The 57,671-nt window shown below is 64.4% G+C and carries 45 protein-coding genes (1 of these 45 running past the window's edge); 24 read left to right on the top strand and 21 right to left on the bottom strand.

Annotated elements, in window-relative coordinates:
* Together NCS03_RS14980 and NCS03_RS14975 are read right to left on the bottom strand one after the other, a co-directional pair.
* Positions 1 to 249: the 5' end (the start) of a glutathione S-transferase family protein gene (locus NCS03_RS14980; protein WP_175982501.1), read on the bottom strand. It extends 378 nt beyond the left edge of the window; 249 of the gene's 627 nt are visible here — the first part of the coding sequence; the start codon lies at positions 247 to 249; the stop codon falls past the left edge of the window.
* Positions 250 to 288: 39 nt separating this feature from the next.
* The gene (locus NCS03_RS14975; RefSeq protein ID WP_250529335.1) at positions 289 to 1,512 is read right to left on the bottom strand and encodes an MFS transporter; all 1,224 of its coding nucleotides are present in this window, start codon (positions 1,510 to 1,512) and stop codon (positions 289 to 291) included.
* A gap of 105 nt (positions 1,513 to 1,617) precedes the next feature.
* Between NCS03_RS14975 and NCS03_RS14970 the strand changes: the two genes are divergently transcribed.
* Positions 1,618 to 2,535 (top strand): LysR substrate-binding domain-containing protein, encoded by a 918-nt coding sequence (locus NCS03_RS14970; protein WP_175982503.1) that lies wholly within the window; start codon positions 1,618 to 1,620, stop codon positions 2,533 to 2,535.
* 4 nt (positions 2,536 to 2,539) lie between these two features.
* Here NCS03_RS14970 and folE2 read toward each other — a convergent pair whose 3' ends face one another.
* The 4 genes from folE2 to NCS03_RS14950 all read right to left on the bottom strand — a co-directional run bounded on the left by folE2 (position 2,540) and on the right by NCS03_RS14950 (position 6,717).
* Positions 2,540 to 3,346, bottom strand: coding sequence for a GTP cyclohydrolase FolE2 (folE2, locus tag NCS03_RS14965; protein ID WP_175982504.1), 807 nt, complete (start codon positions 3,344 to 3,346; stop codon positions 2,540 to 2,542).
* 146 nt (positions 3,347 to 3,492) lie between these two features.
* Positions 3,493 to 5,409, bottom strand: coding sequence for a 1-deoxy-D-xylulose-5-phosphate synthase (dxs, locus tag NCS03_RS14960; protein WP_008353967.1), 1,917 nt, complete (start codon positions 5,407 to 5,409; stop codon positions 3,493 to 3,495).
* An 88-nt stretch (positions 5,410 to 5,497) separates the two neighbouring features.
* Positions 5,498 to 6,385 carry a polyprenyl synthetase family protein gene (locus tag NCS03_RS14955; RefSeq protein ID WP_008353968.1) on the bottom strand — a complete coding sequence of 296 codons (888 nt, stop codon included), beginning with the start codon at positions 6,383 to 6,385 and terminating at the stop codon, positions 5,498 to 5,500.
* The gene (locus tag NCS03_RS14950; protein ID WP_008353969.1) at positions 6,382 to 6,717 is read right to left on the bottom strand and encodes an exodeoxyribonuclease VII small subunit; all 336 of its coding nucleotides are present in this window, start codon (positions 6,715 to 6,717) and stop codon (positions 6,382 to 6,384) included. Before NCS03_RS14950 ends, NCS03_RS14955 begins: the two co-directional genes overlap by 4 nt.
* Before the next feature lie 310 nt (positions 6,718 to 7,027).
* Here NCS03_RS14950 and NCS03_RS14945 point away from each other — a divergent pair, with 310 nt between their 5' ends.
* On the top strand, positions 7,028 to 8,134 hold the full coding sequence (locus NCS03_RS14945; protein WP_175982505.1) for an aromatic ring-hydroxylating oxygenase subunit alpha: 1,107 nt from the start codon (positions 7,028 to 7,030) through the stop codon (positions 8,132 to 8,134).
* Positions 8,135 to 8,239: 105 nt separating this feature from the next.
* The gene (locus NCS03_RS14940; protein ID WP_008353971.1) at positions 8,240 to 9,109 is read left to right on the top strand and encodes a sulfurtransferase; all 870 of its coding nucleotides are present in this window, start codon (positions 8,240 to 8,242) and stop codon (positions 9,107 to 9,109) included.
* Positions 9,110 to 9,115: 6 nt separating this feature from the next.
* On the opposite strand, the gene NCS03_RS14935 is transcribed toward NCS03_RS14940, so the two are convergent.
* From NCS03_RS14935 to polA, 3 genes are all read right to left on the bottom strand, one after another.
* Positions 9,116 to 9,991 carry a dienelactone hydrolase family protein gene (locus tag NCS03_RS14935; RefSeq protein ID WP_250440403.1) on the bottom strand — a complete coding sequence of 292 codons (876 nt, stop codon included), beginning with the start codon at positions 9,989 to 9,991 and terminating at the stop codon, positions 9,116 to 9,118.
* A gap of 189 nt (positions 9,992 to 10,180) precedes the next feature.
* Positions 10,181 to 11,545, bottom strand: a complete 1,365-nt coding sequence (locus NCS03_RS14930) for an NAD(P)/FAD-dependent oxidoreductase (protein ID WP_250459087.1) — start codon at positions 11,543 to 11,545, stop codon at positions 10,181 to 10,183.
* Positions 11,546 to 11,696: 151 nt separating this feature from the next.
* Positions 11,697 to 14,435: a DNA polymerase I gene (gene polA / locus NCS03_RS14925; protein WP_008353976.1), complete on the bottom strand. Its 2,739-nt coding sequence runs from the start codon at positions 14,433 to 14,435 to the stop codon at positions 11,697 to 11,699.
* 1 nt (position 14,436) lies between these two features.
* On the opposite strand from polA, the gene NCS03_RS14920 reads away from it, so the two are divergent.
* Positions 14,437 to 15,186: an LOG family protein gene (locus NCS03_RS14920; protein WP_250529334.1), complete on the top strand. Its 750-nt coding sequence runs from the start codon at positions 14,437 to 14,439 to the stop codon at positions 15,184 to 15,186.
* 57 nt (positions 15,187 to 15,243) lie between these two features.
* Here the strand turns inward: NCS03_RS14920 and NCS03_RS14915 are convergent, their stop codons facing one another.
* On the bottom strand, positions 15,244 to 16,770 hold the full coding sequence (locus tag NCS03_RS14915; protein ID WP_008353978.1) for an AMP nucleosidase: 1,527 nt from the start codon (positions 16,768 to 16,770) through the stop codon (positions 15,244 to 15,246).
* Between the two features lie 231 nt (positions 16,771 to 17,001).
* Between NCS03_RS14915 and NCS03_RS14910 the strand changes: the two genes are divergently transcribed.
* The 5 genes from NCS03_RS14910 (at position 17,002) to NCS03_RS14890 (ending at position 20,448) form a co-directional block, all read left to right on the top strand.
* On the top strand, positions 17,002 to 17,412 hold the full coding sequence (locus tag NCS03_RS14910; RefSeq protein WP_008353979.1) for a hypothetical protein: 411 nt from the start codon (positions 17,002 to 17,004) through the stop codon (positions 17,410 to 17,412).
* A 120-nt stretch (positions 17,413 to 17,532) separates the two neighbouring features.
* Positions 17,533 to 18,501, top strand: coding sequence for a homoserine kinase (locus NCS03_RS14905; protein ID WP_250435473.1), 969 nt, complete (start codon positions 17,533 to 17,535; stop codon positions 18,499 to 18,501).
* Between the two features lie 8 nt (positions 18,502 to 18,509).
* Entirely contained in the window at positions 18,510 to 19,331 is an 822-nt protein-coding gene (locus tag NCS03_RS14900) for a BPSS1780 family membrane protein (RefSeq protein ID WP_250459085.1), read from the top strand.
* Positions 19,332 to 19,435: 104 nt separating this feature from the next.
* Complete coding sequence (locus tag NCS03_RS14895; RefSeq protein WP_250529333.1) at positions 19,436 to 19,897, top strand: MarR family winged helix-turn-helix transcriptional regulator; 462 nt, start codon at positions 19,436 to 19,438, stop codon at positions 19,895 to 19,897.
* 131 nt (positions 19,898 to 20,028) lie between these two features.
* Positions 20,029 to 20,448: an organic hydroperoxide resistance protein gene (locus tag NCS03_RS14890; RefSeq protein WP_175982510.1), complete on the top strand. Its 420-nt coding sequence runs from the start codon at positions 20,029 to 20,031 to the stop codon at positions 20,446 to 20,448.
* Positions 20,449 to 20,518: 70 nt separating this feature from the next.
* On the opposite strand, the gene NCS03_RS14885 is transcribed toward NCS03_RS14890, so the two are convergent.
* Positions 20,519 to 20,692, bottom strand: a complete 174-nt coding sequence (locus tag NCS03_RS14885) for a DUF3563 family protein (protein WP_008353986.1) — start codon at positions 20,690 to 20,692, stop codon at positions 20,519 to 20,521.
* Positions 20,693 to 20,831: 139 nt separating this feature from the next.
* Positions 20,832 to 21,992 carry an extracellular catalytic domain type 1 short-chain-length polyhydroxyalkanoate depolymerase gene (locus tag NCS03_RS14880; protein WP_250529332.1) on the bottom strand — a complete coding sequence of 387 codons (1,161 nt, stop codon included), beginning with the start codon at positions 21,990 to 21,992 and terminating at the stop codon, positions 20,832 to 20,834.
* 332 nt (positions 21,993 to 22,324) lie between these two features.
* Here NCS03_RS14880 and NCS03_RS14875 point away from each other — a divergent pair, with 332 nt between their 5' ends.
* On the top strand, positions 22,325 to 23,011 hold the full coding sequence (locus tag NCS03_RS14875; RefSeq protein WP_175982511.1) for a phosphatase PAP2 family protein: 687 nt from the start codon (positions 22,325 to 22,327) through the stop codon (positions 23,009 to 23,011).
* Between the two features lie 29 nt (positions 23,012 to 23,040).
* Here NCS03_RS14875 and NCS03_RS14870 read toward each other — a convergent pair whose 3' ends face one another.
* Both NCS03_RS14870 and NCS03_RS14865 read right to left on the bottom strand, forming a co-directional pair.
* Complete coding sequence (locus NCS03_RS14870) at positions 23,041 to 23,865, bottom strand: TOBE domain-containing protein (RefSeq protein WP_250529331.1); 825 nt, start codon at positions 23,863 to 23,865, stop codon at positions 23,041 to 23,043.
* A 38-nt stretch (positions 23,866 to 23,903) separates the two neighbouring features.
* Positions 23,904 to 25,361 carry a CHAD domain-containing protein gene (locus NCS03_RS14865; protein ID WP_250529330.1) on the bottom strand — a complete coding sequence of 486 codons (1,458 nt, stop codon included), beginning with the start codon at positions 25,359 to 25,361 and terminating at the stop codon, positions 23,904 to 23,906.
* 182 nt (positions 25,362 to 25,543) lie between these two features.
* Here NCS03_RS14865 and NCS03_RS14860 point away from each other — a divergent pair, with 182 nt between their 5' ends.
* Both NCS03_RS14860 and NCS03_RS14855 read left to right on the top strand, forming a co-directional pair.
* Positions 25,544 to 27,130 carry an inorganic phosphate transporter gene (locus NCS03_RS14860; protein WP_250529329.1) on the top strand — a complete coding sequence of 529 codons (1,587 nt, stop codon included), beginning with the start codon at positions 25,544 to 25,546 and terminating at the stop codon, positions 27,128 to 27,130.
* Between the two features lie 318 nt (positions 27,131 to 27,448).
* On the top strand, positions 27,449 to 27,607 hold the full coding sequence (locus NCS03_RS14855) for a DUF3309 family protein (RefSeq protein ID WP_008353994.1): 159 nt from the start codon (positions 27,449 to 27,451) through the stop codon (positions 27,605 to 27,607).
* Positions 27,608 to 27,689: 82 nt separating this feature from the next.
* On the opposite strand, the gene NCS03_RS14850 is transcribed toward NCS03_RS14855, so the two are convergent.
* Positions 27,690 to 27,998: a hypothetical protein gene (locus NCS03_RS14850; RefSeq protein WP_250529328.1), complete on the bottom strand. Its 309-nt coding sequence runs from the start codon at positions 27,996 to 27,998 to the stop codon at positions 27,690 to 27,692.
* A 17-nt stretch (positions 27,999 to 28,015) separates the two neighbouring features.
* The gene (locus NCS03_RS14845) at positions 28,016 to 28,240 is read right to left on the bottom strand and encodes a hypothetical protein (protein WP_008353996.1); all 225 of its coding nucleotides are present in this window, start codon (positions 28,238 to 28,240) and stop codon (positions 28,016 to 28,018) included.
* 276 nt (positions 28,241 to 28,516) lie between these two features.
* Here NCS03_RS14845 and NCS03_RS14840 point away from each other — a divergent pair, with 276 nt between their 5' ends.
* The 3 genes from NCS03_RS14840 to NCS03_RS14830 all read left to right on the top strand — a co-directional run bounded on the left by NCS03_RS14840 (position 28,517) and on the right by NCS03_RS14830 (position 30,051).
* Positions 28,517 to 28,789, top strand: a complete 273-nt coding sequence (locus NCS03_RS14840; RefSeq protein ID WP_008353997.1) for a DUF2866 domain-containing protein — start codon at positions 28,517 to 28,519, stop codon at positions 28,787 to 28,789.
* 93 nt (positions 28,790 to 28,882) lie between these two features.
* A complete protein-coding gene (locus NCS03_RS14835; RefSeq protein WP_008353999.1) occupies positions 28,883 to 29,320 on the top strand; it encodes an MbcA/ParS/Xre antitoxin family protein in 438 nt (145 codons plus the stop codon).
* On the top strand, positions 29,320 to 30,051 hold the full coding sequence (locus NCS03_RS14830) for an RES family NAD+ phosphorylase (RefSeq protein WP_008354001.1): 732 nt from the start codon (positions 29,320 to 29,322) through the stop codon (positions 30,049 to 30,051). The genes NCS03_RS14835 and NCS03_RS14830 overlap by 1 nt, the downstream gene beginning before the upstream one ends.
* Before the next feature lie 13 nt (positions 30,052 to 30,064).
* Here the strand turns inward: NCS03_RS14830 and NCS03_RS14825 are convergent, their stop codons facing one another.
* The 5 genes from NCS03_RS14825 to NCS03_RS14805 form a co-directional block, all read right to left on the bottom strand.
* Entirely contained in the window at positions 30,065 to 31,393 is a 1,329-nt protein-coding gene (locus tag NCS03_RS14825; protein WP_008354002.1) for a DNA topoisomerase IB, read from the bottom strand.
* 73 nt (positions 31,394 to 31,466) lie between these two features.
* Positions 31,467 to 32,204, bottom strand: coding sequence for a metallophosphoesterase (locus NCS03_RS14820; RefSeq protein WP_081851854.1), 738 nt, complete (start codon positions 32,202 to 32,204; stop codon positions 31,467 to 31,469).
* 152 nt (positions 32,205 to 32,356) lie between these two features.
* Positions 32,357 to 33,565, bottom strand: a complete 1,209-nt coding sequence (locus NCS03_RS14815; protein WP_250529327.1) for a cytochrome c — start codon at positions 33,563 to 33,565, stop codon at positions 32,357 to 32,359.
* On the bottom strand, positions 33,562 to 35,157 hold the full coding sequence (locus NCS03_RS14810) for a GMC family oxidoreductase (RefSeq protein WP_250440388.1): 1,596 nt from the start codon (positions 35,155 to 35,157) through the stop codon (positions 33,562 to 33,564). The genes NCS03_RS14815 and NCS03_RS14810 overlap by 4 nt, the downstream gene beginning before the upstream one ends.
* A 36-nt stretch (positions 35,158 to 35,193) precedes the next feature.
* Positions 35,194 to 35,649, bottom strand: coding sequence for a sugar dehydrogenase complex small subunit (locus NCS03_RS14805; protein ID WP_235366202.1), 456 nt, complete (start codon positions 35,647 to 35,649; stop codon positions 35,194 to 35,196).
* Positions 35,650 to 35,747: 98 nt separating this feature from the next.
* Between NCS03_RS14805 and NCS03_RS14800 the strand changes: the two genes are divergently transcribed.
* The 9 genes from NCS03_RS14800 to treY all read left to right on the top strand — a co-directional run bounded on the left by NCS03_RS14800 (position 35,748) and on the right by treY (position 57,239).
* A complete protein-coding gene (locus NCS03_RS14800; protein ID WP_008354009.1) occupies positions 35,748 to 36,404 on the top strand; it encodes a DUF1345 domain-containing protein in 657 nt (218 codons plus the stop codon).
* A gap of 307 nt (positions 36,405 to 36,711) precedes the next feature.
* Positions 36,712 to 38,361 (top strand): glycogen synthase GlgA, encoded by a 1,650-nt coding sequence (gene glgA / locus NCS03_RS14795; RefSeq protein ID WP_250529326.1) that lies wholly within the window; start codon positions 36,712 to 36,714, stop codon positions 38,359 to 38,361.
* A 335-nt stretch (positions 38,362 to 38,696) separates the two neighbouring features.
* Positions 38,697 to 42,098, top strand: coding sequence for a maltotransferase domain-containing protein (locus tag NCS03_RS14790; protein ID WP_250440383.1), 3,402 nt, complete (start codon positions 38,697 to 38,699; stop codon positions 42,096 to 42,098).
* Between the two features lie 31 nt (positions 42,099 to 42,129).
* Positions 42,130 to 45,540, top strand: coding sequence for a maltose alpha-D-glucosyltransferase (gene treS, locus NCS03_RS14785; protein WP_051079077.1), 3,411 nt, complete (start codon positions 42,130 to 42,132; stop codon positions 45,538 to 45,540).
* Positions 45,527 to 47,752, top strand: a complete 2,226-nt coding sequence (gene glgB, locus NCS03_RS14780; RefSeq protein ID WP_250521500.1) for a 1,4-alpha-glucan branching protein GlgB — start codon at positions 45,527 to 45,529, stop codon at positions 47,750 to 47,752. The genes treS and glgB overlap by 14 nt, the downstream gene beginning before the upstream one ends.
* Before the next feature lie 170 nt (positions 47,753 to 47,922).
* Positions 47,923 to 50,148: a glycogen debranching protein GlgX gene (glgX, locus tag NCS03_RS14775; protein ID WP_250529325.1), complete on the top strand. Its 2,226-nt coding sequence runs from the start codon at positions 47,923 to 47,925 to the stop codon at positions 50,146 to 50,148.
* Positions 50,149 to 50,194: 46 nt separating this feature from the next.
* The gene (gene treZ, locus NCS03_RS14770) at positions 50,195 to 52,093 is read left to right on the top strand and encodes a malto-oligosyltrehalose trehalohydrolase (RefSeq protein ID WP_250521498.1); all 1,899 of its coding nucleotides are present in this window, start codon (positions 50,195 to 50,197) and stop codon (positions 52,091 to 52,093) included.
* Entirely contained in the window at positions 52,090 to 54,297 is a 2,208-nt protein-coding gene (gene malQ / locus NCS03_RS14765; RefSeq protein WP_250529324.1) for a 4-alpha-glucanotransferase, read from the top strand. The genes treZ and malQ overlap by 4 nt, the downstream gene beginning before the upstream one ends.
* The gene (gene treY, locus NCS03_RS14760; protein ID WP_250440377.1) at positions 54,294 to 57,239 is read left to right on the top strand and encodes a malto-oligosyltrehalose synthase; all 2,946 of its coding nucleotides are present in this window, start codon (positions 54,294 to 54,296) and stop codon (positions 57,237 to 57,239) included. Before malQ ends, treY begins: the two co-directional genes overlap by 4 nt.
* Positions 57,240 to 57,671 lie beyond the last annotated feature (432 nt).

Below are 57,671 nucleotides of genomic sequence, written 5' to 3'. Positions count from 1 at the left end.
CGATGGAATCAAAGCGCGCGCATCGCCCGCCTCTGCGTCGAGATAGTCGAGGATCATCGTGCTTTCGATGAGCGTATCGCCGGAATCGAGCACGAGCGTCGGCACGCGGCACAGCGGGTTGTACGGCGCGATCTTGTCGGCGTCGCCGAACACCGACCACGGGCGATGCTCGAACGCCATGTCGTAGAGCTTCAGCGCGATGCCGACGCGCCGCACGAACGGGGAATCGTATTGGCCGATGAGAATCAAGATGCGCTCCGCGTGGTGGTGATGACGTGGACGGCCAGTTTAAGCGCGCGCGGGCCTCGGAAACAACGGCCACGCGAGCGACGCGCACACGCCCGCCCCGAGCCAGACCATCGGCCAGGAACCGATCGCGAGCACGTGCGGAATGGCGAGCGGCGTCACGAAAAAGCCGACGAAGACCGCCGTGTTCGCCATGCCGAGCGCGGTGCCCGCGCGTTCGGTGCCCGCGAGCGTCGCCAGTTCCGTGTACGCGACGCCGTGCCATGCCGACACGCAGACGCCCGCGAGAATCAGCATCGCCGCGAGCAAAACGGGCCAATGGACCGCGCCGAGCGCCGTCGCGATACCGAGCACGACGAACGACGCGCACGCGACGATCGTCGATACGCGCAGGTACGTGCGGCGGTTGCGGTGCCGGTCGGTGTGGCGGCCGCTCCAGACGCGCATCGCGATCGCACCGATCTGGAGCGTGGCCATCGTCGCGCTGATCGCGGTCAGGCCGAAGTGCGCGGCGTCGTGCATGAAGATCGTCGCGAAACTCAGCACCGCGAACTGCGGCACGCACAAGATGCCGATGCCCAGCACGACGCGCCAGACCAGCGCGTTTTTCAGCGGCGCGGCGCCTGCGCTCCGAATCGCCCGATGAACTGCTTCAGCCGGCTCGTGAAGCCAGCGCCAGGCGAAAATGCCGGACAGCGCGCACATCGCGGCGAGCGCGCCGAATACCGCCCCGAAACCATGCGACGACGCGAGCCACGGCAGCAACGCCGCGCCGATGCCGCCGCCGAGCGGCACAGCCGTCTGGCGAATGCTCATCGCGAGGCCGCGCTCGCCTTCGCCGAACCACGCCATCACCGCGCGTCCGCTCGACCCATTGACGCTGCCGCCGAGCAGGCCCAGCGCGCACATCGCGACGACGAGCCAGCCGAAGCTCGCCGTCGCGGGCGTCGCGAACAAAGTCATCGCGACGAGCACCGCGGCCGTCGAAAAAAGACCGGTCAGCAGGACGGGACGGTCGCCCCACTTGTCGGTGAGAACGCCCCACGGCAATTCGGACAGCGCGACGCCCAAGCCTAGGGCGCCCAGCACGACGCCCAGTTGCCCGTTGCTCAGATGGTAGGCGCCGCGCACCCAGACGGCGGTCGTCGGAAAGCCCGTCGCCGCCGCCGACACGCTCGCGTTCGCCGCGACGCCCACGCCGAGCACTTTCCAGCGGTGTCCATCGCCGAGTGCGGTTTTGATGTTCAAAGCGAGAGAAATGGCCATGTCGCAGTCCATCGAAAAGTTGACTGGGGCCAGTTTGAACGCTTAACATCATCCTGAAAATCGCAAAGTTTGCGACGGACCGTTCATCAAATCGGGACTGTCATCATGAGCCAGACAACCTTCGACCTCGCGGTGTTGCGCAGCTTCGTCGCGGGCGTGGACCTCGGGAGTTTCGCGAAAGCAGCCGATCGCGTCGGGCGTTCGACGTCCGCCGTCAGCGCCCAGATTCACAAGCTGGAAGAACAGGCGGGCACACCGCTGTTTCGCAAATCGGGACGCGGGCTCGCACTCACCGATGCCGGCGAGGTCATGCTCAACTACGCGCGGCGGCTCGTCGAGCTGAACGACGAAGCCGCAGTCGCGGTTCGCGGCGTCGATCTGGAAGGCTGGATCCGGCTCGGTCTGCAGGAAGATTTCGGCGAAGTCGTGCTGCCCGATGTGCTCGGACGCTTCGCGCGAGCGCACCCGAAAGTGCGGATCGAAGCGCGCGTCGCGCGGAATACGGAACTGCTGGAGCGCATCGGCGGCGCGCAGCTCGATCTCGCGCTCGTGTGGGGTGCGGCGGGCGTGCCGGATGAAAGTCAGGCGTCGAATCTGCCCGAGCCGATCGCCGCGCCGCCGATGCGCTGGATCGCGTCATCGACCGTTCCCTGGCATTTCGACGCCGACGAGCCCTTGCCGCTCATCGTTTTCGATCGGCCGTGTCTCTTCCACAGCGCGGCGGCGGCGGCGCTCGACCGTGCGGGCATCAAATGGCGTGTGGCGTTCACGAGCCCGAGCCTGTCCGGACTGTGGGCGGCGGCAGCGGCGGGACTCGGCGTGACGGTGCGAACGAGCTACGGCCTGCCGTCGACCGTTCGTCCGCTCGATGGTGGCGAAGGCGGTTTGCCCGCGCTGCCGTCGATTCCGCTCGCGCTGCATCGCGCGTCGGGAAAGGGCTCGCCGCTCGTCGAGCGGCTGGCGTCGCTCGTGGTGGAATCGGTGCGGGAAGCGCACGTTTCCGCGGAAACGGCGCTTGCCTAGACGTTCAGGCGTCGCGGCGCTTGTCGCGCTCGATCACGGCATACGCACTGTGATTGTGGATCGACTCGAAGTTCTCGGCTTCGAGCGTATAGGCGACGATGCGCGCGTCGGCGTTCAGGCGCGTCGCGACATCGCGCACGAGGTCCTCGACGAACTTCGGATTTTCATACGCGCGCTCGGTGACGAACTTCTCGTCCGGACGCTTCAGCAAGCCCCACAGTTCGCACGACGCCTCTTCCTCGGCGATGCGGATCAGTTCCTCGACCGGCATCTCGTCGGCCAATTCCGCCGCGATCGTGACGTGCGAGCGCTGGTTGTGCGCGCCGTACTGCGAAATTTTCTTCGAGCACGGGCACAGGCTCGTCACCGGCACGAGCACTTTGATCGACATGCGCGTGTCGCCGTCACGCCGTTCGGCGATAAACGTCACTTCGTAGTCCAGCAAGCTCTTCACGCCCGAGACCGGCGCGGTCTTCATGACGAAGTACGGCATCGTCACTTCGATACGGCCGGAGTGCGCTTCGAGCTTCGCCAGCATCAGCGAGAGCAATCCGCGCAGCGCGTGCTGATCGACCGGCAGCCGGTTCTCTTCCAGCAACGCGACGAAACGCGACATGTGCGTGCCCTTCTGTTCCGCGGGCAGATGCACGTCGAGGTTCCATACGCCGACGGTCGGCTTCAGCCCGTCTTCCGTCAGCACCGTCAGCGGATAGCGCACGCCCTTGACGCCGACGCGCTGAATCGCGATCTGACGCGTGTCGGGCGTGCTCTGGACGTCGGGCATCACGAAGGCGGGATTCATCTGATTCATTTGTTTTGTCCTTATGCGCCGCGCGTCGCGCAAGACGCGAGCGGGTCGATACGTTCAAGCGCACACGGCGCGGGACGATGCCCGCGCCGTGTGCCAAAGCGTTGATGCACGGCGCACCCCGAGCGCGCCGTTCGAGCGAAGCGTCGTCAGGCGACGCGCTTCGTCAGCTTCCCTGCGTTGGCGCTTTCGATTGCGTCGATAAAGCGCTCGCGAATCGACTTGGCGATGCCAGCCGCGTCCAGTCCGACGCTCGACAGCAGCTTGGCCGGATCGCCGTGATCGATGAACACGTCCGGCAAGCCGAGTTGCAGCACGGGCTTCACGATGGAGCTTGCAAGCAGCGCTTCGACGCACGCGGAACCCGCGCCGCCCATGATCGTGCCTTCTTCGATCGTGACGATCGCGTCGTGCGTGGCGGCGAGTTCGCGCAGCAGATCGGCGTCGACCGGTTTCACGAAGCGCATGTTGGCGACGGTCAGATCCAGTTCCTCGGCGGCGGCGAGCGACGGCGCGACCATCGTGCCGAACGCGCAAATAGCGATGCGCTTGCCCGAGCCCAGCTTTTGCGACGACTCGCGGCGAATCTCGCCCTTGCCGACCGGAATCGCGGTCATCTGCTTGACCGTCGCCACGCCGGTGCCCGCGCCGCGCGGATAGCGCACGGCCGTCGGGTTCGGCTGCTGCAGCGCCGTGTAGAGCATCTGGCGGCACTCGTTTTCGTCCGACGCGGCCATCACCGTCATGTTCGGGATGCAGCGCAGGAACGCGAGATCGTAGTTGCCCGCGTGCGTCGCGCCGTCCGCGCCGACGAGGCCCGCGCGATCGATCGCGAACACGACTGGCAGATTCTGCAGCGCGACGTCGTGGATCAGTTGGTCATACGCGCGTTGCAGGAAGGTCGAATAGATGGCGACGACCGGCTTCATGCCGTCCGCGGCCAGGCCGCCCGCGAAGGTCACCGCGTGCTGTTCGGCGATGCCGACATCGAAATAGCGGTCCGGGAAGCGCTTCTCGAACTCGACCATGCCGGAGCCTTCGCGCATCGCCGGCGTGATGCCGACCACGCGCGAGTCTTGCGCTGCGGCGTCGCACAGCCATTCGCCGAACACCTGCGTGTAAGTCTTCTTCGATGGCGCCGTCGACGGCTTGATGCCTTCAGCCGGATTGAACTTGCCCGGACCGTGATACAGCACCGGATCGGCTTCCGCGAGCTTGTAGCCCTGGCCTTTCTTCGTGACGACGTGCAGGAATTGCGGGCCGCGCAGTTCCTTGATGTTCTGCAGCGTCGGGATCAGCGAATCGAGATCGTGACCGTCGATCGGGCCGATGTAGTTGAAGCCGAACTCCTCGAATAGCGTGGCCGGGACGATCATGCCCTTCGCGTGCTCTTCGAGCTTGCGCGCGAGATCGAGCACGGGCGGCGCATGGCGCAGCACGCGTTCGACGCCCGCGCGCGCGGCGGCGTAGAAACGGCCCGACATCAGACGCGCGAGATGGCGATTCAACGCGCCGACCGGCGGCGAAATCGACATGTCGTTGTCGTTGAGGATGACGAGCAGCGGCACGTCGTCGGCGACGCCCGCGTTGTTCATCGCTTCGAAGGCCATGCCCGCGGTCATCGCGCCGTCGCCGATCACGGCGATCGAAAAGCGGTTGTCGCCCTGCAGCTTGTTGGCGATCGCCATGCCGAGCGCAGCCGAAATCGACGTGCTCGAATGCGCGGTGCCGAAGGTGTCGTATTCGGATTCGGCGCGGCGCGGGAAACCGGAGATGCCGCCGAGCTGGCGCAGCCCCGGCATCTGATCGCGGCGGCCGGTCAGGATCTTGTGCGGATACGTCTGATGACCGACGTCCCAGACGATGCGGTCATTAGGCGTATCGAACACATAGTGCAACGCGATGGTCAGCTCCACCGTGCCCAGATTGGACGACAGATGGCCGCCCGTCTGGGACACGCTATCGAGCACGTAGGCTCGCAGCTCGTCGGCCAGCGGTTGCAATTGGCGGCGATCGAGGGCGCGGAGATCGGCCGGATCGTCGATGGTTTTCAGCAAGTCGTACATCGTCGTCCCATTTTAGGAAAACTGGCGTGATTCGTTCGGTGCGATTGTTTCTTTCTTCGCACCGTGGGGTTCGTCACGCGTTCAACAATCAATTCACCCGGTTCACGACCAGGTCGGCAAGCTCGGCGAGACGCTGGCCGCGCGCGCCGAACGGCTCGATCGCGGCGTGCGCGTCGCGGCCCAGTTGCGCAGCGAGTTCGCGCGACGCATCGAGCCCGATGATCGATACGTAAGTGGGCTTGTCGTGCTGCGCGTCCTTGCCGGCGGTCTTGCCGAGCGTGGCGGAATCGGCGGTGACGTCCAGGATGTCGTCGACGACCTGGAATGCGAGACCGATCGCTGCCGCATACCGATCCAGCGACGTCAGCGCTTCCGCGCCGGGATGCGTGCCCGCGAGCGCGCCCATGCGGACCGATGCGCGCAGCAGCGCACCTGTTTTCTTGCGATGCATCGTCTCGAGCTCGGGGCGCGACAGCTTGCGGCCGACGCTTTCCAGGTCGATCGCCTGACCGCCCGCCATGCCGAGCGAGCCGCTCGCGACCGCCAGCTCGCGCACGAGCGCGGCTTGCTGGGCATCGCTCAAACCGTTGCCTTCCGCCGTCAATGCGACGAACGCCTGCGATTGCAGCGCGTCACCGACGAGCAGTGCCGTCGCTTCGTCATATTGGATGTGTACGGTAGGCTTGCCGCGACGCAACGCGTCGTCATCCATGGCGGGCATATCGTCATGCACCAGCGAATAGACGTGGATCATCTCGAGTGCCGCGCTCGCCGCTTCGACGGCCTGCGCGCTCGCGCCGGTCAGCTCGCCCGCCGCGTGGACGAGCAGGGGCCGCACGCGCTTGCCGCCGCCCAGCACCGCGTAGCGCATGGCTTCGTGCAGGCGCGCCGGCGCGACGTCCGTGCCCGGAAGATAGTGTTCCAGCGCCGTCTCGACGCGATCGAGCGTCGCGCGCATCCATTGTTCGAAGGTCATAGGTCGTCGTCCCCGTCGTCGTTCGTCGCTCCGGCACCCTGCGTGGCGCGCTGCACCTCGGCGGGCAACGGTTTGAGCGTCTCGCCATCGAGAACGCGTACCTGCTGCTCAACTTTTTCGAGTTGCTGTTGGCAAAAGCCGACAAGCGCTGCGCCGCGGCGGTATGCCGCAAGCGATTCCTCGAGGCTCAGCGCGCCCTCTTCCATGCGCGCGACGAGCGATTCGAGTTCTGCCAGCGCCGCCTCGTAATTCTCGGGAAGCGGGGCGGCGTCCGCGCTCTGTGCGCTTGCGCCGGTTTGCTCGCCTGTTTCCTGGACAGCGGTCTTCGCCATGAATCGTGGATGTGCAATTGAATTTTTGGAACCAAGTCGCACATTCTACGGCAAAAGCCAAATTTTCGACCCGCATCCCGTCCACGCGGGACCGTCGAGATTGCTTTGCCGGATTCTCCGCCAATCGGGAAGGAACGTGCGATTCAAGCGCGCGGGCGCAACGATTGCGAGGAACTCTCGCGACAATTTATACCCAAATCAAGACCTTAAGCACCCCAAGGATGCGGATTTCGGTATAATCGCGGGCTCCCTAAATCGAATCTTCGATGGTTGGGTTGTTCACTGCTTTCACGTCTTAACGGGAGTGGGAATGTCCAATCTGAGCAATGCATTGCAGCTGAACGCCATTCACAGTCAGCTGCCAGTCACGGCTTACTTTGACGAAGCGCTTCTTACGCGCGAACTCGACACACTTTTCAAGCAAGGTCCACGCTACGTCGGGCACGAACTCATGGTTCCCGAAGCGGGCAACTATTTCGCGCTTCCGGGCGAAGGCGAAGGGCGCGTGCTCGTCCGCAATCAGCAGAACAATATCGAACTGCTGTCCAACGTGTGCCGCCATCGCCAGGCGATCATGCTCAATGGCCGCGGCAGCGCGGACAACATCGTCTGCCCGCTGCATCGCTGGACCTACGATCTCAACGGTCAACTGCTCGGCGCGCCGCATTTCGCGGACAAGCCCTGCCTGAACCTCGGCAAGACTTCGCTGCAGAACTGGCAAGGCCTGCTCTTCGAATCGGAGGGCCGCAACGTCGCCGCGGATCTCGCGCGGCTTGGCACCGCAAAGCACTTCGACTTCTCGGGCTTCATGTTCGATCACGTCGAAGTGCACGAGTGCAATTACAACTGGAAGACGTTCATCGAAGTCTATCTCGAGGACTATCACGTCGCGCCGTTCCATCCGGGACTCGGCAGCTTCGTGTCGTGCGACAACCTCGAGTGGGAATTCGGCGACTGGTACAGCGTCCAGACCGTGGGCGTCCACAAGAACTTGGAAAAGCCGGGCAGCCCGACGTATCGCAAGTGGCACGACGAAGTCCTGCGCTTTCGCAACGGCGCGCCGCCCGAGTTCGGTGCGATCTGGATGGTGTATTACCCCGGTCTGATGATCGAGTGGTATCCGCATGTGCTGATCGTGTCGTGGCTGATTCCACAAGGCACGCAGAAGACGACGAACATCGTCGAGTTCTATTACCCCGAGGAAATCGCGCTTTTTGAGCGTGAGTTCATCGAGGCCGAGCGCGCTGCGTATATGGAAACCGCGCGTGAGGACGACGAAATCGGCGAGCGCATGGACGCGGGCCGGCGCGCGCTGATGTCGCGCGGCGAGAATCAGGTCGGGCCGTATCAGAGCCCGATGGAATCCGGCATGCAGCACTTCCACGAGTTCTTGCGGCATCAGCTCGGCGCGATCTGATATAGGCCGTTCGGCCAGAGTTACGAAAAGGCGGGCTTTCAGGCCCGCCTTTTTGTTTAGACTAACGGTTCAAGTCTCGCACATGAGCGACGCACAGGAGCCGTCATGCCGCACACCCACTACACCACGCTCATCTCGGCGGCGAATCTCGCCGAACGGCTCGCCGCCGCGCCCGGCAGCATGCTCGTCTTCGATTGCCGCTTCGATCTGGCCGCGCCCGAATCCGGCGAAGCGGCCTATGCGCAAGGGCATATTCCCGGCGCGCACTATCTTCATCTGGATCGAGATCTGTCCGGCGTCAAGACGGGCACGAACGGGCGTCATCCGCTGCCGGAGCGCGCCGCGCTCGTCGCCAAACTGGCCAGCTTCGGCCTGAACGAGGGCCAGCAAGTAGTCGCGTACGATGCCCACGGCGGCATGTACGCCGCGCGTCTCTGGTGGCTGCTGCGCTGGCTCGGGCACGATTCCGTCGCGTTGCTCGACGGCGGCCTGCAGGCCTGGGAAGCCGCGGGCAATCCGCTCGATACCGCCGTGCCGCCGAAGAGGCAGGGCACGTTCAAGGCCGGCGCGCCGCTTCAGGTGACGATCGACGCCCCGGCGATCGAGCGCAGCATCGGCACGCGCGATCATCTGCTGATCGATGCGCGCGCCGCCGATCGTTACCGCGGCGAGAATGAGACGATCGATCCCGTCGGCGGGCACATTCCCGGCGCGCTGAATCACTTTTTCAAGAACAATCTGACGGCGGAAGGCCGCTTCAAGACCGCGCACGAACTGCGCGAGGCGTTCGGTTCGCTCGTCGGCACGACGCCGGCGGACCGCGTCGTCCTGCAATGCGGCTCGGGCGTGACGGCATGCCATAACGCGCTCGCGATGGAGATCGCCGGCCTGCACGGCGCGGCGCTCTATCCCGGCTCGTGGAGCGAGTGGAGCGCCGATCCGGGCCGGCCCGTCGCGACCGGCCCGAATCCGTGAACGCCGTTATTTGACGCCGTGCTCGCGGAACCACGCGAGCGCGCGCTTCCATCCGTCCTCGGCGTCGGCTTTGCGATAGCTCGGCCGATAATCCGCGAAGAACGCATGCGGCGCGTCGTCGTACACGACGAACTGCGAGTCTTTCGCGGGCGGCGGGTCGTTCGCGAGCGCCTGTTTCATCTGCTCGATCGTATCCTGCGGGATGCTCTGATCCTGCCGGCCATATAGGCCGAGCACCGGCACTTTGAGCTGGCCCGCGAGGTCGATCGGATTGGCCGGCGTGTTCTCGGTCTTGTTGCCGACGAGCCGTCCGTACCACGCCACGGCCGCCTTCACATTGGGATTGTGCTCGGCATAGAGCCAGGTGATGCGCCCGCCCCAGCAAAACCCGGTAATGCCGACGCGCTTCGGATCGCCGCCATGCTCGCCCGCCCATTTGACCGTCTGATCGATGTCGGAGATCACTTGTGCATCGGGCACTTTCGACACGAGTTGTTCGTTGAGCTGCTGCATCGACTTGTAGGCCGATGCATCGCCCTGACGCGTGTAGAGATCCGGCGCGATGGCGAGATAACCCTGCTTGGCGAAGCGCCGGCAGACGTCGGCGATATGCTCGTGCACGCCGAAAATCTCGTGAATCACGATGATGACCGGCAAATGCGTCTTGCCTTTGGGCTGCGCGCGGTACGCCGGCACGAGCGTGCCATCCGCGCCGCGTATGCCGATGGCGCCGGCTTCCAGCCCATCGCTGTCGGTGTGAACGGTTTGCGCGGACACCGGCAGCACGGCGGCCGCGAAGCCGGTGCCGAAGGTCGCCTTGATGAAATTGCGTCGGTTGAACGGGACGTGCGGAATGAGGCTGTCGACTTCAGGGTCTAGCATACGAAGCTCCCGCGGCAATGCCGTCGCGGCGCGTACTCGATCGCGCGACGGCGAGGATCGTTGAAATCCGCGCGACGCGATCAAGGCGTCACGACGCGCGGCGCTGCACGACGATGAACGCGCGTTATGCATTAAGCGCGCCGCTCATTCTAAACAGCTTTAAACGAACGGCGCAGCGGATCTATTCCGTCAGTGCAGCTTGACACGCGGGGCGGTGGAACGGCGCAGCCAGTGCGCGACAGTATCGAGCACCATGCGCGCATAGCCGTGCAGCGCGGCCACATGCAGGCGATACAGCGACATGTACATGAAGCGCGCGAAGAGGCCTTCGATCAGCATGTTGCCGCCGATCAACCCGCCCATCAGATTGCCGACCGCGCTGTAATGGCCGAGCGACACCAGCGAGCCGAAATCGCGATACGTGTACTCGGGCAACGGCTTGCCCTGCAACATCCGCTCAAACAACTTGAAAAGGAAGCTCGCCTGCTGATGCGCGGCCTGCGCGCGCGGCGGAACGTTGCGCTCGTTGCCGGGCCACGGACACGCGGCGCAATCGCCGAGCGCGAAGACGTTCTCGTCGGTTTCGGTTTGCAGCGTGCGACGCACGACGAGCTGGCCGAGACGATTGGTCGGAAGTCCGTCGAGATTGTTGAGAATCGCGGGCGCCTTGATGCCCGCCGCCCAGACTGTGAGATCCGCGCGAATCGTCTTGCCGCTCGCCGTGCGGATCGTGTCGCGCGAGACCTGCGCGACGGTTTCGCCCGTCATCAGCTTTACGCCGAGCTTGGTCAGCAGTTCCGCCGTCGCGCTGGACACGCGTTCCTGCAATGCGGGCAGAATGCGTGGCCCGGCCTCGATCAGCACGATGCCGATATCGTGCTTCGGATCGAGCTTGTGCAAGCCGTATGCGGAAAGCACTTGCGCGGTATTGCGCAATTCCGCCGACAATTCGACGCCCGTCGCGCCCGCGCCGACGATCGCCACCTGAATGCGCGGCACGGGATCGACGCCGGGCTCTTCGTCGACTTCGTCCACGCCCGCCGCGACGGGTTCCGGTGCGAAATGCTCCGCGCGCATGCAGGCCGCGATCAGGCGCTTGCGGAAGAGCTCCGCCTGACCGACGGTATCGAGCGCGATCGAATTCTGCTGCGCGCCTTCGACGCCGAAGAAATGCGTCGTGCTGCCGATCGCGATGACGAGCGTGTCGTACTCCAACTCGCGCTCGGGCAGCAGTTCGCCGGCTTCTTCGTCGCGCAACGCGCCGATCGTGATGCGCCTCGCCGCCCGATTCAGTCCGACGAGTTCGCCCTGCTGAAACTCGAAGCCGTGCCACAGGGCTTGTGCCGCGTATTCGAGTTCCTGCGTGAAGGGATCCATGCTGCCCGCCGCGACTTCATGCAGGAGCGGTTTCCAAATATGCGTCGGGTTGCGGTCGACGAGCGTGACTTGCGCTTTCGGCGGCGTTTTGGAATCCGTCGAGCCGAAACGGTCGCCGAGACGAGTTGCGAGTTCGAGGCCGCCTGCGCCTCCGCCGATGATGATGAAGCGATGCATGGAACTCTCCCTGTGCTTTTATATTCGATCGGCCTTCGTGCTTATCTTCCTCGATTGAAACATTGTGCGGAGCTTCGGTGACAGTCACAAGCGAGTCACCAACATGTCGGACATATGCGACATCCGCGCATATGTCCTTGCACCGGGAATTTCAGTGCGCTTCTTCCCAGTTGGTGCCGACGCCCACTTCCGCGACGAGCGGCACTTTCAGCTTCGCGACGCCGCACATCAGTTCAGGTAAGCGCTTCCTGACCTCGGGCAGCGCCTCTTCGGGCACTTCGAGCACGAGTTCGTCGTGCACCTGCATGATCATCTTCGCGCCGATGCCCGACGCTTCGAGCCAGTCCTGCACCGCGATCATCGAGAGCTTGATGAGATCGGCGGCGGTGCCCTGCATCGGCGCGTTGATCGCCGCGCGCTCCGCCGCCTGACGGCGCGGCCCGCTGCCGCCATTGATCTCGGGCAGCCACAGACGCCGGCCGAACACAGTTTCGACGAAGCCGTTCGCCTTCGCGATCACGCGCGTATTTTCCATGTACGCGGCAACGCCGGGATAACGCGCGAAATAGCGGTCGATATAAAGCTTCGCCGCATCGCGCGTGATGCCGAGATTCGACGCGAGCCCGAACGAGCTCATGCCATAGATCAGGCCGAAGTTGATGACCTTCGCGATGCGGCGCTGATCGTTGTCGACTTCGAGCGGCGTGACGCCGAACACTTCCGACGCCGTCGCCCGGTGCACGTCTTCGCCTTCCCTGAACGCGCGCATCAGCGATTCGTCGCCGGAAATGTGCGCCATGATGCGCAGCTCGATCTGCGAGTAATCCGCCGATACGATCTTGCAGCCCGGCGATGCGATGAACGCTTCGCGAATGCGCCGCCCTTCGCCCGTTCGCACCGGAATGTTCTGCAAGTTCGGCTCGTTCGACGACAAGCGCCCCGTCACCGCGACGGCCTGCGCATAGTTCGTATGCACGCGTCCCGTCGATGCGTTGACCATGCGCGGCAGCTTGTCCGTGTAAGTGGACTTGAGCTTGGACAGCCCGCGATGCTCGAGCAGCACCTTCGGCAGCGGATAGTCTTCGGCGAGCTTCTGCAGCACTTCTTCATCGGTGGAAGGCGCGCCGCTCGGCGTTTTCTTCACGACCGGCAATTGCAGCTTCTCGAAGAAGATCTGGCCGATTTGCTTCGGCGAGCCGAGATTGAACTCGCCGCCCGCGAATTCGTACGCCTGCGCCTGCAAATCGATGAGCCGCTTCGCAATCTCGTTGCTCTGCGCTTCGAGCCGTTCGCGATCGATCAGGACTCCGTTTCGTTCCATCTTGCGCAGCACGCGCGAAGTCGGCATTTCGATGTCGCGATACACGCGCAACAAGCCTTCCTCCTGCGCCACTTGCGGATAGAGCGCCTGATGCAGACGCAACGTGATATCGGCGTCTTCGGCCGCATACGCGGAGGCTTTGTCGAGCGGCACTTCATCGAAGCCGATCTGCGATGCGCCCTTGCCCGCGACGTCTTCGTACTTGATCGTCTTCACGCCGAGATGACGCAACGCGAGGTTGTCCATGTCGTGCGGACGATGCGATTCCAGCACGTACGATTGCAGCAGCGTGTCGTGCTCGACGCCGCGCATTTCGATGCCGTAATTGGCGAGCACCTGCTCGTCGTACTTCAGATGCTGGCCGACCTTTTTCTTCGATGCATCTTCGAGCCACGGCTTGAGTTTCGCGAGCACTTCGTCGCGCGGCAGTTGCTCGGGCGCGTCCGGCCCGCGATGCGCGACCGGAATGTACGCCGCATGCCCCGGCTCGACAGAGAACGACATGCCGACGATCTGCGCGGTCATCGGATCGAGCGACGTGGTTTCGCTATCGAACGATGTGAGCTCCGCTTCATTGATGCGCTCGAGCCACGCATCGAACTGCTCCCATGTCTGCACCGTCTCATAGTGATGCACGATTTCGGTGACTTCGGCGGGCGGCGTATCGGTCGGGCCTTCGACGGCATCGGCGATTTCGACTTCGCGCAGCCACGTCTTGAAGCCGTGACGCAGGAACACGTCGCGCAGTTCGTCGCGCGACTCGGGACGCGATTGAAGCGTCGCATCGATCGATTCGATTTGCGATGTAAGGTCGCATTCCGTGTGCACGGTAACGAGCTTTCGCGCCATCGGCAGGAAGTCCAGAGCCTTGCGCAGATTGTCTCCTACCGCACCCTTGATCTCGTTCGCATGCTCTACGATGCCATCAAGGGTTTCGTATTGCGTGAGCCATTTGATCGCTGTCTTGGGACCGCATTTTTCGACCCCCGGCACGTTGTCGACGGTATCGCCGATGAGCGACAGATAGTCGACGATGCGCTCCGGTGGCACGCCGAACTTCGTGAGCACGCCGGCGCGGTCGAGCGTTTCGTTGGTCATCGTATTGATGAGGGTGACATGATCCGTCACGAGTTGAGCCAGATCCTTGTCGCCCGTCGACACGATCACCTTCATGCCGCGCTTTTCGGCTTCGACCGCGAGCGTGCCGATGACGTCATCCGCCTCGACGCGCTCGATCATCACGAGCGGCCAGCCGAGCGCGCGCACGGCGACGTGGATCGGCTCGATCTGCTTCGCGAGGTCTTCGGGCATCGAAGGGCGGTTGGCCTTGTAGTCGGCGTACCAGTCGTCGCGGAAAGTCTTGCCTTTGGCATCAAATACGCACGCGCTATACTCTGCATTGATTTCGCGCCGCAAGCGCCGCAGCATGTTGATCATTCCATACAGAGCGCCGGTGGGCCCGCCGTCGGGGCCTCGCAAGTCCGGCATTGCATGGTAGGCCCGGTACAAGTAACTAGAACCGTCGACCAATAGCAGGGTCTTACCTTCAAGACTTAGTTCTTCAGGCATTATGAACAAGAGAAAAGTGATTCCGAGTCTGCGATCGCTCGCAGATCAAGAGCGCGCGACGGCCAAGAAGGCTCGCGCATCGTGGCAGATGTTCACGATTATGGCAGAGTTTATCGAGGCGACCGAGTACCTCTCGGAGATCCGCCCTGCCATCAGCATCTATGGTTCGGCGCGTCTGAAACCGGAGTCGCCGTACTATCAGCTCACGATCGAAATCGCGCAGAAATTCTCCGACGCGGGCTTCGCCGTCATATCCGGCGGCGGGCCGGGCATCATGGAAGCGGCGAATAAAGGCGCGCACGCGGGCAAGTCGCCTTCGGTCGGATTGAACATCGAGTTGCCGCACGAGCAATCGGGCAATCAGTGGCAGGACATTTCGCTCCGCTTCCGTCACTTCTTCACGCGCAAGGTCACGTTCGTGAAGAACTCGGACGCGGTCGTGGTGATGCCGGGCGGCTTCGGTACGCTGGACGAGCTCGCGGAAGTGCTCACGCTCATCCAGACGAAGAAGTCACGTCACGTTCCGATCGTGCTCGTCGGCGGGGAGTTCTGGGCCGGCCTGCTCGACTGGTTCAAGAACACGTTGCTGACCAATGGCGTCATCAGCGAAAAGGATCTCGACCTGATGCAAGTCATCGACGATCCGGATCAGGTGCTCGAAGCCGTGTTGCGCTTCTATGAAGATCGCGAGGAATCGGTCGAACAGCCGGCTGAGAGCAAGTCGGATGAGGATCGGATGTTCTATCTTTAATCGAGACTCGATGCGAGCGGTTTCATGAACCGCTCGCATCGTCTCACGCAGAAGGCATCATTGAAACGCCACTTCCGCGAAGCTGCGCAACTTCCGCGAATGCAGCTTCGACAACCCATTCTCGCGCAGCAGTTCCATCGCCTTGACGCCGATTTGCAAGTGCTGATCCACCTGCGCGCGATAGAACTGATCCGCCATTCCCGGCAGCTTCAATTCACCGTGCAGCGGCTTATCGGACACGCATAGCAGCGTTCCGTACGGCACGCGGAATCTGAATCCATTGGCCGCAATCGTCGCACTCTCCATATCGAGCGCCACCGCGCGGCTTTGCGACAAACGCCGCACCGGCTCGCGATGATCGCGCAACTCCCAGTTGCGGTTATCGACGCTCGCGACGGTGCCCGTACGCATCACGCGCTTCAGTTCGACGCCTTCGAGCTGCGTCACCTGCGCCACCGCGCGCTCCAGCGCAACCTGCACTTCCGCGAGCGCAGGCACCGGCACCCAAAGCGGCAGATCGTCATCGAGAACGTGATCCTCGCGCACATAGCCGTGCGCCAGCACGTAATCGCCGAGACGCTGCGTATTGCGCAGCCCCGCGCAATGTCCGAGCATGATCCACGCATGTGGACGCAGCACCGCGATGTGATCCGTGATCGTCTTCGCGTTCGACGGCCCCACGCCGATGTTCACCATCGTGATGCCGCTGCCGTCCGCGCGTTTCAGGTGATACGCGGGCATCTGCGGCAGACGCGCGGGCTGCGCGCCTTCCTCCGGCTGCTCGCCGAGATTCGCGTTGTACGTGACGACATCGCCCGGTTCGACGAACGATGAATACGCGCTGCGATACGCGCGCGTTTCCTCGTCGTCGGCGCGCGACATCATCGTGCGGCCGAGCTTCACGAACTCGTCGATATAGAACTGGTAGTTCGTGTACAGCACGTAATTCTGGAAGTGCGTGGGCGACGTGGCCGTGTAATGCCTCAGCCGATGCAGCGAGAAATCGACACGCGCGGCCGTGAAGAGCGCAAGCGGGTGCGGCTCGCCCGGCCCCGGCTCGTACGTGCCGTTGACGATCCGATCGTCGAGCAGCGCGAGGTCGGGCGTATCGAAGATATTGCGCATCGCGAGCAGCCGGTCGCGATCGAGATCGCCTTCGAGATGGATGCCTTCCGCGAACGCGAAGTGAATCGGAATGGGATGCGCCGACACACCGACTTCGAGCCCGACGTGATGGTTCTTCGTCAGCAGTCGCAATTGCTCGCGATAGTAATCGCCGAAAAGATCGGGACGCGTCAGCGTCGTTTCGTAGATGCCCGGCCCCGCCACGAAGCCATATGAGCGCCGCGAATCGATCTGCGAGTTGAGCTCGGTACGCACGCGCACGAACGGATAGCACGCGCGCACGCGATGCGTGAACTGCTCGTTGCGGCGATAGCGCGCGAATGCATCGCGCAGAAATGCGGTATTCGCTTCATAGATCGCCGACAGACGCGCGACCGCCGCAGCGGGATCTTCGAAGGATTCGGTCGGAAAATCGTTGGCAGGCGTGCCCTGCGTGCTTTGAGTCCGGTCGTTTGTCATGATCTTGTGTCTTTCTTCGATGCCCTCGTAATGAATCGACATTAACACGGAAGAATGTGCGGACCATGAAGTCCCTCCTCACGTGAGTGCGTGCGATCACACCTCGCAACACGTTTTTGACGTTCGAAGTCAAATTTCGCGAAAGCGGCGCAAAATAAGGCGTTGGCTGCGCGCGCGCCGCTCAGTCAGCAACCGTTTTGTTAGAATCCGGCCATCGCCTGGAGAACCATCATGAAGCCGCACCTTTGCGCCGCCGCCGCGGCAGTCCTCGCCGCAGCAAGCTTCGGCGCATTCGCGCAGCCGGCGCAGCAAGCCGCGAACGCAGAACCCCAACCGGCGGTGCAGAAAATGTCGCCGGAAGAAGCGGCGGGCCTGCCCGATCTGAAATCCATCAACCGTCCGCCCGCGAACGTCAGCTCGAAAGTCGAGATTTCGCCGCCGCGCACACCGAGCTATCACGAGCTGAGCACCAACGGCACCGAGATCACCGAATTCCGCGACAAGGGCAAGCCCGTCGAAATCGACGTGCGTTCCAATTTCGGCACGCGCTATCAGATGAGCGCGCCCGCCGACACGTCGCCGCAAGTGCGCGACAACGGCAAGGCCAGTACGCGCCTGCCGTCGATCAACCTGCATTACTGATCACCTAAAGATGGCTTCGGACCCGCTCTTTCCGGGCGGGTCGCGGCACCGTGGCTGCATGCCCGGCGCCACCGTTCACCGGCCTCTTCCTGGCCGTCCAACCTGACCGACGTTTCCCGCATGGCCGTCTTCACTCCCGTCACCAACGCCGACCTCGGCGACTGGCTGCAAGACTACGATCTCGGCGATGTCGTCGAATTTCGCGGCATCCAGTCGGGCATCGAGAACAGCAATTTCTTTCTCACGACGACGCACGGCGAGTACGTGCTCACGATCTTCGAGAATCTCACGGCAACGCAACTGCCGTTCTATCTCGATCTGATGCGCCATCTGGCTTCGCATCGCGTGCCCGTGCCCGATCCGATGCCGCGCCGCGACGGCTCGCTCTTCGGCATGCTGCATGGCAAGCCCGCGTCGATCGTGACGAAGCTCGAAGGCGCGCCCGAACTCGCGCCGACGTCCGCGCATTGCATCGAAGTGGGGCAGATGCTCGCACGCATGCATCTCGCGGGGCGCGACTTTGCGCAGCATCAGCCGAATCTGCGCAGCCTTTCATGGTGGCAGCAGAAGGCGCCGTCGATCGCCGAATTTTTAAGCGGCGAGCAGCGGGCATTGTTCGAAGACGAACTCGCGCATCAGGCTGAATTTTTCGGCTCGGCGGATTACGCGTCGCTGCCGGAAGGCCCGTGCCATTGCGACCTGTTCCGCGACAACGTGCTGTTCGCGCACGGCCGCGGGCACGCGCGCCTCGGCGGTTTCTTCGACTTCTACTTCGCGGGCGTCGACAAGTGGCTGTTCGATGTCGCCGTAACGGTCAACGACTGGTGCATCGATCTCGCCACCGGCGTGCTCGATCCCGCGCGCGTCGATGCGATGCTGCGCGCCTATCAGACGGTGCGTCCGTTCACGCCCGCCGAAGAGCGTCACTGGAACGACATGCTGCGCGCCGGCGCGATGCGCTTCTGGGTCTCGCGCCTTTTCGACTTTCATCGCCCGCGCGAAGCCCAAATGCTCAAAGCGCACGATCCCGGCCATTTCGAACGCATTCTGCGCGAACGCGTCAAAGCCGCTTCTCCCGCCAATCGATAACCAGCAACATGCGACTGATCGAAGTTCCGGCCAAGACCGGCTACGTGTGGTTCCGTCAGGGCATCTGGCTGTTCCGCCGCAACCCGTTTGCCTTCCTCACGGTGTTCTTCGCGTATCTGTTCGTGATGACGCTGATCTCCCGTGTGCCGCTCGTCGGCCCGTTGCTGCCGCTGCTGTTCATTCCGGGGGTCGCGGTCGGCTTCATGGCGGCGTGCCGCAACACGATCGCGGGCAAGCCCGTCTGGCCGACCATTCTCGTCGACGGATTCCGCTCGTACGGCAGCGTCGTCGCGCGCAGGCTGCTCGCGCTGGGCGCGCTGTACATCGTCGCGATGATGGTCATCTTCATGGCGTCGGCGCTCGTGGATGGCGGCACGCTGCTCAGCATCATGATGGGCGACGGCCCGAGCGGCGATCCGGAAACGGTTGCCGCGAGCTTCAGTCCGCTCGCGGTGCTCGTCGCGATGGCGTGCTATGTCCCGATCGCGATGCTGTTCTGGTTCGCGCCGATCCTCGTCGCGTGGCACGACGTGCCGCCCGCGAAGGCGCTGTTCTTCAGCCTCGTCTCGTGCTGGCGCAATCGCGGCGCGTTCATTTTTTACGGCGTGCTGTGGATCTTGATCGCGCTCGCGGTCTCGTTCGGCCTGACCACGCTGATGCAGGCGCTCGGCGTGGGACAGGAAATGGCGCTCGCGGTGCTGATGCCGGCATCGATCATCGTCACGACCGCGCTGTATTGCTCGTTTTACGCGACGTATCGCGGCTGTTTCGGCGTGCAGTCCCCCGATTCGCCGGACATTCCCGACGCACCGGGCACGCCCAAGGCTTGACCGGATGCCGCGCTCTTCGAACGGGCGCGGCGATGATTCGTGCGCGAAGCATTGCACGTACACTAGCGAGATCGGCCATCCCGGCCTTTCGCCGCGCCTCTGTCATGACCTCGTCAAACGTTTTGCCTGAGTTTCCGCTCGAACTCGATCAGCAGTTGTGCTTCGCGCTCTATTCGACTTCGCTCGCGATGACGAAGGCGTACAAGCCGCTGCTGGAGAAGCTCGGGCTGACGTATCCGCAATACCTGGCGATGCTCGTGCTTTGGGAATCCGACGACCTCACGGTCAAGGAAATCGCCGCGCGTCTCTCGCTCGATTCCGCGACGATGACACCGCTTCTCAAGCGTCTCGAAGCGCAGGGCTATGTCGAGCGCGTGCGCGGCGTGGAAGACGAGCGCCAGGTTCACATCCGACTGACCGACGCCGGCGCCGCGCTGAAACAAGCCGCCCGCGCGATTCCCAGCGAAATCTACTGCGCCTCCGGTTCGGACATCGACGCGATGCTGCGTCTGCGCAACGATCTGGTGCGGCTGCGCGCCTCCCTCGGCGAGTACATCGACGACTGATCCGAACCGATAGCAACACGCTAACGGCCCCATCGTCGAATTTTAATTTGCACGCTAATTAATAGCGCGATATATTTACGCCGTGGTGAACGCAACATTGATCTGACAACCGAAACATAAGGAGAGAAACGATGAGCATCCTGTACAAGGCGACGGCAACCAGCACCGGTGGACGCGATGGCCGCGCCATTTCCTCGGACGAGCAATTGAACGTGAAGTTGAGCGCGCCCAAGGAACTGGGCGGAACGGGCGCACCGGGTACGAATCCCGAGCAATTGTTCGCTGCGGGCTATTCCGCCTGCTTTCTCTCAGCTATGAAGTTCGTCGCGGGTCAGCAAAAGCGCGCAGTGCCGGCCGATACAAGCGTAACGGCGGACGTGGGCGTCGGTCCCAACGATGCAGGCGGATTCAAGCTCGATATCGAGCTGCGCGTGTCGCTGCCGGGCCTCGACGCGCCCGACGCTCAGGCATTGGTCGATGCAGCACACAAGGTTTGCCCGTACTCGAACGCGACACGCAACAACGTGGATGTGCGCGTGAAGCTCGTCTGAGACGACGCGAGCGGAAACAAAAATGCCGGCCTAAAAGGCCGGCATTTTCCAGAACCGTCGAAGGCAGAGCTTAGTTCGACATCCACGCCGGGTGACGCGCCGTAGCACGCTGATCCAGCTTCTTCATACGATATTCGAGATCGTAGATGTCCGTGGCTTCGGCGAGATAAGCGTCGTCGCGCGCGCGATCGCGTTCATCGGCGGATTTGGTCAGGAACAGGAAAATGCGGCTGAGCAGGAACATGGTGGGCCTCGCTTGAATACTGGGGTTACTACCTATGAAGCGGATTATAGGGTAATCCCTGATCCAACGCCAGCCCTAATCGCTAGAACGCTGATACTAAAGACTAAATTGCAACACCTGCAACACCGCGCGCCCGGCGTCAGGCGACGTACGCATCGCGCGCGGCCTCGCTCGGACGCCGCTGGTGCTTGAAAAACTCCCACATCACCGCTGAAGAATCCGGTCCTTTGGACGAGTGGAAAGCGACGGTATCGTCGCCGCCGGCCCATGAATGGCCCAGGCCGCGCACGATCGACGTCTTCACCACGCGTCGGCCGTTCTTGAAATAGTCCGTTACGACGCCATCCGGATGCGCTTCCTCGCGCGCCTCGCCCGCGCGGCGATTGCCTGCGGCGTCGATGAAGCCGTTCAGCCGCAGAAACTGCTTGGCGAGCTGCTCGGCGTTCGCGGCCGCGACCACCGAATCCAGTTCTCCGTGCACGATGATCGCCGGCATGCCCGGATAATCGCGAACGTCGACAGCCGCGTCGATGAGCGTGACGGGATCGCTGCGCGCGCCGCGGCGCATGACGTCCATCGCGCCGATGGCCGAACGCGCCTCGCCGAACACCACGCCCGAGTGCAGGCCGACGGCCGCGAACACGTGCGGATAACGCACGGCGAGCAGCGCCGCGAGTCCCGCACCGGCGGACATGCCCGCAAGATAGACGCGCTCCGGATCCAGATCGTGCTGCTCGACCATCGCGTTCACCAGCGAGACGACGGACGCAGCTTCGCCACCGCCGGCGCTACCGGAATCGTCATACCAGCGCCAACAGCGATGCGCGTGATCGTGCTTCGATTGCTCGGGATACAGCACCGCGAATCCGTATCGATCGGCAACCAGATTGATGCGCGTGCCTTGCGCGAATTCGTCGGCGTTCTGCTTGCAACCGTGCAGCATGACCACGAGCGGAACCGGCTCGGACCCGGCTTTCGGCGGCAGATAGAGCGCGTACGACATGTGATTGACGAAGCGGCCGCTCGTCGGCGGGGCCGAATGATACGAGCGCGCCCACTTCCCGCGCGCCCACGCCGACGCGCGCGGACGCACACGCGATTCGCGCGGCACGGGACGCGCGCTGGCGCGGGGCGCTGTTGCCGCCTTCGCAGACGCCCCCGATTTCAGTTTCGACTTGACGGTTTTCGCGCGCGCGGGCTTGGCCGCCGCACGGGGCTTGGGTGTGCGGATCGCTTCGACTTGGCCGGCGACCAGGCGTCTCAAGCCGCGCAACCAGAGCTTGGTAAGGCTTTTGGACATTTCGGCTGGGTCCTCCACTTCATGCAATGGGATGGCGCGACGAAAACGCGCGCCGTGTTGTGCATTGCACAATAACATCAAAACGGCTGGATTACCTGCCTTGAGCGTACAGATCTCGGGATGAATTAACAGCAAATCGCGAAGATACCCAAAATTAGACGATAGTTACGCGATGTAACCGTCAACTCGCTTTAAGCAATGTCGGATAATTCAGTATGTTCCCAAGCGTTATACTGGAGCGAATTTGCGGCAGCGTGTCGAAGCGCCAGCCGCCGGCAGAACGGCCCGCTCGCCGCTGCCGCACTGCAGCAACCCTTATTCCCACAAAACCAATGACCGTAGACCTACCCGTTTCCGCCTGGATCTCCGTGACCGCGCTCGGCAGCGTCGGCGTGATGGGGCCGGTGGCCCTCATCGTCGCCGCATGGCTCGCCGTCGGCTATCGATGGAAATATTCTGTCGCGTGGCTCGCACTGCTCGGCGCGGCGAGCGGCCTCGTCGCGTTGAGCAAGATCGCGTTTATCGGCTGGGGTATCGGCGTGCGCCATCTCGACTTCACCGGCGTCAGCGGACATGCGCTGATGTCCACAGCGGTGCTGCCCGTCGCGATTTTCGTCGCGCTGTTGCCCGCGCGCGGCGCGTGGCGCGCCATCGGCGTCGCGCTCGGTCTGTTGCTGGGCGTATGGGTGGGCGTGTCGCGCGTCGTGCTCGACGCGCATTCGGTATCGGAAGTGGTCGCTGGTTGCGCGCTCGGCGCGGTCGTCGCGCTCGCGTTCGTGTGGTTCACGTGGCGCGCCGAGTCCGGCAGGCTCGCGCCGGCGCCCGTCGCCGCGAGTCTCGCGGCGGTCGTCGTGGCGCTGCACGGCGTGCCCGTGCCGACGCAGCAATGGATCACGGAAATCGCGCTCGGGCTGTCGGGCCATGAGCGTCCGTATGTGCGGGCAAGCTGGAAGTCGAAGAAATTTCGCGCGCCGGAACGCCGCACTGAACTGCCGCAGGACGACCGCGCGGCCGCCTGACGCGGCCGCTGCGTTCACTGCATGATGCCTTAATCGTTCACGCCGATAATCACGCTCGACGCCTTGATCACCGCAACGGCCTTCTGACCTTGCGTCAGGCCGAGCGTGTCCGCGCTCTGGTTCGTGATGATCGCGGTGATGGTCGTGCCGCCGTCGAGCGACAGCGAAACCTCCGCGTTCACCGCGCCCTTCGTCAGACTGGCAACCGTGCCACGCAACTGGTTGCGCGCCGACAGCTTTGCGCCGGTGTCTTCCATCAGCATGACCCACGACGCCTTGATAAGCGCTAACGCATCGCTGCCTTCCTTCAGGCCCAGCGCCTGCGTGCTCTCGTGCGTGACGACCGCGACGATCGTCTGCCCGCCGGGCAAGCCGAGTTCGATTTCGTCGTTCACCGCTCCACGCGTGACCTTCGTCACCTTGCCGGCCAGTTGGTTGCGTGCGCTTGTTTTCATTCCCAATCTTCCGATCAGTTCCCAATCGTGGGCGAAGCCTTCGATGGCCGCGCCCGCCCGTTCCAGAAATTTCCGATGCTCGCGTTCGATCGCGTGATACGTGTCGATGAGACGCAACGCTGATGGCGTGAGCGTTGTGCCGCCGCCGCCCTTGCCGCCCGCCGCGCTGGTCACGAGCGGTTCGCCGGCAAGGTTGTTCATGGTGTCGACGGCGTCCCACGCGCCCTTGTAGCTCATGCCCACGGCCTTCGCCGCGGCGGTGATCGATCCCGTGTCGCGGATCGCGGCCAGAAGCGCAATGCGCGCCGCGCCCCCGAGCGTCTCCGTGCCGCTGCGCAGCCATACGGAGCCACCGAGTTCCAGCGGATCGCGCACCTTCGACGGTGCTGTTTTACTCATCTCTAGCCTCTGTGATCGTGCTGAAACAATGGGACGGATTATATCGATGCCTTCACACGCGGACGGTGCATCGAACGCAGCAGCCGCTCGCCTTCGCGCGCGTCCTTGCGCGCCGACGCCGCACCCCAGGCCCGCGCGAAACCGCGCTGATAATCGGTGGCTTCGGGGAGCGCCGCGAGCCGATCGGCGGCGACGGCTGCATCGTTTGCTTCGCCGAGCACCGTCTGCAATTCGCCGAGCAGCTTCGCCGTGTCGGTACGCGTTCTCCGCGACGTCACCGAGCGGAAGAATTCGAGCGCATATCGCAGGCGCTTCGCATGAATGCGGACGCGATGCCGCTCATGCGCTTCGAGCGACGCGAGATTGGGCGCGCGCGCGATACGCCGGTAGTCCTTGCGGATGCGTTTTTCGGCAAAGCTGACAAAGCGCATCGGCGACTCGTCTTCCTGCGATGAGAACCGCGCGAGCCATTCGACGAACGCGAGCATCAGGCGTGCATGGCGCTTCGACGCCAGCGCGTCGTGCACCTTGTCGCGCGCGACGCGGCGCTTCACGTCCGCAGCGGCGATGACCGGTTGCCAGCGCGTGGCGTCGTCGTCCGATTCGGCGTAGGCAGGCAGCGTCCTGTCGGTGAAGACGTCCCAGTCGCGTGCATCGGCGAGCAGGTCGCCGAACCACTTCAGATCGGGCGCGATGCGCGCATTCCACGTGTCGTCGATATCGTCGCGAAAGAGCTTCAGCAGCGTCTTCAGCCGACGCTGCGCGACGCGCAACTGATGCACGTGCTCGTCGCCCAGACCCGCGCGCGACGCGGCCGCGTTGCCGAACCACTGCCCCGCCACCGACGCCGCGATGGCGACGAACGCTTCGCGGCGCGTCGCCGTGCGCGGCAGGTCGAGTTTCGCGGCATGCACAGGTTCCGCTTGCGATGCGTGCTCGTCGTCCGGCGCGATGAAAAACGGCGCGGCGTCGATCACCTCGCCCGCGAGCCCGAAGACGGCGTCCAGCGCGCCGTTCAGCGCGGGCGCCGCGAGCCGCAAGATCGGCGGTTCCCCTTCCGAAGTTTCGAGCGACGCGAGAATGTCCGCGCCGCCGGCATCGACGCGCCATTCGATGCGTTCGATCTCGCGCCCGGCTTCCGAGTCCGCCGCCATATCCCGATGCGCGTTCGCGAGCGGCTCGGCGAGCGCGTCGTCGGCATGCGCGAATTCGATCAGCGACGCCGCCAGATCCTCACCCGCGGGCCGCGCGAAAGTCCGATAGCGCGTGAAGCCGGGCATCGGCACGCTCTCTTTTTGCACGGCGCACAGCGTGCGCGCGCCCTCGAGCGTTTCGATCGACAACCGCCATCGCGGCGTTTTCAGCGGAATCTCGCGCGTCGTGAAGCGCGTCCGGACGGGTTCCGCGCCCGCGAATGCGGCCACGCGATGCAGCGCGTCCTCGGCTCCATCGTCCGATCGATGCGCGTGCAGCGTCACCTCGATCCACATCGTCATGAAGTCTCCCCGGGCGATCTGACGCCGCCCGTCAATTCATACGAAATGGCTGCCGTTTCCCGATTCATGAAATCGACACACGCGCCGGGAAACATGCCCATTTGAGCTTCTGAAACGCTTCTCGTCTGCTTTTTCACCTTTCCGATACGACCCCGCGCAGGACCAGCCCCAAGGACGCGTTCATGACCCAGATTGCCTTTCCTCAATCCCAGACGGGCCGCACGCTCGGACAACGCCTCGCGCTACTGCTCTTTCTGCTCGCCATCGGCGCGGGCGCGGTGTACTGCGTCCTGCATCTGCTCGAAGATCTCGCGCCGGTGCGCGAATCGTCGGCGTTTCCATACATTCTGCTCGGCGTCGCGCTCCTGATTGCGCTCGGCTTCGAATTCGTCAACGGTTTTCATGACACGGCGAATGCTGTCGCCACTGTAATTTACACGCACTCGTTGACGCCAAACTTAGCGGTAGTCTGGTCGGGAGCATGGAATTTCATCGGCGTGTTGATTTCGAGCGGCGCGGTCGCGTTCGGCATCCTGCAATTGCTGCCGGTGGAACTGATCATCGGCGTCGGCAGTTCGCAGGGCTTCGCGATGGTCTTCGCGCTCCTCATCGCGGCGATCATCTGGAATCTCGGCACCTGGGCGCTCGGCCTGCCGTCGTCGAGTTCGCATACGCTGATCGGCTCGGTGATCGGCGTCGGCCTCATGAACCAGATGTTGCACGGCACGAACGGCACGTCGGGCGTCGACTGGAGCCAGGCGATGTCCGTCGGCAAGTCGCTGCTGTTTTCGCCGCTCGTCGGCTTCATCCTCGCGGGTTTTCTGCTTTACGTGCTGAAGCTCGTCGTGCGCGTGCCCGCGCTCTACAAAGAGCCGGAGAAGAACACGCCGCCGCCGTTCTGGATCCGCTGTCTGCTGATCCTGACATGCACGGGCGTGTCGTTCGCGCACGGCTCGAACGATGGCCAGAAAGGCATGGGCCTCATCATGCTGATCCTGATCGGCACCGTGCCGACCGCCTACGCGCTGAACAAGGCCGTGACGGCGAGCGAAACGCAGACGTTCGTCGCGGTGAGCCGCAGCGCATCGGACGTATTGCAGCGCTACAGCAACGGCGCTCCGCCCGCCGCCGACGCGCGCGCGCAGGTCGAGAAATACGTGCAGACGAAGACGCTCGCGCCGGACACGATCGCGTCGCTGAAGCGCGTCGTCGACTCGATCGAAGCGCAGATCCGCCCGAGCCACACGATGGCCGAAGTGCCGCAGGGCAACGTCCGCAACGTGCGCAACGAGATGTACATCGCGTCGGAGGCGCTGCGCATCATGGAGAAGCAGAAAGCGCCCGCCTTTTCCAAGGACGACGACGCCGTGCTCGGCAACTACAAGAAGCAGCTCGACCACGCGACGAAGTTCATCCCGACGTGGGTGAAGGTCGCCGTCGCCGTCGCGCTCGGATTGGGCACGATGGTCGGGTGGAAGCGGATCGTCGTGACGGTCGGCGAGCGCATCGGCAAGACGCATCTGACGTACGGACAAGGCGCGTCGGCGGAACTCGTCGCGATGCTGACCATCGGCGCCGCCGATGTCTACGGCTTGCCCGTCAGCACGACGCACGTGCTGTCGTCGGGCGTCGCGGGCACGATGGCCGCGAACGGCTCCGGCCTGCAATGGCGCACCGTGCGCAGCCTCGCGCTCGCGTGGATCCTGACGCTGCCGGTTTCGATCGCGCTCGCGGGCCTGCTGTTCTGGGCGTTCCGCGGCCTATTTTGAGCGGATCGCTTGCGTAAAAAGCGGCGCGCGAAGGCTTTCGCGCGCCGTGCAAGTTTTGCCCGCCCCGCCTCGTTTCGCCTCTCCTTTTCGACATTCGTCTACGCTGGGGCACGTTCGCTCACTGCCCGCAATGCCTGATGCCGCGGGCTTTCGTCGCTACTGGCACGGCCATTGCTCGTATGCAGTCGTCGATCGCAAGACTGATCGTGCCGGCGGCCACGAACCGCCGCTCCTTCGGCGCATGACTGTCGATGACAGTTGGGAGGCTGCGCCGGACGCCGATCCGTCACGCGATCATTTGAATAAGGAGAAGTCGAAATGACGATCGGAACCATACTGCTGATCATCCTGATCCTGCTCTTGATCGGCGCCATTCCTTCCTGGCCGCACAGCCGCAGTTGGGGCTACGGGCCGAGCGGGATCGTCGGCGTCGTGCTGATCGTAGTGATCGTTCTGTTGCTGATGGGTCGGTTGTGACATCGCGCGGCTGCTGTTGGCCGCGTAAGAAAAAAGGGGCGCTCCCGGCGGGACGCCCCTTTTTGTCAATTGCGGCCGCGGTCTAGACGCGCATCACCTGGCCGTTCGGCTCGATCTTGCGCGGGATGGCCGGCTCGCTCTGCTTCGGCGACGATGCCTTCGAACGCGGCGTGACCGGCGCCTGTTCGATAGCGGCTTTATCGGCGACCTGCTTCACGGACGTGGCGCTCTTGTGCTTCTTTTTGGCTGCCGTCTGCGGCGCCGCGTGCGTCTTGCTCTTGCCCTTGACGGACTGTGCTTCGGGAGGATTCCAGACTTCCGTGTAGCGCTCGGCCGCAAAAAGCGACGACGAGCCGATCAGAAGAACGACGATCAGGAATACGCGCTTCAAGTGATTCGCTCCAACGGTTAGTGGCCCGCTCTGCGCGAGAGGATGGCGTCGAGCGTCTGCTCGGATGTTTCCAGCTCGAGCAACGCGGCGTCGAGACGCTCGATCGAGCGCGCGACGGAGCGCCCGTCCCGCTCGAAATCCGGCTCGCCGCGCGTGGCGTCGAACGCCGCGTTGACCGCGCGCGTCGCGCGCATGAAACGTTCGAGCGCAGCGGCTTCGAGCGGATCGTTGCGTGGGTTCATCGGCGAGCTCCTGTTGCGGACAAGCTGTACGAATATACAGTAAGCCGACGCCGCGGCAAACAGGCGGCGCGCGTCGTGGCGAAAATGCCGAAGCGCCTCTTGACCGGCGCATGCATCGGCCTTCGGCGGCTCGCAGCGGCGTTTTGCCGCGCATCGATGCGGCGTCGCGCGCGATTAAGTCCCTCTTAATTCTGCGCCGACACACTCGTCTCGCGATCCGGCTCCGTTGCCGCCGTCCGCACCGGACGGCCGAGCCATCACCGTGAGGAACGTGCCATGCCAGCCAACACCGCCGCGCGCCGCAGCTTCGCCAATCTCGCTCCGACGATGCGCAAACAATACGCGCTCACCTTGCGCGAATGCCGTCTTTCCCTGCCGGTCGAGCCGCCGTGGGGCGCGCCTTACCGAATGGTCGAATGGGCGTCGAAGACCGACCAGCGCGTGCAGCGACGCGTCTTTCCCGCCGACTGCACGCCGTCGCAAATCGCCGATGCGCTCAAATCCCACGTACCGGGCCGCCGCTACGGCCCGACCGACGACGAAGACTGATCCGGCGCTTCGAGTCAAAAAGCGCATAGCGGGCTTGCATTAATCCAAATGTGGACTAATATTATCGCAAAGTTCCTTTGGAGACTTAACGACATGCCCAACGCCGCACGCGCCGAACATGCGTCGGCCGGCCGTCCGGTGCCGCGTCCGGCGCTGGATTCGGGTGATCTATCCGCTGCCGGTCTACGCGCCTTCTTCAATATCGCCCGCGACTGGGCGCTATCCGCCGAGGAGCAGATCACGCTGCTCGGCTCGCCGGGGCGCTCCACCTATTTCAAATGGAAGCAGGACCCCGAATCCGCCCGCCTCGCTCGCGACACGCTCGAGCGCCTTTCGCTGATTCTCGGCATCTACAAGGCGCTGCAAATCCTTCTCCCCGATCCGAAAGCCGCCGATACCTGGATCCGCCGCCCCAATGCCGCGCCGCCGTTCGGCGGGCGTCCGGCGCTCGATCGGCTGCTGGCGGGCAATATCAGCGATCTCGTCGCCGTGCGCCAATATCTCGACGCGATGCGAGGCGGCTGGGCGTGATGGGAATTGCATTCAGCAAGGACACACCGAACTGGCGCGAACAGTGGCCGCACAGTCTGCTCGACTGGTCGCCGGCGTATCGCGTGATTCCCACGCGCTTTCCTGCCGTCAATCTCTTCGATCGCGTGGCGTCGCCGCAGGACTTCGAAGCGCTCTACGCACTGGAGGCGATGACCAACGACCGCCTGCGCACCGAAATCGGCGAACTCGATCTCGTGCCCGCGGAAGAGCGCTGTTTCGGGCCGGGCTGCGGGCCGATCATGGCGGCGTTCACGCATCTGAATCCGAACGGCAGCCGTTTCTCGGACGGCAGCTACGGCGTGTTTTACTGCGGCCGCGAGCGGCAGACGGCGATCGCGGAAACGCGCTATCACTCCGGGCTTTTTCTCGCCGCGACGAACGAAGCGCCGACGCGCCAGCAGATGCGTCTCTACACAGTGCGGGCGCACGGCGATGTCGTCGATCTGCGCGGCGACGCGATCGCGCGAACGGGCCTCGATCCGCGCATCCTCGCGCCGGACGACTACGGCCCGGGCAAGGCGCTCGGACGCGCGGTGCGGGCGGCCGGTGCGCCGGGGATCGTGTATCCCTCGGTGCGCGATCCGCAGGGCGAATGCCTCGCCGCCCTGCGCACGACGATGCTGCGCGACTGCCGGCACGCGGCGTATCTCGAATACAACTGGAACGGCGAGGCGATCGACTACGTGTTCGAGCTGAATCAGGTCGGCTGAACGGGCAAACGTTTCACCTTCCCGAGCCGATCGCCACAGCCGTTTCGGTGCGCGTGCGCGAGAGCTTCTTCGACGCCGGGCGCGCCGCCTTTCTCGCCGCTTTCTTGCCGACCTGCTCGAGCGCCTGCGACGCCGCGTTCTTGCCGCTCGATTTCAGCGCACCCGCGCGCGCCTTGCGGCTCGATTCGCCGAGCAGCCGGGTCAGGCGCGCGTCGCTTGGCGTCGCGCCTTTGCGGTTCTTGCGCGCCGCCTCGCGCGTGCGGCGTTTCGCTTCCTTTTCGAGGAAGATCGCGAGCGCGGCTTCATCGGTCTTGAGACCGTGACGGCGCGACGCGGGCATCGATTCGGCGAGCTCGCCGGCTTCGAACGCCTCGATCACGGCCGGATGCACATAGCATTTGCGGCACACGGCGGGCGTATTGCGCAGCAGTTGTGCGACTTCCTTCACCGTGCCGACGACATGCTTGCGCGCCTCGGTCACCGTCTCCCATTTCAGCTTTCTCAGCGCCGCGAGCGCGAACACGCTGCCCGCCCACGTCCGGTAATCCTTCGCCGTGAAATCCGCGCCGGTGATCTCGCGCAGATATTCGTTGATGTCGGATGAAGAGACCGAATGGCGCTCGCCGTCCTCATCGAGATACTGGAAGAGATCCTGCCCCGGCAGATCCATGCAGCGCTTGACGATGCGCGCGACCCGCGCGTCGCTCACGGCGACATCGTGCTCGATGCCGCTCTTGCCGCGAAACTTGAACCGCAACGTTCCCGCCGACACTTTCAAATGCCGCTTTCTCAACGTCGTCAGGCCGTACGAGCGGTTTTCGCGCGCGTATTCCTCGCTGCCGACGCGGATCAGCGTCGTATCGAGCAGACGCACCACGGTCGCGAGCACCTTGTCGCGCGGCATGCCGTCGAGCGCCAGATCGCGCGTAACCCGCGAGCGCAGTTTCGGCAGCACCGCCGAAAACGCGAGCATGCGTTCGTACTTGTTCGCGTCGCGCGTTTCGCGCCACTGCGGGTGATAGCGATATTGCTTGCGACCGCGCGCATCGCGTCCGGTCGCCTGGAGATGGCCGCGCGAGTCGGGGCAAATCCACACATCGGTGTAAGCGGGCGGAATCGCGAGCGCGTTGATGCGGCGAATCTCGGCTTCGTCGTCGATGCGCTTGCCCTGCGTGTTGAAGTACGCGAACGCGCCGTCGATCCATTCGCGCGTATAGCCGCGCCGCGAATCGTCCACGTAGCGCAGGCCGGGCGGCAAATCATCCGGGCAGCCCTGCACGTCGGCCGTCAGGCGGTCGCCGGCGCCGCCGCCTGTCTCGTTGTTCGTTCCGATTTTCGCCACCGCGCGCCTCGCCTGATTGGTCTTCTATCGATGGCGAAGAGTCGAGCAACGTGCGTGCCGCGTTGCACCGGAGTCACGGCAGCGCGAGTTCGCGCGCGCCTTCGGACGACGCCCAGCGCTCTTTTACGGACCAGCGCTCGTCGGTGCCGGCCTGCACGATCGTGAGCCGGCCTTCGGGCGCGAACGCGCACGTATCGATGTAAATCTGCGAGCCGATCTGCTTCACCGCGCGCGTCGGCGTATGGCCGCAGTAAGTGGGCGACAGGCCGAATTGCAGCCCGGGGTCCGCGTGACCGAGCGCAAGGCTGCGGCCCCAAAGGATCTGCCCGCGGACGTCTTCGTGATAGTCGCCGGCATCGAGTTCGGCGTCGTTGCCGAAGAACTCCGCGTGCAGCACGTTGAAGCGCCGCTCGCCCTCGCCGACGATCCGCACGAGCGGCAGCGTCGAGAGCCGCGCGGCGAGCGCGGCAAGCTGATCGTCGGGGACGGTTTCAGCCCACGCGCCGCCGATCGCGTACCACGATTGACGGCGCATCGCGCCGGTCGCGACCGCGATCAGCGCATCCTCGTGATTGCCGAGCACGGGATAAAACCACGGCTTGTCGATGAGATCGATGGCCGCGAGCGAATCCGTGCCGCGATCGACCAGATCGCCGACGGAGAACAGCCTGTCCCGCGCGCCGTCGAAACCGATTTCGTGCAGAAGATAACGCAGCGCATCGACGCAGCCGTGCAGATCCCCGACCACGAAATCGCGGCCGAGATCATTGGCGGGATGCCTGCAGACGATAGGATAGGTAGGACCATTCATGCGCCGATGATAGCGCTCGTCAATGACGCCGTGTGCGGGGTGGATCGCTTTTGCAAGCAATACGCAAGCCGCGCGCACACTCGTTACAGCGGCGTTACCGGGGCGCGTCCGGTCGACGTAAAAAGTGCTGTTCCCGACCTTTTGCAACGCAGTTATTGCCCGATGACGCGAAGCCGCGCGACGGCTTTCGCATCGATCGACGCGCGTGGATCGCCGAATTGACGCGTCACGAAGTTGCTCAGAACGGCGATCTGCTCGTCGGTGAATTGCGCGTCGAATGCGGGCATCAGCGCGTGCGCATCGCGGGTCTTGCGATTCACGCCGCGCAGGATCACGAGAACGAGATTGCTCGCCGCCGCCGCGCCGCCATCACGCGCGAGCGGCGGAAACGGCTTGCTGCCCTCGCCTGTCGCGCCGTGGCAACTGGCGCACGCGGCGGCGTAAAGACGCGCGCCTTCCGAATCGATCGATGTCGTGTCCGCCCGCGCCGGGTCGCTCACGCGCGCGTCTTTCGCCGCGACGGGCGGCACGGCGCGCAGATACACGATCATCGAACGCAGATCCGCGGGCGTCAGATGCTGCGTGCCAGTCGCGACGACTTCGGCCATCGGTCCGAGCGCATAGGCACGGCCGGGCGCGGCGCCCGTCGACAGAAAGCGCAGCAGTTCGTCGTCGCGCCACGGGCCGATGCCCGCGACGCGATCCGGCGTCAGATTGCCCGCCTGCCATCCCGCGACCGTCGCCCCGGCAAGCCGCTTGCTCCCCATCAGCCCGCCGATGCGGTTGCGCGGCGTGTGGCACTCACCGCAATGCCCGAGCCCTTCGACGAGATACGCGCCGCGATTCCACTCCGCGCTCTTCGACGGATCGGGCACGAAGCGCCGCGGCGAAAACTCGAGAAGATTCCACAGCGCCATGAGCCAGCGCTGATCGAACGGAAACGCGAGCGTGTTGCGCGGCGTCGCGGACCGCACGGGCGGCACGGTCGCGAGATAGGCGCGCATCGCGAGCAGATCGGCGTCGGAAAGCAGCGTGTACGACGTGTACGGAAACGCGGGATAAAGCCGCTCGCCGTTCCTGCCGATGCCCTCGCGCATCGCGCGGATGAACTGCGCGTCGGTCCATGCGCCGATGCCCGTTTCGCGATCGCTCGTGATGTTCGGCGCGAACACGTCGCCGAACGGCGTCGGGATCGGCCTGCCGCCCGCGAACGGCCGCGCGGATTCCGAGCGGGCGGTATGGCAGCTCATGCAGCCGCCCGCGCGCACGAGGTATTCGCCTTGCTCGACTCTGGTTTGCGCTTGGGCGGCGCCGGACGCGCACGCCAGCAGAACGATCAGGCACGCGAGCCGCGCCTTCATCGCAGGGACGCCTCGATCGTGCCGGCGAGCCGCAGCGACAACGCCGCGATCGTCAGCGTGCAGTTGACGGAGCCGCCCGCGGGCATCACCGCGCTCCCGGCGATGAACAGGTTCGGATGATCGTGCGCGCGGCATTCGTCATCGACGACGGAATCGTTCGGATCGCGGCCCATGATCGCCGTGCCCATGATGTGGCTGCTCGCGCCGAGCGAATCGTCGTGCTCGATTTCCGTGCCCTCGAAAATCCCGGCGATGCGCGCGAACTGCGCGTGCGTGTCGGCGGCGCTCTTGCGCACGTAATCGTCGATCGAATACGCGATTTCCGGGCGCGGCAAGCCGAGCGCGTCCTTTTGCGCCGACAGCATCACGCGATTTTCGCTCGACGGCAGTTGCTCGTGAAAGCTGCCGAACGTGAGCCTGCGCGCGCATTGCTCGCGAATCTGCCGGTCGAGCTCGCCGCCGGTCAGCCCTTTATCCAGCAGATTCCGGGTGACGGCGAGCGTCGGCGCCGCGTTCGACAGATGCAGCTTCTTCGCCGCCTGCTGCGCGCGAAACGGCCCGTCGCGGAAATCGACGATCGACGACATCTCCACTGGCCCGCGTCCCGGCCACAGCGCCTCGTTGGCGAGAAAGCTGACGCTCGCGGCGGGATGATCCATCAGATTGCGCCCGACCTGATCCGAGCCGTTGCCGATGCCCTTCGGAAACCGCGCGGACGTCGACATCAGAAGCAGCTTGGGCGTCTCGATGCCGTTCGCCGCGATGACGAAGCGCCTGCCGGTCACGCGCGTCGAGAGGCCGTTCGGGTCCTTGCAATGGATCGCGACGATCTCGCCGCGATCGTTCGCCTCGATGCGATACGCGACCGCCTGCGCGACGAGCGCCGCGCCCGCGCGTTCGGCCTTGTCGGCGTGCGACGCTGCGTGATACAGCGCGCCGATCGGACAAATCGGCATGCAATTGTTGTTGCCGCAGCACGCGGGGCGCGCGTCGTACGGACGGCTGTTGCGCGCCATCGGCTCGGGCACCACGCGATACGACTGCGCGCCGAGCACCTCGGCGACGCGCCGGTCCATCCACGAGAGCGGCAGCGCGTCCATCGGATAAGGTGTCGAGCGCGGCGAGCCGAGATCGATGTCCGGTCCCGCGACGCCCAGATCGGCTTCGGCCTGCCCGTACCACGGTTCGAGCGTCTCGTAGGGAAACGGCCAGTCGCGCCCGACGCCGTACAGCGTTTTCACGCGAAAGTCAGAAGGCAAAAGGCGCCACGCCGCGCCGGCCCAATGCCACGTCGTCCCGCCGACGAGCCGCAGATATTGCGGCTGGTACGGCGTCGCGCCGCGATCGACGAGATAGGCGCCGGGATTCATCGGCTCGGGGCGCGGCGCGTGACGCACGAGCGGATACGGCGCGCAGAGATCGCGCTTGTCGGCGGCGCGGCGAAAGTTCTCGACGATCTGCCAGCGCGCAAGACGCGGCCCGGCTTCGAGCAGAATCACCGACGCGCCCGCTTTCGCCAGCCGGTACGCGACGAGACTGCCCGCCACGCCCGAGCCGACGACCACGACGTCCGCCGAAGTGGAACCCGCCATGCGCGTGCCCTTGTCTTGAATGGCGATGCGCGGCGCTCAGGGCTTCTTCGCCCAGTCGGCCGGCTCGCCGCGGCAGTATGAGGGAACCGTGAGCATGTCGCCGACGGGATCGAACATCAGTGCGCGTTCGTACGCAACGACTTCGACATGCGGCGGCTCGCCGACGACGCCGAGATACCACGCGCGCATCACGCTGCCGACCGTCTTCGCAAGCTCGGGACGCGTGGCTTCGAGCGCGGCGGTGATGATGTCGGTGGGCGTGCCGCCGTGCGTCGCGATCCACTTGTCGAGCGCGGCGATCTTCGCGGCGAAGTCCGCGTCGTGCCGGACGAGCGCCGCGTGCACGCGTTCGGCGAGAAGCGGATCGAAGTGCGTGCGGCCGGTGAGTTTCATCGACACGGCGAGAAACGCGCCGATTCCGCTCGCGGGCGGTTCCTGAGCGCGCGCCGGCACGAGCAGCGCGCACGCGCCCGCCATGATTCCCCTTCGCATCGCAAACGACGTCATCTCTGGCACTCAGCTTGTTGAAAGGCGATCGGGCAATAATCGCAGCGTCGGGCGATGCCTGCCTCACATGCGGACAAAACGAAATGAAGCCGATCTTCCCGCCCGTACTGCGCAACCGGCCGCGCGCGCTGATCGGCCTGGCTGTTGGTTGCGTCGCCGCCGCTTTGGTTCCGGCGCACGTGCGGCCGACGGCGCGCGCGCTGATCGGCTGGGACTCGGCCGTGTGGCTCTACCTCGCGCTCATCTGGGTGAAGATGGCGTCCGCGCGCCAGAGCGACGTGCAGGAACTCGCCGAGCGCGAAGACGAAAACGCCGCGACCGTGCTGATGGTCGTGAGCGTCGCGGCGATTGCGAGCATCGTGGCGATCGTCGTCGAGCTGTCGACCGCGAAGCACATGGGCGCCGGCGCGGTGCTGCATTACGTGCTCACCGGCGCGACGATGCTCGGCGCATGGTTCCTGATCCCGACGATGTTCACGCTCCACTACGCGCGGCACTACTATCAGTCGCCGGACAACGATACCGCGCTGAGATTTCCCGACCGTCATCTGAAGCCGGGTTACTGGGACTTCCTCTACTTCTCCTTCACGATCGCGGTCGCGTCGCAGACCGCCGATATCGCGCTTGCATCGACGTCGGCGCGCCGCACGGCGCTCGCGCAATCGGTGCTGTCGTTCTTCTTCAATCTCGCGGTGCTCGGGCTTTCGATCAACATCGCCGCGAGCATGGTCGGCGGCTGAAACGACGCTGTCACGCGCGCGCCATAAGCTCGACGAACGGCTCATCGAACGCGCCGTGTAAAAACGCGGCGCGCGCCGCAGTCAGTTTTACACGCGGCACGTTCGTGCCTTTCTTGCTCTGCGGGACGTGGGCGCCGGCGGTCTCGTCGTGCCATAGGCGGAAATGAACGTGCCGCAGCGCACACACGCCCCCGCCCGGTGGCACAGCGATTGCTGCATTGCGCCAGCCCAATCAGAAGAAACCCGGATCAGCACTCGCTCGCGCGGCCTCGCGCTCGTGCGTTCCGCATGCACAGGAGAGCCCATTTTGCCTTTGAACGTTCTGCTGGTCGCCTCCGAAGCCGTCCCGCTCGCCAAGACCGGCGGACTCGGCGATATGGTCAGCGCCTATGCTGCCGCGCTGCGCGAAGCCGGCGTCGATGCCACCATCCTGCTTCCCGCCTATCCGAACGCCATTGCCCAAGCAGAAAGCCTGAGCAAGATCGGCACCCTCACCGGCCTGCCCGGCGGCAACGCGGCGCTGCTGCGCGGCCGTATGCCCGATACCGGCGTGCCGGTTCTGCTGCTGCGCTGCGACACGCTCTACGCGCGCGACGGGCTTTATCAGGACGAACAGGGCCGCGACTATCAGGACAACGCGCTTCGCTTCGCGACGCTTTCCGCCGCCGCGGTGCGGATCGCGCAAGGCGTGCGCGGCGTGAAGAAGCCGGACATCGTTCATGCACACGACTGGCACACGGGCCTGACGCCGCTTCTGATGAAGCACGCGGACGTGCACGCAAAGAGCGTATTCACGATCCACAATCTCGCATTCCAGGGCAACTACGCGCTCTCGCTTGGTGCGTCGCTCGGCGTGCCGGAAAAGTGGCTCGTGCATGCGTTGAGCGACCCGAAGAGCATCGAGTTCTATGGCGCATTGAGTCTGATGAAAGCGGGCATCGTCCACGCCGATCGCGTAACGACCGTCTCCGAAACTTACGCGCGCGAAATTCTCACGCCGCGCTTCGGTCATCTGATGGAAGGCGTGCTGCAAAGCTGCGCCGACAAGCTGTCGGGCGTCGTGAACGGCATCGACGAAGAAACGTGGAATCCCGCCGCCGATCCGCTCATCGAACGCACCTATTCCTTCGACGATATGCGCGGCAAGCACGCGTGCAAGCGCGCGCTGCAACGCATGTTCGGCTTGCCCGTCGATCCGTTCGCGCCGCTGATGGCGATCGGCAGCCGCATGACCGGTCAGAAACTCGCCGATGTCGTGCTCGATGCGCTGCCGCGTCTGCTCGCGCGACATCCGCGTCTGCAGCTCGCCGTGATCGGCAAGGGCGAGGCGCATATCGAAGCCGGTTTCAGGAAGCTCGCGCAGGAATGGCCGGATCGCGTGGGCGTGCATATCGGATACGACGAACGGCGCGCCCATGCCCTGCACGCGGGCGCGGACATCCTTCTGCACGGCAGCCGCTTCGAGCCGTGCGGCCTCACGCAGATGTATGCGATGCGCTACGGCACGCTGCCGGTCGCATCGCGCGTGGGCGGCCTCGCCGACACGATCGTCGATGCGGCGCAAAACGAACTGCACGGCATGCGCGACGTGCTCCGTCCATCGGCGTGGCTGCGCGACGGCACGCATGATCTGCCTGTCGCGCCGGTCCCCGCGCCGCGCTCCTCGCACGCGCCCACCGGCTTTCTCTTCGATGGCGAACGCGCGGACGATATCGTCTACGCCGCGAGCCGCGCGCTCGACGCCTACATGCGTCCGCAAGTGTGGCGCGCGTTGCAGCGCAACGCGATGTCCTGCGATTTCGGATGGAACGAAGCCGTGACGACGATGGTCGCATTGTACGTCGGCCTGAGCGGCGCGCGTCCGAGCCGCACCGCATTGCGTGCGCGCCGCGTGGCCGATGTCATGCCGACGCCCGCACGGGCACAGGACGCGCATTCGATGGCGCGCACCGCGTGAGCGTGCCGGCGGCAGTTGCTCCATAGTAGCGACCAGGGTTCGAACCGGGCGCGGCACGCAACGTGCTGTCCCGCCCGTGCATGAGCCCGAAGGAAATCACTTGGGGACCGTGGCGCCCACCGTGATGCAAGAAGGCATTCGATGCACGGTGCATCGCGACAACGCGGCCAGGCAGGCGTCGAAATCCGGCGCCAAGGTGTAATCTGAGTTCCGCCTGAGAGTTCGCGTGATTCGTGACGCGCGGACCAGCTCTTCAGCCAGTTTGGCCCGTGAGCGTGATCGCGATTGATGCCCGCATCCCCGCCACCGCAGGACGACTCTGGAAAAGACGAACGATGGAAAACCATCAAGCTCCTCATGCGTACGCGCCGCGTATCTACTTCATCGATCCCCTGCTCGTCGGCCCGCTCGCGAACTGGCCCGCCCAGTTCGAGCACGCGGCAGGGCTCGGCTTCGATCACGTCCTGATCGGCTCGCCCTTCACGCCGGGCAGCAACGGACATCGCGAGGCGGTCGCCGATCATCATCGGCTGCATTCCGTCTTCGAATCCGATGGGAGCGCATCCGACGGCCTGCGCCAGCTCGCCGACGCCGCGAAAAAGCACAAGCTCACGCTGCTCGTCGATATCGTGATCGACCGCGTGAGCGCCGAAGGCGGCCTTTATCAGGACAACAAGCACTGGTTTCAGCCGTTCGAAAGCGCGGATGCGCGCCTCGATCCGCGCAAGCCGCCGCGTCAGCGCGACGTCGCGTGGGCGAATTTCGCCGATGGCGAGGCCGCGCATCATCTGACCGAATGGTGGGCGCGCGAGCTGAACCTGCTCGCCGATGCGGGCGTGGGCGGGTTTCGCTTCGATGCGCCGGACGCGGTGCCCGCGCATGTGTGGCGCAGGCTCGGCGCGGCGGTGCGCGAAAAGCATCCGGAGACGCGCTGGCTCGCGTGGACCGTCGGCGTCACGCGGCATGATCTGCACGGTCTCGCCGACGCCGGTTTCGACGCCGTGTTCGCATCGACGCGCTGGTGGGACTTCAAGAGCGCGTGGCTCTTCGACGAGCACGCGGCGCTGTCGCGCATCGCACCGCCCATCGCGTTTCCGGAAGATCCGTTCGGCGCGCGGCTCATCAGCGATCTCGCCGATACGAGCGACACCGCGCTCGTCGAACGCGCCTACACGCGCGCGCTCGACACCGCCGCCGCGCTCGGCACCGGCATCATGGTGCCGATGGGCTTCGAATACGGCGTCGCCCTGCCGATGTCGCCGCAATACGGCATCGCGGCGGAATACGAGCGTGCGAAGAGCGAGAAGCGCATCGATCTCACCGCGCGCATCCGGCGTGCGAACGAGTTGCAGCGCAACGTCGGCACGCTCGCGAGCGTCGGCGAACTGCGCGCGCTGACGGGGGCGGGCACGCCCTACGCGGCGCTGATTCGCGCGGATGGCGGCGATCTGCGCCATAGCAGCGACGCCGTGCTCGCCGTCATCAATCCCGATCTCGTCGCGCCCGTGCACGTCGATACGTTGCATCTGCTCGAATCGGTGCCGGGCAACTACACGCGCTTCGCGCTGATCGACGACACGATGGGCAAGCCCGAGCGCCTCGCGCCCTTCACGCTCAAGGCGGGCGAAGTGCGCCTGTATCGCGCGGAAGCCGAGCCGTTCATCCTGCTCGCGCAGCCGCAAGTGAAGCGCGGCGCGAAGGCCGCCGACAAGAAGTCCGTCGCCGAGGCGATCGCCGCGCCGCGCGTGTCGATCGAGAGCGTGACGCCTTCGGTCGATCACGGACGCTTTCCGGCGAAGCGCATCGTCGGCGAGGCGGTGGAGATTCAGGCAGCGATCTTCGCGGAAGGCCACGACAAGATCGCCGCCGCCGTGCAATGGCGCGCCGCCGATGAAACCGAGTGGCACGAAGCGCCGATGACCGCCGTGCAGCCCGCCGGCCTCGATCTGTGGAGCACGCGCATTCCGCTCGAACGCGTGGGCCGCCATGAATTCGTCGTGATGGCGTGGCGCGACGATTACGCGTCGCTCGTCGATCACATGCAGAAGAAGCTGAAGGCCGGTCAGACGGTGGAGCTCGAAGTCGAGGAAGCGAAGCATCTGTTCGCGCTGATCCTCGCCGAAGTCAAAACCTCCGACGATGCCGACAGCGACAGCGCGCCGCTCGAAGCGATCGTCAAGGAATTCACGAAGGCCGACGACGCGCGCAAGCTCGAACTCGTGCTCGCGAGCGCGACCGCGAAAGCCGTTGCAGCGGCGCGGCATCGTCCGTTCCTGTCGCGCGATCCGGTCGTGTACCGCATCGATTCGGAACGCGCCGCCGCGCGCTTCGCGAGCTGGTACGAGATCTTCCCGCGTTCCATGAGCGACGACGTGAATCGTCACGGCACGTTCATCGACGTGATCGGCAAGCTGCCGCGCATCCGCGAGATGGGCTTCGACGTGCTGTACTTTCCGCCGATCCATCCGATCGGCGTCGCGAACCGCAAGGGCAAGAACAACTCGCTGACCGCGCAGCCGGGCGATGTCGGCAGCCCATATGCGATCGGCGGCAAGGAAGGCGGCCACGACGCGCTGCATCCCGAACTCGGCAATCTCGACGACTTCAAGCGCATGCTCGAAGCCGCGCACGAACACGGGCTCGAGATCGCGCTCGACTTCGCGGTGCAATGCTCGCCGGATCATCCGTGGCTCAAGGAGCATCCGACGTGGTTCGCATGGCGTCCCGACGGCACGCTGCGTTATGCGGAAAATCCGCCGAAGAAGTATCAGGACATCGTGAATCCGGACTTCTACGCGCAGGACGCGAAACCCGATCTGTGGCTCGCGTTGCGCGACGTGTTCCTGCACTGGATCGCGGCGGGCGTGCGAATCTTCCGCGTCGACAATCCGCATACGAAGCCCTTCCCGTTCTGGGAATGGGTGATCGGCGACGTGCGCGCGCGCCATCCCGATGTCATCTTCCTCGCCGAAGCGTTCACGCGGCCGCGCGTGATGAACCGTCTCGCGAAGCTCGGCTTCTCGCAGTCGTACACGTACTTCACCTGGCGCGAGAGCAAGCGCGATTTTCTCGAGTACATGCACGATCTCACGCAGACCGATGCGAAGGAATTCTTCCGCCCGAACTTCTTCGTGAACACGCCGGATATCAATCCGCGCTTCCTGCAAAGCTCCGGACGGCCGGGTTTCGTGATTCGCGCGGCGCTGGCGGCCACGCTATCCGGATTGTGGGGCGTGTATAGCGGCTTCGAGCTGTGCGAATCGGCGGCGCTGCCGAACAGCGAGGAGTATCTCGACTCCGAGAAGTACGAACTGAAGGCGTGGGACTGGAACCGGCCCGGCAACATCGTCACGGAAATCACCGCGCTCAATCGCATCCGCCGCGCGAATCCCGCGTTGCAGACGCATTTGGGCGTCAACTTCCTGCCCGCGCATAACGATCACATCCTGTTCTTCGAAAAGGCGAACGCATCGCGCGACAACGTCGTGCTCGTCGCGATCAACCTCGATCCATTCAACGAGCAAGGCGCGGATATCGAACTGCCGTGGCAGACGCTCGAACGCTGGGGCGTGCATGAGTGGGACGCGATCGCGGTCGAGGATCAGGTGACGGGCGAGCAATTCGAATGGCGCGGACGGCGCCAGCATGTGCGGCTCAATCCGCATTCGCTGCCATTCGCGATCTGGCGCATATCGCCGACATGGGGTTTGCCGAAGCCGCAGCCTGACGCAGCGTGATTCATCGACGTACGAAAGCACACCAAGAACATTGGAGCGAAACGTGGATACAAGGGTGAAGCGCAACAAGAAGGCGTCGATTCTCAACGACGATCCGCTTTGGTACAAGGACGCGATCATCTATCAGGTTCACATCAAGTCTTTCTTCGATGCGAACAACGACGGCATCGGCGATTTTCCCGGCCTGCTCGCGAAGCTCGACTACATCGCGGAGCTGGGCGTCGATGCGATCTGGCTGCTGCCGTTCTATCCGTCGCCGCGCCGCGACGACGGCTACGACATCGCCGACTATCGCAACGTGCATCCGGACTACGGCACCATCGCGGACGTCAAGCGCTTCATTCAGGAAGCGCACGCGCGCGGCATACGCGTGATCACCGAACTGGTCATCAATCACACGTCGGATCAGCATCCGTGGTTTCAGCGCGCGCGTCATGCGAAGCCGGGATCGAATCATCGCAACTACTACGTGTGGTCCGACACGGACAAGAAGTACGAAGAGACGCGCATCATCTTCATCGACTCGGAACCTTCGAACTGGACGCACGATCCGGTCGCGGGCCAGTATTACTGGCATCGCTTCTACGCGCATCAGCCCGACCTGAACTTCGATAACCCGGCGGTCATCAAGGAAGTGCTCTCCGTGATGCGCTTCTGGCTCGACATGGGCATCGACGGGCTGCGGCTGGACGCGGTGCCGTATCTCGTCGAGCGCGAAGGCACGAACAACGAGAATCTGCCCGAGACGCACCAGATCCTCAAAAAGATTCGCGCCACCATCGACGCGGAGTATCCGAACCGCATGCTGCTCGCGGAAGCGAATCAGTGGCCGGAAGACGTGAAGGAATACTTCGGCGACGAAGACGAATGCCACATGGCGTTTCACTTCCCGCTGATGCCGCGCATCTATATGTCGATCGCGAGCGAGGATCGCTTTCCGATCACGGACATCATGCGGCAGACGCCGGACCTCGCCGAAACCAATCAATGGGCGATCTTCCTGCGCAATCACGATGAACTCACGCTCGAAATGGTCACCGACTCCGAGCGCGACTACTTGTGGAACACATACGCGAGCGATCGCCGCGCGCGCCTGAACCTCGGCATTCGCCGCCGTCTCGCGCCGCTGATGGAACGCGACCGGCGCCGCATCGAGCTCATCAATTCGCTGCTGCTGTCGATGCCCGGCACGCCCGTGATCTATTACGGCGACGAGCTCGGCATGGGCGACAACATCCACTTGGGCGATCGCGACGGCGTGCGCACGCCGATGCAATGGTCGTCCGACCGCAACGGCGGTTTCTCGCGCGCCGATCCCGAGCAACTCGTGCTGCCGCCCGTGATGGGCTCGCTCTACGGCTATGACGCGGTGAACGTCGAATCGCAAAGCCGCGATCCGCATTCGCTGCTGAACTGGACGCGCAAGATGCTCGCGGTGCGCCGCTCGAAGCATGCGTTCGGCCGCGGCACGATCCGCTTCTTGCGGCCCGCGAATCGCAAGATCCTCGCGTATCTGCGCGAACTCGAAGGCGAGCCGCCGATCCTGTGCGTCGCGAATCTTTCGCGTGCGCCGCAAGCGGTGGAGCTGGATCTGTCGGAATTCGACGGCTCCGTGCCGCTCGAAATGACCGCCGATTCGCCGTTCCCCGCTATCGGCAAGCTCACGTATCTGCTCACGTTCCCGCCCTACGGCTTCCTGTGGTTCCAGCTTTGCCCGGGCAACATGCGGCCCGCGTGGGCGCAGGCGCCGTCCGAGCAATTGCCCGAGTTCGTCACGATGGTGATTCGCGCCGGCCAGACCGGCCCGACGCCGGAAAACGTCCGGCTGCTCGAATCGGAAGTGCTGCCGAACTATCTGAGCAAGCGCCGCTGGTTCGCATCGAAGGATCAGAAGCTGCATGCGGTGCGCCTCGCCGCGCTGACCACGATCGAAGGCGCGGGCTTCGCGTTCACCGAGATCGAAGCCGATGTCGGCGATCATTGCGAGCGCTACGTGTTGCCGCTGTCGATCGCGTGGGGCACGGAGACGACGTCGCCGCTCTACATGCAGCTCGCGCTCGCGCGCGTGCGGCGCAACCGCAACATCGGGCATCTGACCGATGCGTTCTCGGTGCCGCAATTCACCTATGGCGTGATCCGCAAGCTCAAGGAGCGCGCGGTCGTGCCGACGGTGCAAAAGAGCGAGATCCGCTTCATTCCGACCGAGCTCTTCGACACGCTCAATCTCTATCCCGCCGATCCGCCCGAGATCCGCTGGCTCGCCGCCGAACAGAGCAACAGCTCGCTCGTGATCGGCGACAAGATCGTGCTCAAGCTCGTGCGTCGCGTCGTGGGCGGCATTCACCCCGAAGCGGAAATGAGCCGCTATCTGACGCAACTCGGCTACGCGAACACCGGCCCGCTCTACGGCGAAGTCGTGCGCGTCGATCCGCAGGGCGTGCCGCATACGCTCATCATCCTGCAGGGTTACATCGACAATCAGGGCGATGCGTGGAACTACGCGCTCGACTATCTGCGCCGCACCGTCGATGAGCTCGCGGTCGCGGTCGAATCCGAAGAGCACGCGCAGGAACGCGACGCGCAGGCGGAAGGTTTAGCGGGCTACGGCAACATCGCGGGCATCATCGGCAAGCGGCTGGGCGAACTGCACGTCGCGCTCGCATCGCCGACGGAAGACGAAGCGTTCTCGCCGCAGCGCGCATCGGCCGAGGACGTCGAGGGCTGGATCGACGGCACGCTGAAGCTGCTCGAATCGGCGCTCGACATCCTCGCGCAGAAGATCGGCGAATTCAACGAGCACGACCGTTTCCTCGCGCAAAGTCTGCTCGACCGGCGCGAACTGCTCGTCGATACGGTCAAGAAGCTCGTCGCGCCCGATGCCGATGCGTTGTGCATCCGCATCCACGGCGATTTCCACCTGGGCCAGGTGCTGATGGCGCAAGGCGATGCGTATCTCATCGACTTCGAAGGCGAGCCCGCGCGACCGCTCGACGAACGCCGCAAAAAGACGAGTCCGCTGCGCGACGTCGCGGGCCTGCTGCGTTCGCTGTCGTATGCGAGCGCGGCAGCGCAATCGACGACGGAAAACGCGCCCGCGCAGACGGCGGATCGCAAGCGGGCGCTCTTCGAACGCCTGCGCGCGTTCGCCGAGGAGAGCTTTTTGCGGGAGTACACCGGGGCGATCGCCACGTCGCCCGAAACGATCGCGGCCGAAGACGTGTTTCAGCCGTTGCTCGATCTTTTCCTGATCGAGAAGGCCGCTTACGAAATCCGCTACGAAGCAGCGAACCGGCCGACCTGGATCGGCCTTCCGTTGCGGGGTCTCGCGTCGCTCGCGAGCCGCCTGCTGGGAGATACGGGCGAGCCGCCCGCTCCGGGCACGCGACCCGTATTCGGAGCCAACAAGGACAATCCGGATGGAACTCACCATGAACACTCGTAGCGATCCGGCGGATACCAGGAACCCCGCGCACGGCCTCAATCCGCTCGATATCGACGCACTCGTCGAGGCCCGGCATCCCGATGCCTTCTCGATGCTCGGCCTGCACGAAACCGATCTGGGGCACGTCGTGCGCGTGTTCCTGCCGGGCGCATCGTCAGTAAGCGTCGCGGATGCGGGCAACGGCGAGCATCTCGGCTCGCTCGCGCGCATCCACGATGCGGGGCTTTACGCGGGCTTCGTCACGAGGCCGGCGGCGTATCGCCTGAAGATCGACTGGCACGGCACGCCGCAGGAAACGCACGACACGTATTCGTTCGGCCCTGTGCTCAGCGACGAATGGCTCCACCGTCTCTCGCAAGCCGATCCGTATGCGGTGCTCGAATGCCTCGGCTCGCGGCCCATCACGCATGGCGGCGTCGCGGGCGTGCGCTTCGCGGTGTGGGCGCCGAATGCGCGGCGCGTCTCGGTGGTCGGCGACTTCAACACATGGGATGGGCGGCGCCATCCGATGCGCCTGCGTCACAACGCGGGCGTGTGGGAGCTGTTCATTCCGGGCATCGGCGCGGGCACGCGTTACAAGTACGAGATCGTCACGCGCGACGGTCATACGCTGCCGCTCAAGGCCGATCCGTGCGCGATGCAGAGCGAGAAGCCGCCGTCGACGGCATCGGTCGTCGCGGATGCCGATGCGATCGATCATTACGCATGGACCGACGCCGAGTGGATGAACACGCGCGGCGGCAAGCAGACGCCGCAATCGCCGATCACCATTTACGAGGCGCATGCCGAGTCGTGGCTGCGCGTGCCGGAGGAAGACAATCGCGGCATGAACTGGCACGAGCTGGCCGAGCGTCTGATTCCGTATGCGAAGGGCATGGGCTTCACGCACCTCGAATTCATGCCGATCGCGGAGCATCCGTTCGGCGGTTCGTGGGGTTATCAGCCGCTCGGGCAGTTCGCGCCGTCCGCGCGCTTCGGCACGCCGGAGCAGTTCGCGGAGTTCGTGAATCGCGCGCACGAGGCGGGGCTCGGCGTCATCATCGACTGGGTGCCGGCGCATTTTCCGAACGACGCGCACGGTCTCGTGCAGTTCGACGGCACGCCTTTGTACGAGCACGCGGACCCGCGCGAGGGTTATCACCAGGACTGGAACACGATGATCTACAACCTCGGCCGCAACGAGGTGAGCGCGTTCCTGATCGCATCGGGGCTGGCGTGGCTGAAGCGCTATCACGTCGATGGCTTGCGTGTCGATGCGGTTGCGTCGATGCTGTATCGCGACTATTCGCGCAAGGCCGGCGAGTGGGTGCCGAACATTTACGGCGGGCGAGAGAATCTCGAATCGATTGCGTTCCTGAAGCGGCTGAATCATGAAGTGCGGCAGATTCCGGGCGCGATCACGGTTGCGGAGGAATCGACTGCATGGCCGGGCGTGACGGCGAATGTCGAGAGCGGCGGACTCGGCTTCGACTTCAAGTGGAACATGGGCTGGATGCACGACACGCTGCACTACATGCAGGAAGATCCGGTGTATCGGCAGTATCACCATCATCTGTACACGTTCGGGATGGTCTATGCGTATTCCGAGCGCTTCGTCTTGCCTTTGTCGCACGATGAAGTCGTGCATGGCAAGGGGTCTTTGATCAACAAGATGCCGGGCGACCGGTGGCAGAAGTTCGCCAATCTGCGCGCTTACTTTGGCTTCATGTGGACGCATCCGGGCAAGAAGCTGTTGTTCATGGGCGGCGAGTTCGGCCAGTTCGCGGAGTTCAATCACGATGAATCGCCGCATTGGCATCTGCTCGATGATTCGATGCATGGCGGGTTGCAGAAGCTCGTGCGCGATCTGAATCATCTCTATACGAGCGAGCCGGCGTTGCACAAGCTGGATAGCGATTCGCGCGGCTTCGAATGGCTCGTCGGGGATGACAACGCGAATAGCGTTTATGCGTATCGGCGTACGGATGCCGAAGGGCGCGATCTCGTCGTGGTGTGCAATATGACGCCGGTGCCTCGTCTGGCTTATCGGATCGGGTTGCCGCGGCGCGGGCGGTGGAGCGAAGTGTTCAACTCCGATGCTTCCATTTATGGCGGGTCGAATATGGGGAATGGCGGGGTGATTCATACGGATGACTATCCGAGTCATGGGAGGGAGCAGTCGGCGGCGTTGACATTACCGCCGTTGGCAACCATCGTGTTGCGGGCCGATTGATGGTTTTTTTTCGCCGGATCCCGTAATCGCGTCGGTCTATCAGCGTTGCCCCGCACAGGGGCAGTGCTGATAGACCACTAAGAAACCGGGATTCCATAGAAGCGCAAGCAATACGAAGAGCAAGAGCAGGAAACAGAAAAGGCAGAAAAACCCCAAAAGGATGCGCCAACATGGCAAATGCACTCCCCGACAAGTTGCTCCCGGGCGCGCCCTACCCGCTCGGAGCCAACTGGGACGGTCTGGGCGTCAACTTCGCGGTGTTCTCATCGAATGCTCATCGCATCGAGGTATGTCTCTTCGACAGCACCGGCCGCAAGGAACTGATGCGCTTCGACCTGCCCGAGTGCACCGACGAAATCTGGCACGGCTATCTCCCCGGCGCGCACCCCGGCACCGTCTACGGCTTTCGCGCGCATGGCCCGTATCAGCCGCAGCAAGGTCATCGCTTCAATCCCCACAAGCTGCTGCTCGATCCCTACGCGAAAAAGCTCGTCGGCCCCTGGCGATGGTCCGACGCCCTCTTCGGCTATCGCGTGCATTCGAATCGCCTCGACATGTCGATGGATCGCCGCGACTCCGCACCCGCGATGCCCAAATGCATCGTCACCGACGACGCCTTCGACTGGTCGCGCGACGTGCGCCCCGACACGCCCTGGGGCGAAACCATCGTCTACGAAACGCACGTGCGCGGTGCATCGATGATGCGCCACGACATCCGCCAGCACGAACGCGGCACCTTCGCCGCGCTATCGTCGCCTTGGTTCATCGAGCACTTGCAGAAGCTCGGCATCACCGCCGTCGAATTTCTTCCGGTGCACGCGTTTCTCAACGACCGCTTTCTCGTCGAACGCAGTCTCAGGAATTACTGGGGCTACAACACCGCCGCGTTCTTCGCGCCAGAGCCTTCCTATCTGTCGACGCATCGGCTCAACGAAATGCGTATCGCCGTACGTCAACTGCACGCGGCGGGCATCGAAGTGATTCTCGACGTCGTCTATAACCACACTTGCGAAGGCAACGAACTCGGCCCGACCGTCTCGTGGCGCGGCCTCGACAACGCAAGCTACTACCGCCTCATTCCCGGCGACGAACGTCACTACATCAACGAAACCGGCTGCGGCAATACGGTGAATCTGTCGCATCCGCGCGTCTTGCAGATGGTGATGGACTCGCTGCGCTACTGGTGCACGGCGTTCAACATCGACGGCTTCCGCTTCGATCTCGGCGTCACGCTCGGCCGCGAAGGCCACGGCTTCGATCCCGGCTCGGGCTTCTTCGATGCCGTGCGCCAGGATCCCGTTCTCTCCACGCGCAAGCTCATCTCCGAGCCGTGGGATATCGGGCCGGACGGCTATCAGGTCGGCAATCATCCGCCGGGCTTCGCGGAATGGAACGACAAGTATCGCGATGGCGTCCGGCGTTTCTGGCGCGGCGATGCCGGCATGCGCCCCGATCTCGCCGCGCGTCTCACCGGCTCGGCGGAACTTTTCAACCGGCGCTTCAGGAAACCATGGGCGTCGGTGAACTTCGTCGCGTCGCACGACGGCTTCACGCTTGCGGACGTCACCGCGTATTCGCACAAGCACAACGAAGCGAATCAGGAAGGCAACAACGACGGCCACAACGAGAATTGCAGCGCGAACTGGGGCATCGAAGGTCCGACCGACGATCCCGCGATTCTCGAAGTGCGCGCGCGTCTCGCCCGCTCGATGATCGCGACGACGCTGCTCTCGCTCGGCACGCCGATGCTTCTCGGCGGCGACGAATTCGGCCGCACGCAGCAGGGCAACAACAATGCCTATTGCCAGGACAACGAGATTTCGTGGATCGACTGGGACGCGGCGCAAAGCCCCGCCGGCGTCGAGATGACGGAGTTCGTCGCGAAAGTTATTGCACTGCGCAAAAACTACCCGGTGTTGCGCGAAACGCGCTTCCTTTACGGCGACCGCGAAGTGCTGCCGGGACTCTACGATGTCAGTTGGTTCGATGAACGCGGCAACGCGCTCGCGATCGAAGCATGGCAGGACCCGGAAGGCCGCGCGCTCACGCTGCGGCGCGCGGGCCCGGGCGTCGACGGTGAAATCGACGTGCTGCTGCTCATGTTCAATGCATCGTCGCAAACGCTCGTGTTCACACCGCCCGCGCCGCACTTGGAATGGAACGTGCTCTTGGATAGCGCGGAGCCCGATTCGGTGACGCGGCCTCTCGTCGGCAGGGAGTTGGAAGTGGCCGCGCACAGCGTCGTGGTGATGCTGGCCGAGCCGACCGGCGATGCCGACTGGCAAGCGGTCTGGATGGCGGGCGCGCATCAGGGGCCGCGTCTTCTGACGGCATTGCCGCCCGATCCGGGCACGATGCCCTCGCATCGCGATTCCGAGATCGATTCGCCTCACTGACGCACAACCCATACGCAGTCCACCGCAGCATTAGAGGCAGGAAATCATGTCCGAACGTCCGATCGATCCGCACAAGCATCAATATGCGTATTGCCTTCCTTTCGGCGCTCATCTGACGGGCGCCGCACGCGACAATCCGCGCACGCGCTTTCGTTTCTGGGCGCCATCGCGCGATGCCGTGCAAGTGGAAATCCTGCGCGCGGGCGGCACGCCCGAACGCGTCGACATGCAGCCGACCGGCGACGGTTGGTTCGAAGCCGAAGCCGATGGCGGCGCGGGCACGCTGTATCGCTATCGGCTCGACGAGGACCTCGCCGTGCCCGATCCCGCCTCGCGCTATCAGCCGCAGGACGTGCATGGACCGAGCGAAGTCATCGACCCGCGCGCGTATCGATGGACGCACACGAACTGGCACGGCCGGCCGTGGGAAGAAACCGTGCTTTACGAACTGCACGTCGGCGCGATGGGCGGTTTCGCGGGCGTCACCGCGCGCCTGCCCGAACTCGCGCAACTCGGCGTGACGGCCATCGAGCTGATGCCGCTCAACGATTTCTCCGGCACGCGCAACTGGGGCTACGACGGCGTGTTGCCCTACGCGCCTGACTCGGCGTATGGCCGTCCCGAAGATCTGAAGAGGCTCGTCGACACCGCGCACGGTCTCGGCCTGATGGTCTTTCTCGATGTCGTCTACAACCACTTCGGACCGGACGGCAATTATCTGCACGCGTATGCGAAAACCTTCTTCCGCGAAGGCGTGAACACGCCGTGGGGCCCGGCGATCGACTTCGAGCGCCCGCAAGTGCGCGACTTTTTCTTCGACAATGCCCTGTACTGGCTCAACGAATATCGTTTCGATGGCCTGCGCCTCGACGCGGTGCACGCGATCAACGATGACGAATGGCTGCGCGAACTGGCGCATCGCATCCGCAGTTCCGTCGAGGCGGGGCGTCATGTACATCTCGTGCTCGAGAACGAGCACAACACGGCGAATCTGCTGGAAACGCATTTCGACGCGCAATGGAACGACGACGCGCACAACACGCTGCACGTTCTGCTGACCGGCGAGGACGAGAGCTACTACGGCGCGTATTCCGACAAGCCGATCGAAAAGCTCGCGCGCATTCTCAGCGAAGGTTTCGCGTATCAGGGCGATCCGTCGCCGATTCATGACGGCAAGCCGCGCGGCGAACCGAGCGCGCATCTGCCGCCCACGCGCTTCGTCGCGTTCCTGCAGAACCACGATCAGATCGGCAATCGCGCGATGGGCGATCGCCTGCGCGCATTGACCGACGACGAATCGCTCTTCGCCGCAACGGGCCTTCTGCTGCTTTCGCCGCAGATTCCGCTGCTTTTCATGGAAGAGCAATACGGATCGAGGCAGCCGTTCCTCTTCTTCACCGACTATCACGATCAACTCGCCGATGCGGTGCGCGAAGGCCGTCGCAAGGAATTCGCGAAGTTCTCCGCATTCACCGACGAAAAGCGCCGCGCGCAGATTCCCGATCCGAACGACGAGAAAACGTTCGACATGTCCTCGCCGAAGATCAGCGACAAGCAGGACGAAGAAGACCGGCTCGAATGGCTGCACTTCTATCGATCGGCGTTGACGGTGCGCGCGAAGCTCATCACGCCGCGTCTGAAGGGCGCCAAAGCGCTCGGCGCGGATGTGCTCGGCGACAAGGCGCTCGTCGCGCGCTGGAAGCTCGGCGACGGCGAAACGCTCTCCATCGCGCTCAATCTCGGCGATGCGGCTGTCGCGCTCGACAAGCAGCCGCCGGGCAAGATCATCTTCGAGACGCCGGCGCGCGCGCAGGATCGCGTGCGTAACGGCGAACTCGGCGCTCGCACGTTCCTCGCGTGGATCACCGGCGAAGTGAACGAATATGCGATTGCGCACGACGCGCGCCGCTTCGAACCGGCATCCGCGGAAGGAAAAGTCTCGTGAACGCCGCCGCGACGAAAACGACCCAGACGGGCGCCACGCGTTCCGTGAGCAGCATCGAGGCGCTCGCGGAGCGCGCGGGCTTCGAGATCGAATGGCAGGACGCGCACAAGAACACGCAGCGCGTGCCTGAAACGACGCTGCGCATTCTGCTCGAAAAGCTCGGCCTGCCGTGTGGCAACGCCGCGCAGATCAAGCAGAGCATGAACGCCGTCGATGCCGAAACGAGCGGCCGCAAGCTGCCGCCGCTCATCACGGCCGAAGTGGATCGCGGCATCGCGCTGCCGGTGTCGGCGGCGAAACAGGGCGCGCGCTATCGCATCGAACTCGAAAGCGGCGAAGTGATCGACGGGCGCTTCACGTCGCCGAAGGGCGAGACCGCGCTGCTCTCGCCGATCGCGGAGCCGGGCTATCACACGCTCGTCATCAACGACCATCGCACGACGCTCGCGGTCGCGCCCGCGCGCTGCTACACCATCGACGATGCGTGGCGCACGCTGCACGAAGATGCGGCGAAGGCGCCGCCGCTGTGGGGCGTCGCGGCGCAAGTGTATGGCTTGCGGCGTGACGGCGACGGCGGCATCGGCGATTTCACCGCGCTCGCATCGCTCGCGACGCAAACTGCGAAGCGCGGCGGACATGCCGTCGCGATCAGCCCGATGCACGCGATGTTCAGCGCCGAGCCGAACAAGTTCAGCCCGTATTCGCCGTCGTCGCGGCTCTTTCTCAACATCGCGCACGTCGATCCTGCCGCGGTGCTCGGTGCGCCTGCCGCGCGCGCCGCGATCGACAAAGCGGGCGTCGCGAAGGAACTCGCCGAACTCGAAGGACTGACGCTGATCGACTGGCCGCGCGCATCGAAAGCGCGCCTCGCGATTCTGCGCGCCCTCTTCGACGCGTTTTCCGAAGATCGCGATTCGCCCTTCGCGAAAGACTTCGCCGCATTCGTCGAGGAAGGCGGACGTCCGCTCGAAGACCATGCGCGCTTCGAAGCGCTGCAGGCCGCGCAGATCGCGCAAAACGGCGAAGGTCACTGGCGCAACTGGCCCGAAGCGTTGCGCGATCCGCGCAGCGACGCGGTGACGGAATTCGCCGATGCGCATCGCCGCGAGGTCGATTTTTATCTCTTCACGCAATGGCTTGCCGCGAAGGGACTCCTGCACGCGCAACACGCCGCGCGCGATGCGGGCATGGCGGTCGGGCTCGTCGCGGATCTCGCCGTCGGTTGCGACAGCGCGGGCAGCCACGCATGGTCGTATCGCGATGAAATGCTCACGGGCGTGTCGGTCGGCGCGCCGCCGGATCTGTTCAACCAGGCCGGGCAATCGTGGGGACTCACGACGTTCTCGCCGCGCGCGATGCGTACGCAAGGCTTCGCCGCGTTCATCGACATGCTGCGTTGCGCGTTCAAATGCGCGGGCGGCATCCGCATCGATCACATACTCGGCTTGCGCCGGCTGTGGCTCGTGCCCGAAGGCGAAAGCGCGAAGGACGGCGCGTATCTGCGCTATCCGCTCGAGGACATGCTGCGGCTGATCGCGCTCGAATCGTGGCGGCATCGCGCGATCGTCGTCGGCGAGGATCTCGGCACCGTGCCGCCCGGCTTTACCGAGCGCTTGCAGGAGCACGGCTTGCTTGGCATTCGTGTGCTGTGGTTCGAGCGCGAAGTGGACGGGCCGGGCTTCAAACCGCCGCGCGAATGGGACAGCGGCGTCACCGCGACGACGACGACGCACGATCTGCCGACCGTCACCGGATGGTGGCGCGGCGAGGACATCGTGTGGCGCTCGAAGATCGGCCAGACGATGGCGCGCGCCGATGGCCGCGACGCCGTCGAAGCCGCGCTCGAGGAACGCGGCGAAGATCGCGCGCATCTGTGGCGCGCGTTTCAGGACGCGGGCATCGCACCGGATGACGTGGAGGCGCCCGATATCGACAATGCGCCCGTCGATGAGGCGCTCGCCTTCGTCGCCGCGACGCCCGCGCCGCTCGTCACCTATCCGCTCGAAGATTTGCTCGCGCTCGTGGAGCAGCCGAATCTGCCCGGCTCCATCGACGAGCATCCGAACTGGAGAAGGCGCATCACGCGGCCCGTCGACGAACTGTTTCTCGACGATGCCTTCGCCGATCGCCTGCTCGCCGTCGATGCCGCGCGCAAGCGTTCCGCGCAACCGAACGAACCCAAATCGAAACCCGAATCACCATGACCGTACCGCGTTCCACGCTCAGGCTTCAGCTTCACAAGGGCTTCACTTTCGACGATGCCGCCGCGCTCGTGGACTACTTCGCGCTGCTCGGCGTGAGTCACGCGTACGTCTCGCCGATCACGACCGCGACCGCCGGCTCCACGCACGGCTACGACGTCGTGGACTACACGGCGGTCAATCCCGAACTGGGCGGCGAGGACGGCCTGCGGCGCTTCGTCGAGAAGCTGCGCGCGCACGAGATGGGACTGATCGTCGATATCGTGCCGAATCACATGGGCGTGGGCGGCTCGGAGAACGCGTGGTGGCAGGACATCCTCGAATGGGGACGGCACGCCGCGCATGCGCGCTTTTTCGACGTCGACTGGCATTCGCCCGATCCCGCCTTGCGCGGCAAGGTGCTCGCGCCGTTTCTCGGCGCGTCTTACGGCGACGAGTTGCAGGGCGGCAAGATCAAGCTCGCGTATCGCGCGGATGAAGGGCGCTTCGTCATCGAGTATTACTCGAACGTGTTTCCAGTCTGTCCGGTCGATTACCCCGCCGTGTTCCAGGAAGCGCCCGAGCTCGCGCAACGCTTCGTCGGCCTGACGACGCAGCCCGCCGATCAGCCGCGCGCCGCCGATGCGCGCACCGCGCTCATCACCATCGCGCAGACGGAAGGCGGCCAGGCCGCGATCGAGGCGATTCTCGCGGCGCATTCGCCGGATACGTCGGCGGGTCGCGACCGGCTGCATCGGCTGCTGGAGCGCCAGCATTATCGGCTGGCATGGTGGCGCACCGCCGCGGACGAAGTGAACTGGCGGCGTTTCTTCGATGTGAGCACGCTCGGCGGCGTGCGCGTCGAGCGGCCTGAAGTGTTCGAGGCATCGCATGCGCTCGTGTTCCGGCTCTTCACCGAAGGTCTGATCGATGGTGTGCGCGTCGATCACGTCGATGGTCTCGCCGAACCGCGCGAGTATTGCCAGCGCCTGCGCGCGCGGCTCGAAGAGTTGGCGGCGGAACGGCCCGAGGCGTTGCGGCATGGCAATGGGCGCACGTATTTCGTCGTCGAAAAGATTCTTGCGCGCGGCGAGCCGTTGCGCCGCGACTGGCAGGTCGATGGCACGACCGGTTACGACTTCATGAACGACGTCGGCGCGCTGCTGCACGATCCGGCGGGCGCGGAGCCGCTTGCCGCGCTTTGGGCCGAGATCACGGGCAAGAGCGCATGCTTCGCCGACGAAGCGCTCGCCGCGCGCCGCAAGATCCTCGCGGAGAATCTTGCGGCGGAACTGGATCGCGTGACGCGCGCGCTGCATCGCATTGCACGCGATGCGCAGACCACGCGCGATTTCACATTCACGTCGATACGGCGCGCGGTCGCGGAACTCGTCGTGCAGTTTCCGGTGTATCGCATCTATCCCGTGGGCGGCGTGCGCAGCCCCGATGACGAGCACTTTTTCGCGCAGGCGCTCGAAGCCGCGCGCGCCGTGCTCGCGCGTGCGGACCATGTGGTGCTGGATCAGGTCGCGCAATGGCTCGGCGGCAAGCTGCCCGATGAACTGCCGCAGCCCGAGCGTGGCGAACGCAACGACCGTCCCGAACGCGGCCGGGATCGCGCGGCGGAGCGCAATCGCGAGCGTGAGCGCGATCGCAATCAGGCGCAGGCGGGGCCGAATCCCCCGTCGTCGAGCGGCTCGCAGCGTCGCGCGGCGCAGACGCTGTTCTCGCAGCTGACATCGCCCGTGGCGGCGAAGGCGGTCGAGGATACGGCGTGTTATCGCTACGGACGGCTGATTTCGCGCAACGAAGTGGGCGCCGATCCGGGCGAGTTCGCGTTGTCCGTCGATGCGTTTCACGCGGGCAATCGCGAACGCCTCGATGCGTTTCCGCACGCGATGCTTTGCACGGCGACGCACGATCACAAGCGTGGCGAGGACGTGCGCGCGCGCATCGCTGCATTGAGCGAAATTCCCGACGAATGGGCCGCGACGCTCAGGCAATGGTCGACGTTGAACACACCATTGCGACGCGGCCCGAGCGGCGGACATGGCGAAACCACCGGTATCGACGACTGGGCGCCGGGGCCGGCGGCGGAAGCGATGCTGTATCAGACGCTCGTCGGATGCTGGCCGACCACACTCGCGCCCGATGACGAAGCGGGCGTTCGCGAACTCGCCGAACGTGTCGCCGGATGGCAACTGAAGGCGCTGCGCGAGTCGAAGACGCGCACGAGCTGGTTTGCACCCGACGAAGCGTATGAGAACGCGTGCAGGGACTTTCTGTTCGATATCGTCGCGCCGCAGCGCCGCGATGGCTTTCTGCGTGAGTTATCGGCGTTCATCACGCGGCTCGGACCGCTCGGCGCGATCAACAGCTTTCAGCAAACGCTTTTGCGGCTCACGTCGCCGGGCGTGCCGGACCTTTATCAGGGCACGGAGTTGTGGGATTTCAGTCTTGTCGATCCGGACAATCGTCGGCCTGTCGATTATGAGTTGCGTCGCAAGTGGCTTCTCGAGATCGAAGAGCAAGGGCCGCCTTCGGAGCAATTGGCGAACTGGCGCGATGGGCGCGTCAAGCTTGCAATCGTGCGGCGAGCTTTGGCATTGCGCAAGCATTGCGAGTCGTTGTTTGCGCAGGGCGAGTATTTGCCGCTCGAGGTCGAGGGCGAGCATGCGGGGCGCGTGATTGCGTATGCGCGGCATGCGGGGAGCGCGTTTGCTGTCGTTGTTGCGACGCGGCTTGCAGCGCCGCTGCTGGACGTCGGGCGCGACGTGCCGCTTGTCGAGGCTGAGCGTTGGGGCGATACCGCCATCGTGTTGCCAGAAGCGCTGCATTCAAGGGCTTTGTTTGACTGGCTCAGTCCTAATGCGCCTAAAGCCGATGGGGCGAGGTTGTTTTTGCGCGATGCGCTTGGGGTTATGCCGGTGGCTTTGCTTGTTGAGGAAGGGGTGCCTAAGGCTTAGGTTTCTGCTTTTCGCTTTCGCTTGTTGCTTTCGCTTTTTCTTTTGCTTTCGCTCTTGCTTTCGCTTGTCGCCGGATCCCGGTTTCGCGTCGGTCTATTAGCACTGCCCCTGTGCGGGGCGGCACTCACTTTCTTTGCTGCTGCAAAGAAAGTAAGCAAAGAAAGCAGCTCGTTAAGCCCGCGGTCACACGCAATTTGGGTAGTCCTCTCGTCCACGGTGGCACTCGCCTAAAGAGTGCCCTCATCACAATAACGGGGCTTGGATCGCGCGCGGTCCGCCGCCCGAAAACGCTGAGGACACTGGTTCAGCACGAAATGGCTTCGGCACAGCGCTACGCGCTGCCGCCAGGTATGCAAGGGAAACCAACGTGCGGCACTTGCGGTGAGATGGAGACGTTAGTAGAGAAGCACATGCATCCCCGATTGACCCATC

It is taken from the genome of Caballeronia sp. ATUFL_F1_KS4A (genome assembly GCF_023630905.1).
In the GTDB taxonomy this organism is placed as follows: Bacteria; Pseudomonadota; Gammaproteobacteria; order Burkholderiales; family Burkholderiaceae; genus Caballeronia; species Caballeronia zhejiangensis.
The sequence above is the reverse complement of the archived record's forward strand: the minus strand, read 5'-3'. Positions and strand labels throughout refer to the sequence as shown.

Excerpts from the sequence above, each read along its gene's own strand:
- NCS03_RS14975 (WP_250529335.1), bottom strand. The coding sequence starts at position 1,512 with ATGGCCATTTCTCTCGCTTTGAACATCAAAACCGCACTCGGCGATGGA.
- NCS03_RS14970 (WP_175982503.1), top strand. The coding sequence starts at position 1,618 with ATGAGCCAGACAACCTTCGACCTCGCGGTGTTGCGCAGCTTCGTCGCG.
- folE2 (WP_175982504.1), bottom strand. The coding sequence starts at position 3,346 with ATGAATCAGATGAATCCCGCCTTCGTGATGCCCGACGTCCAGAGCACG.
- dxs (WP_008353967.1), bottom strand. The coding sequence starts at position 5,409 with ATGTACGACTTGCTGAAAACCATCGACGATCCGGCCGATCTCCGCGCC.
- NCS03_RS14955 (WP_008353968.1), bottom strand. The coding sequence starts at position 6,385 with ATGACCTTCGAACAATGGATGCGCGCGACGCTCGATCGCGTCGAGACG.
- NCS03_RS14950 (WP_008353969.1), bottom strand. The coding sequence starts at position 6,717 with ATGGCGAAGACCGCTGTCCAGGAAACAGGCGAGCAAACCGGCGCAAGC.
- NCS03_RS14945 (WP_175982505.1), top strand. The coding sequence starts at position 7,028 with ATGTCCAATCTGAGCAATGCATTGCAGCTGAACGCCATTCACAGTCAG.
- NCS03_RS14940 (WP_008353971.1), top strand. The coding sequence starts at position 8,240 with ATGCCGCACACCCACTACACCACGCTCATCTCGGCGGCGAATCTCGCC.
- NCS03_RS14935 (WP_250440403.1), bottom strand. The coding sequence starts at position 9,991 with ATGCTAGACCCTGAAGTCGACAGCCTCATTCCGCACGTCCCGTTCAAC.
- NCS03_RS14930 (WP_250459087.1), bottom strand. The coding sequence starts at position 11,545 with ATGCATCGCTTCATCATCATCGGCGGAGGCGCAGGCGGCCTCGAACTC.
- polA (WP_008353976.1), bottom strand. The coding sequence starts at position 14,435 with ATGCCTGAAGAACTAAGTCTTGAAGGTAAGACCCTGCTATTGGTCGAC.
- NCS03_RS14920 (WP_250529334.1), top strand. The coding sequence starts at position 14,437 with ATGAACAAGAGAAAAGTGATTCCGAGTCTGCGATCGCTCGCAGATCAA.
- NCS03_RS14915 (WP_008353978.1), bottom strand. The coding sequence starts at position 16,770 with ATGACAAACGACCGGACTCAAAGCACGCAGGGCACGCCTGCCAACGAT.
- NCS03_RS14910 (WP_008353979.1), top strand. The coding sequence starts at position 17,002 with ATGAAGCCGCACCTTTGCGCCGCCGCCGCGGCAGTCCTCGCCGCAGCA.
- NCS03_RS14905 (WP_250435473.1), top strand. The coding sequence starts at position 17,533 with ATGGCCGTCTTCACTCCCGTCACCAACGCCGACCTCGGCGACTGGCTG.
- NCS03_RS14900 (WP_250459085.1), top strand. The coding sequence starts at position 18,510 with ATGCGACTGATCGAAGTTCCGGCCAAGACCGGCTACGTGTGGTTCCGT.
- NCS03_RS14895 (WP_250529333.1), top strand. The coding sequence starts at position 19,436 with ATGACCTCGTCAAACGTTTTGCCTGAGTTTCCGCTCGAACTCGATCAG.
- NCS03_RS14890 (WP_175982510.1), top strand. The coding sequence starts at position 20,029 with ATGAGCATCCTGTACAAGGCGACGGCAACCAGCACCGGTGGACGCGAT.
- NCS03_RS14885 (WP_008353986.1), bottom strand. The coding sequence starts at position 20,692 with ATGTTCCTGCTCAGCCGCATTTTCCTGTTCCTGACCAAATCCGCCGAT.
- NCS03_RS14880 (WP_250529332.1), bottom strand. The coding sequence starts at position 21,992 with ATGTCCAAAAGCCTTACCAAGCTCTGGTTGCGCGGCTTGAGACGCCTG.
- NCS03_RS14875 (WP_175982511.1), top strand. The coding sequence starts at position 22,325 with ATGACCGTAGACCTACCCGTTTCCGCCTGGATCTCCGTGACCGCGCTC.
- NCS03_RS14870 (WP_250529331.1), bottom strand. The coding sequence starts at position 23,865 with ATGAGTAAAACAGCACCGTCGAAGGTGCGCGATCCGCTGGAACTCGGT.
- NCS03_RS14865 (WP_250529330.1), bottom strand. The coding sequence starts at position 25,361 with ATGACGATGTGGATCGAGGTGACGCTGCACGCGCATCGATCGGACGAT.
- NCS03_RS14860 (WP_250529329.1), top strand. The coding sequence starts at position 25,544 with ATGACCCAGATTGCCTTTCCTCAATCCCAGACGGGCCGCACGCTCGGA.
- NCS03_RS14855 (WP_008353994.1), top strand. The coding sequence starts at position 27,449 with ATGACGATCGGAACCATACTGCTGATCATCCTGATCCTGCTCTTGATC.
- NCS03_RS14845 (WP_008353996.1), bottom strand. The coding sequence starts at position 28,240 with ATGAACCCACGCAACGATCCGCTCGAAGCCGCTGCGCTCGAACGTTTC.
- NCS03_RS14840 (WP_008353997.1), top strand. The coding sequence starts at position 28,517 with ATGCCAGCCAACACCGCCGCGCGCCGCAGCTTCGCCAATCTCGCTCCG.
- NCS03_RS14835 (WP_008353999.1), top strand. The coding sequence starts at position 28,883 with ATGCCCAACGCCGCACGCGCCGAACATGCGTCGGCCGGCCGTCCGGTG.
- NCS03_RS14830 (WP_008354001.1), top strand. The coding sequence starts at position 29,320 with ATGGGAATTGCATTCAGCAAGGACACACCGAACTGGCGCGAACAGTGG.
- NCS03_RS14820 (WP_081851854.1), bottom strand. The coding sequence starts at position 32,204 with ATGAATGGTCCTACCTATCCTATCGTCTGCAGGCATCCCGCCAATGAT.
- NCS03_RS14815 (WP_250529327.1), bottom strand. The coding sequence starts at position 33,565 with ATGAAGGCGCGGCTCGCGTGCCTGATCGTTCTGCTGGCGTGCGCGTCC.
- NCS03_RS14810 (WP_250440388.1), bottom strand. The coding sequence starts at position 35,157 with ATGGCGGGTTCCACTTCGGCGGACGTCGTGGTCGTCGGCTCGGGCGTG.
- NCS03_RS14805 (WP_235366202.1), bottom strand. The coding sequence starts at position 35,649 with ATGCGAAGGGGAATCATGGCGGGCGCGTGCGCGCTGCTCGTGCCGGCG.
- NCS03_RS14800 (WP_008354009.1), top strand. The coding sequence starts at position 35,748 with ATGAAGCCGATCTTCCCGCCCGTACTGCGCAACCGGCCGCGCGCGCTG.
- NCS03_RS14790 (WP_250440383.1), top strand. The coding sequence starts at position 38,697 with ATGGAAAACCATCAAGCTCCTCATGCGTACGCGCCGCGTATCTACTTC.
- glgB (WP_250521500.1), top strand. The coding sequence starts at position 45,527 with ATGAACACTCGTAGCGATCCGGCGGATACCAGGAACCCCGCGCACGGC.
- glgX (WP_250529325.1), top strand. The coding sequence starts at position 47,923 with ATGGCAAATGCACTCCCCGACAAGTTGCTCCCGGGCGCGCCCTACCCG.
- treZ (WP_250521498.1), top strand. The coding sequence starts at position 50,195 with ATGTCCGAACGTCCGATCGATCCGCACAAGCATCAATATGCGTATTGC.
- treY (WP_250440377.1), top strand. The coding sequence starts at position 54,294 with ATGACCGTACCGCGTTCCACGCTCAGGCTTCAGCTTCACAAGGGCTTC.